Annotated in this window: 53 protein-coding genes (1 of these 53 only partly in view); 30 read left to right on the top strand and 23 right to left on the bottom strand. The window is 73.7% G+C overall.

The window, feature by feature from the left end:
• Positions 1–97: the end of a hypothetical protein gene (locus ABZ937_RS05290; RefSeq protein ID WP_361685865.1), read on the top strand. The gene continues 653 nt to the left of window position 1, outside the view; the window shows 97 of its 750 coding nt (coding positions 654–750); its start codon lies beyond the left edge, outside the window; its stop codon occupies positions 95–97.
• 13 nt (positions 98–110) lie between these two features.
• On the opposite strand, the gene phsA is transcribed toward ABZ937_RS05290, so the two are convergent.
• On the bottom strand, positions 111–1994 hold the full coding sequence (gene phsA, locus ABZ937_RS05285; protein WP_361685863.1) for an O-aminophenol oxidase PhsA: 1884 nt from the start codon (positions 1992–1994) through the stop codon (positions 111–113).
• A 112-nt stretch (positions 1995–2106) separates the two neighbouring features.
• On the bottom strand, positions 2107–4269 hold the full coding sequence (cyc2, locus tag ABZ937_RS05280) for a germacradienol/geosmin synthase Cyc2 (protein WP_361685861.1): 2163 nt from the start codon (positions 4267–4269) through the stop codon (positions 2107–2109).
• Positions 4270–4423: 154 nt separating this feature from the next.
• Between cyc2 and ABZ937_RS05275 the strand changes: the two genes are divergently transcribed.
• Together ABZ937_RS05275 and ABZ937_RS05270 are read left to right on the top strand one after the other, a co-directional pair.
• Positions 4424–5224, top strand: coding sequence for an alpha/beta hydrolase (locus ABZ937_RS05275; RefSeq protein ID WP_361685859.1), 801 nt, complete (start codon positions 4424–4426; stop codon positions 5222–5224).
• On the top strand, positions 5221–6486 hold the full coding sequence (locus tag ABZ937_RS05270) for a cytochrome P450 (protein ID WP_361685857.1): 1266 nt from the start codon (positions 5221–5223) through the stop codon (positions 6484–6486). The genes ABZ937_RS05275 and ABZ937_RS05270 overlap by 4 nt, the downstream gene beginning before the upstream one ends.
• On the opposite strand, the gene ABZ937_RS05265 is transcribed toward ABZ937_RS05270, so the two are convergent.
• Positions 6463–7662, bottom strand: a complete 1200-nt coding sequence (locus ABZ937_RS05265; RefSeq protein WP_361685855.1) for a damage-control phosphatase ARMT1 family protein — start codon at positions 7660–7662, stop codon at positions 6463–6465. The genes ABZ937_RS05270 and ABZ937_RS05265 overlap by 24 nt on opposite strands.
• 22 nt (positions 7663–7684) lie before the next feature.
• Positions 7685–8332, bottom strand: a complete 648-nt coding sequence (locus tag ABZ937_RS05260; RefSeq protein WP_361685853.1) for a ScbR family autoregulator-binding transcription factor — start codon at positions 8330–8332, stop codon at positions 7685–7687.
• 331 nt (positions 8333–8663) lie between these two features.
• Between ABZ937_RS05260 and ABZ937_RS05255 the strand changes: the two genes are divergently transcribed.
• Positions 8664–9566 carry a lytic polysaccharide monooxygenase gene (locus tag ABZ937_RS05255; RefSeq protein ID WP_361685851.1) on the top strand — a complete coding sequence of 301 codons (903 nt, stop codon included), beginning with the start codon at positions 8664–8666 and terminating at the stop codon, positions 9564–9566.
• A gap of 18 nt (positions 9567–9584) precedes the next feature.
• On the opposite strand, the gene ABZ937_RS05250 is transcribed toward ABZ937_RS05255, so the two are convergent.
• A complete protein-coding gene (locus ABZ937_RS05250) occupies positions 9585–10235 on the bottom strand; it encodes a Tat pathway signal sequence domain protein (protein WP_361685849.1) in 651 nt (216 codons plus the stop codon).
• Between the two features lie 690 nt (positions 10236–10925).
• Between ABZ937_RS05250 and ABZ937_RS05245 the strand changes: the two genes are divergently transcribed.
• On the top strand, positions 10926–11624 hold the full coding sequence (locus tag ABZ937_RS05245; protein ID WP_361685847.1) for a DUF6230 family protein: 699 nt from the start codon (positions 10926–10928) through the stop codon (positions 11622–11624).
• A 5-nt stretch (positions 11625–11629) separates the two neighbouring features.
• Positions 11630–12061, top strand: coding sequence for a DUF6114 domain-containing protein (locus ABZ937_RS05240; protein WP_361685845.1), 432 nt, complete (start codon positions 11630–11632; stop codon positions 12059–12061).
• Positions 12062–12104: 43 nt separating this feature from the next.
• Here the strand turns inward: ABZ937_RS05240 and ABZ937_RS05235 are convergent, their stop codons facing one another.
• The gene (locus ABZ937_RS05235; RefSeq protein ID WP_361686124.1) at positions 12105–12305 is read right to left on the bottom strand and encodes a cation-transporting P-type ATPase; all 201 of its coding nucleotides are present in this window, start codon (positions 12303–12305) and stop codon (positions 12105–12107) included.
• Between the two features lie 388 nt (positions 12306–12693).
• Complete coding sequence (locus ABZ937_RS05230) at positions 12694–13053, bottom strand: metalloregulator ArsR/SmtB family transcription factor (protein WP_361685843.1); 360 nt, start codon at positions 13051–13053, stop codon at positions 12694–12696.
• 121 nt (positions 13054–13174) lie between these two features.
• Between ABZ937_RS05230 and ABZ937_RS05225 the strand changes: the two genes are divergently transcribed.
• Together ABZ937_RS05225 and ABZ937_RS05220 are read left to right on the top strand one after the other, a co-directional pair.
• Positions 13175–13630, top strand: a complete 456-nt coding sequence (locus ABZ937_RS05225; RefSeq protein WP_361685839.1) for a TerB family tellurite resistance protein — start codon at positions 13175–13177, stop codon at positions 13628–13630.
• A 28-nt stretch (positions 13631–13658) separates the two neighbouring features.
• Complete coding sequence (locus ABZ937_RS05220) at positions 13659–14654, top strand: AsnC family transcriptional regulator (RefSeq protein WP_361685837.1); 996 nt, start codon at positions 13659–13661, stop codon at positions 14652–14654.
• Between the two features lie 21 nt (positions 14655–14675).
• Here the strand turns inward: ABZ937_RS05220 and ABZ937_RS05215 are convergent, their stop codons facing one another.
• The 3 genes from ABZ937_RS05215 to ABZ937_RS05205 form a co-directional block, all read right to left on the bottom strand.
• Positions 14676–16058 carry an MFS transporter gene (locus ABZ937_RS05215; protein WP_361685835.1) on the bottom strand — a complete coding sequence of 461 codons (1383 nt, stop codon included), beginning with the start codon at positions 16056–16058 and terminating at the stop codon, positions 14676–14678.
• A gap of 165 nt (positions 16059–16223) precedes the next feature.
• Complete coding sequence (locus tag ABZ937_RS05210; RefSeq protein WP_361685833.1) at positions 16224–17897, bottom strand: aromatic amino acid lyase; 1674 nt, start codon at positions 17895–17897, stop codon at positions 16224–16226.
• A gap of 22 nt (positions 17898–17919) precedes the next feature.
• Complete coding sequence (locus tag ABZ937_RS05205; protein WP_361685831.1) at positions 17920–18879, bottom strand: ABC transporter substrate-binding protein; 960 nt, start codon at positions 18877–18879, stop codon at positions 17920–17922.
• A gap of 290 nt (positions 18880–19169) precedes the next feature.
• Here ABZ937_RS05205 and ABZ937_RS05200 point away from each other — a divergent pair, with 290 nt between their 5' ends.
• Genes ABZ937_RS05200 through ABZ937_RS05185 form a run of 4 tightly spaced genes read left to right on the top strand, consistent with a single transcriptional unit; the run spans position 19170 to position 23223 of the window.
• On the top strand, positions 19170–21707 hold the full coding sequence (locus ABZ937_RS05200) for an ATP-binding protein (protein WP_361685829.1): 2538 nt from the start codon (positions 19170–19172) through the stop codon (positions 21705–21707).
• Positions 21704–22180, top strand: coding sequence for a roadblock/LC7 domain-containing protein (locus ABZ937_RS05195; RefSeq protein ID WP_361685827.1), 477 nt, complete (start codon positions 21704–21706; stop codon positions 22178–22180). Before ABZ937_RS05200 ends, ABZ937_RS05195 begins: the two co-directional genes overlap by 4 nt.
• Positions 22181–22208: 28 nt before the next feature.
• The gene (locus tag ABZ937_RS05190) at positions 22209–22631 is read left to right on the top strand and encodes a DUF742 domain-containing protein (RefSeq protein WP_361686122.1); all 423 of its coding nucleotides are present in this window, start codon (positions 22209–22211) and stop codon (positions 22629–22631) included.
• Positions 22618–23223, top strand: coding sequence for an ATP/GTP-binding protein (locus tag ABZ937_RS05185; RefSeq protein WP_361685825.1), 606 nt, complete (start codon positions 22618–22620; stop codon positions 23221–23223). The genes ABZ937_RS05190 and ABZ937_RS05185 overlap by 14 nt, the downstream gene beginning before the upstream one ends.
• 6 nt (positions 23224–23229) lie before the next feature.
• Here ABZ937_RS05185 and ABZ937_RS05180 read toward each other — a convergent pair whose 3' ends face one another.
• Genes ABZ937_RS05180 through ABZ937_RS05170 form a run of 3 tightly spaced genes read right to left on the bottom strand, consistent with a single transcriptional unit; the run spans position 23230 to position 25678 of the window.
• Positions 23230–23898 carry an ABC transporter permease gene (locus ABZ937_RS05180; protein WP_361685823.1) on the bottom strand — a complete coding sequence of 223 codons (669 nt, stop codon included), beginning with the start codon at positions 23896–23898 and terminating at the stop codon, positions 23230–23232.
• Positions 23895–24548, bottom strand: coding sequence for an ABC transporter permease subunit (locus tag ABZ937_RS05175; RefSeq protein ID WP_361685821.1), 654 nt, complete (start codon positions 24546–24548; stop codon positions 23895–23897). Before ABZ937_RS05175 ends, ABZ937_RS05180 begins: the two co-directional genes overlap by 4 nt.
• Positions 24545–25678 (bottom strand): ABC transporter ATP-binding protein, encoded by a 1134-nt coding sequence (locus ABZ937_RS05170; RefSeq protein WP_361685819.1) that lies wholly within the window; start codon positions 25676–25678, stop codon positions 24545–24547. Before ABZ937_RS05170 ends, ABZ937_RS05175 begins: the two co-directional genes overlap by 4 nt.
• 127 nt (positions 25679–25805) lie before the next feature.
• Here ABZ937_RS05170 and ABZ937_RS05165 point away from each other — a divergent pair, with 127 nt between their 5' ends.
• From ABZ937_RS05165 to ABZ937_RS05155, 3 genes are all read left to right on the top strand, one after another.
• Positions 25806–26189 (top strand): hypothetical protein, encoded by a 384-nt coding sequence (locus tag ABZ937_RS05165; protein WP_361685817.1) that lies wholly within the window; start codon positions 25806–25808, stop codon positions 26187–26189.
• Between the two features lie 12 nt (positions 26190–26201).
• A complete protein-coding gene (locus ABZ937_RS05160) occupies positions 26202–27080 on the top strand; it encodes a hypothetical protein (RefSeq protein WP_361685815.1) in 879 nt (292 codons plus the stop codon).
• A 425-nt stretch (positions 27081–27505) separates the two neighbouring features.
• Positions 27506–31090: a CHAT domain-containing protein gene (locus ABZ937_RS05155; protein ID WP_361685813.1), complete on the top strand. Its 3585-nt coding sequence runs from the start codon at positions 27506–27508 to the stop codon at positions 31088–31090.
• A gap of 35 nt (positions 31091–31125) precedes the next feature.
• Here the strand turns inward: ABZ937_RS05155 and ABZ937_RS05150 are convergent, their stop codons facing one another.
• The 5 genes from ABZ937_RS05150 to ABZ937_RS05130 form a co-directional block, all read right to left on the bottom strand.
• Positions 31126–32451 (bottom strand): PP2C family protein-serine/threonine phosphatase, encoded by a 1326-nt coding sequence (locus ABZ937_RS05150; protein WP_361685811.1) that lies wholly within the window; start codon positions 32449–32451, stop codon positions 31126–31128.
• Between the two features lie 80 nt (positions 32452–32531).
• Positions 32532–32939 carry a peptide-methionine (R)-S-oxide reductase MsrB gene (gene msrB, locus ABZ937_RS05145; protein WP_361685809.1) on the bottom strand — a complete coding sequence of 136 codons (408 nt, stop codon included), beginning with the start codon at positions 32937–32939 and terminating at the stop codon, positions 32532–32534.
• Between the two features lie 15 nt (positions 32940–32954).
• Complete coding sequence (murC, locus tag ABZ937_RS05140; protein ID WP_361685807.1) at positions 32955–34346, bottom strand: UDP-N-acetylmuramate--L-alanine ligase; 1392 nt, start codon at positions 34344–34346, stop codon at positions 32955–32957.
• Positions 34347–34456: 110 nt separating this feature from the next.
• Positions 34457–34930, bottom strand: a complete 474-nt coding sequence (locus ABZ937_RS05135) for an indole-3-glycerol phosphate synthase (RefSeq protein WP_361685806.1) — start codon at positions 34928–34930, stop codon at positions 34457–34459.
• A 129-nt stretch (positions 34931–35059) separates the two neighbouring features.
• Complete coding sequence (locus tag ABZ937_RS05130; protein ID WP_361686120.1) at positions 35060–35797, bottom strand: pyrimidine reductase family protein; 738 nt, start codon at positions 35795–35797, stop codon at positions 35060–35062.
• Positions 35798–36110: 313 nt separating this feature from the next.
• Between ABZ937_RS05130 and zapE the strand changes: the two genes are divergently transcribed.
• From zapE to ABZ937_RS05085, 9 genes are all read left to right on the top strand, one after another.
• Positions 36111–37211: a cell division protein ZapE gene (gene zapE / locus ABZ937_RS05125; protein ID WP_361685804.1), complete on the top strand. Its 1101-nt coding sequence runs from the start codon at positions 36111–36113 to the stop codon at positions 37209–37211.
• A 195-nt stretch (positions 37212–37406) separates the two neighbouring features.
• Complete coding sequence (locus tag ABZ937_RS05120) at positions 37407–37802, top strand: hypothetical protein (RefSeq protein WP_361685802.1); 396 nt, start codon at positions 37407–37409, stop codon at positions 37800–37802.
• An 84-nt stretch (positions 37803–37886) separates the two neighbouring features.
• Positions 37887–38465, top strand: a complete 579-nt coding sequence (locus ABZ937_RS05115; protein ID WP_361685800.1) for a carbonic anhydrase — start codon at positions 37887–37889, stop codon at positions 38463–38465.
• Positions 38466–38473: 8 nt separating this feature from the next.
• Positions 38474–39946, top strand: coding sequence for a SulP family inorganic anion transporter (locus ABZ937_RS05110; RefSeq protein WP_361685798.1), 1473 nt, complete (start codon positions 38474–38476; stop codon positions 39944–39946).
• Positions 39947–40051: 105 nt separating this feature from the next.
• A complete protein-coding gene (locus tag ABZ937_RS05105) occupies positions 40052–40876 on the top strand; it encodes a slipin family protein (protein ID WP_361685796.1) in 825 nt (274 codons plus the stop codon).
• Positions 40877–40914: 38 nt separating this feature from the next.
• Entirely contained in the window at positions 40915–41784 is an 870-nt protein-coding gene (locus ABZ937_RS05100; RefSeq protein WP_361685794.1) for a PPK2 family polyphosphate kinase, read from the top strand.
• A 46-nt stretch (positions 41785–41830) separates the two neighbouring features.
• A complete protein-coding gene (locus tag ABZ937_RS05095; protein WP_361685792.1) occupies positions 41831–43354 on the top strand; it encodes an FAD-dependent oxidoreductase in 1524 nt (507 codons plus the stop codon).
• A 116-nt stretch (positions 43355–43470) separates the two neighbouring features.
• Complete coding sequence (locus ABZ937_RS05090) at positions 43471–44319, top strand: polysaccharide deacetylase family protein (protein WP_361686118.1); 849 nt, start codon at positions 43471–43473, stop codon at positions 44317–44319.
• Between the two features lie 18 nt (positions 44320–44337).
• Positions 44338–44520, top strand: a complete 183-nt coding sequence (locus ABZ937_RS05085; protein ID WP_208035061.1) for a hypothetical protein — start codon at positions 44338–44340, stop codon at positions 44518–44520.
• Here the strand turns inward: ABZ937_RS05085 and ABZ937_RS05080 are convergent.
• Genes ABZ937_RS05080 through ABZ937_RS05070 form a run of 3 tightly spaced genes read right to left on the bottom strand, consistent with a single transcriptional unit; the run spans position 44512 to position 46524 of the window.
• Positions 44512–45183: an ABC transporter gene (locus ABZ937_RS05080; protein WP_361685790.1), complete on the bottom strand. Its 672-nt coding sequence runs from the start codon at positions 45181–45183 to the stop codon at positions 44512–44514. The two genes, ABZ937_RS05085 and ABZ937_RS05080, sit on opposite strands and share 9 nt — an antisense overlap.
• Entirely contained in the window at positions 45180–46055 is an 876-nt protein-coding gene (locus tag ABZ937_RS05075) for an ATP-binding cassette domain-containing protein (RefSeq protein WP_361685788.1), read from the bottom strand. Before ABZ937_RS05075 ends, ABZ937_RS05080 begins: the two co-directional genes overlap by 4 nt.
• 31 nt (positions 46056–46086) lie before the next feature.
• On the bottom strand, positions 46087–46524 hold the full coding sequence (locus tag ABZ937_RS05070; protein WP_361685786.1) for a DUF6086 family protein: 438 nt from the start codon (positions 46522–46524) through the stop codon (positions 46087–46089).
• Positions 46525–46652: 128 nt separating this feature from the next.
• On the opposite strand from ABZ937_RS05070, the gene ABZ937_RS05065 reads away from it, so the two are divergent.
• From ABZ937_RS05065 to ABZ937_RS05040, 6 genes are all read left to right on the top strand, one after another.
• Entirely contained in the window at positions 46653–47366 is a 714-nt protein-coding gene (locus ABZ937_RS05065) for an aminoacyl-tRNA hydrolase (RefSeq protein ID WP_361685784.1), read from the top strand.
• A 271-nt stretch (positions 47367–47637) separates the two neighbouring features.
• The gene (locus tag ABZ937_RS05060) at positions 47638–48768 is read left to right on the top strand and encodes a glutamate--cysteine ligase (RefSeq protein ID WP_361685782.1); all 1131 of its coding nucleotides are present in this window, start codon (positions 47638–47640) and stop codon (positions 48766–48768) included.
• A gap of 89 nt (positions 48769–48857) precedes the next feature.
• The gene (locus ABZ937_RS05055) at positions 48858–50174 is read left to right on the top strand and encodes a DUF692 domain-containing protein (protein WP_361685780.1); all 1317 of its coding nucleotides are present in this window, start codon (positions 48858–48860) and stop codon (positions 50172–50174) included.
• A gap of 358 nt (positions 50175–50532) precedes the next feature.
• The gene (locus ABZ937_RS05050; RefSeq protein WP_361685778.1) at positions 50533–51348 is read left to right on the top strand and encodes a DUF4142 domain-containing protein; all 816 of its coding nucleotides are present in this window, start codon (positions 50533–50535) and stop codon (positions 51346–51348) included.
• A 97-nt stretch (positions 51349–51445) separates the two neighbouring features.
• Positions 51446–52225 carry a TIGR04222 domain-containing membrane protein gene (locus ABZ937_RS05045; RefSeq protein ID WP_361685776.1) on the top strand — a complete coding sequence of 260 codons (780 nt, stop codon included), beginning with the start codon at positions 51446–51448 and terminating at the stop codon, positions 52223–52225.
• Positions 52226–52373: 148 nt separating this feature from the next.
• On the top strand, positions 52374–54032 hold the full coding sequence (locus ABZ937_RS05040; protein ID WP_361685774.1) for an alpha/beta hydrolase: 1659 nt from the start codon (positions 52374–52376) through the stop codon (positions 54030–54032).
• A gap of 14 nt (positions 54033–54046) precedes the next feature.
• Here ABZ937_RS05040 and hemQ read toward each other — a convergent pair whose 3' ends face one another.
• Both hemQ and hemG read right to left on the bottom strand, forming a co-directional pair.
• A complete protein-coding gene (gene hemQ, locus ABZ937_RS05035; protein ID WP_361685772.1) occupies positions 54047–54778 on the bottom strand; it encodes a hydrogen peroxide-dependent heme synthase in 732 nt (243 codons plus the stop codon).
• 5 nt (positions 54779–54783) lie between these two features.
• The gene (gene hemG / locus ABZ937_RS05030; protein ID WP_361685770.1) at positions 54784–56274 is read right to left on the bottom strand and encodes a protoporphyrinogen oxidase; all 1491 of its coding nucleotides are present in this window, start codon (positions 56272–56274) and stop codon (positions 54784–54786) included.
• Positions 56275–56413: the final 139 nt, after the last annotated feature.

Below are 56413 nucleotides of genomic sequence, written 5' to 3'. Positions count from 1 at the left end.
CCCGATGATCCGGGCGCTGGCCCGGGCCGCGGTCGAGCACGCGGCGTCCCGGCGCGGCTCGGCCGGTGGCGCCGTCCCCGTGGCGCAGCCGGTGTGACCGTCCTCGCGGCTCAGCCTGTGTGGCCCTCCCCGTGGCCGCCGTGTGCCCCGCCGTGGTCGAACTTCAGGGCCTCGGGCGGCATGACGACGAAGGGCCGCATCATGCCCATGTCCTCGTGCTCCAGCAGATGGCAGTGGTACATGAACCGGCCGTACGCGCCGTCGAAGCGGCCCATGACCCGCAGCATCTGGCTCCCCGGCACCCGGAAGACGTCCTTGTGGCCGCGCTCGTTGGGCGCGAGCGGGATCGCCTTCCCCGCGTCGTACCGGATCGGGGTGCGGGTGCCGCCGGCCGCCGGGTCGAAGCCGGAGACGTCGTAGGCGTCCCGGCCGAGCAGCTGGAAGTCGGCCAGGTGGATGTGCATGGGGTGCACGATGGGCGCGAGGTTGAGGAAGCTCCACTGCTCGTGGCTGCCCTCGCCGATGGTGAAGCCGAGCCCGTCGTTGAACGTCCGCGCGGTGCGCCGGTACGTCTTCGTGGTGCCGTCGGGTCCGGTGATCTGGACGATGCCGTCGGCCGGGAGCGTCAGGCCCTCCGGGTCCTCGGTCTCGCTCATCTCCCAGATCTCGGGGTGGCCGCCCGCGCCCTTGGTGGCGGGCGGGGTGAGCAGGACGAGGCGGTGGCCGTGCGGGATGTCGTGGGTGAGGCGGCGGAAGGAGCCGGAGAGCACCTCGGGCAGCTCGAAGGGGTCCTCCTCGCAGGTGTCCCGGACCCGGAACTCCAGCACGGCCGGGTGGGGCACGTCGCCGGCCGGGTCGGGCACCCCCGCCGGCTGGTTGGGGCCCTTGTTGACCAGCCGGAGGGTGCGGCCGGCCATTCCGCGGAAGTCGACCAGCAGGTCGAAGCGCTCGGCCGGTGCGGCGGTCAGGGCGGGCAGGTCCGCGTCGAAGTCGACCGGCACCGGGCGCGGCATCAGGCCGCCGTCGCTGCCGATCTGGTGGATGATCCCCGGCACGGGCTCGCCGTCCTCGTCGATCAGGACGAGGTCGAAGATGCGCGCGTTGGAGGCGTTGACCAGCCGGAAGCGGTACCAGGCCGGGTCCACGTCGGCGTACGGCCAGATGCGGCCGTTGACCGTGGTGTACGGGCCGGTGAACGGGATGGAGACCGGCTTGCCCGTCTCCGGGTTGCTCTGCTGGACGATCACCGTCTTGTGCAGCAGCCGGCCGTTGAGGCGGCCGTCCTCGTCGGTGTCGAGGTTGCGGTCGGCGAGGAGGAGCGGGATCTCCCGCTCGCCGGAGGGCAGATGGAGGGCGTCCTCCTCGTCGTCCCTGACGAGGTAGGTGCCGTACAGGCCCGACATCACGTTCCACCGGGTGATGTTCATCGCGTGGTCGTGGTACCACCACTGCACCGCCTGGTGGTCGTTCGGGTACTCCGACAGCTGGGCGTCGCCGTGGCCCACCGCGTTGTCCGCCCAGCCGTCGTTGCCGCCGCCGGTCCGGGCGCCGTGCAGATGGGTCACCGACCAGGCGGGCAGGGCGGCGACGTCCTTGTCGGGCTCGACGCCCTCGCGGCCGGGTTCGGTGGTGGCCTGCGGGCGGCCGTCCGTGCGCAGCGGCACCCGCACCGACGTGACCGGGTACTCGCTGTCCTCGGGTATGCGGTTGGTCCAGGCGATGCGGACGCGCTGTCCGCGCCGCACCTCGATGGTCGGGCCCGGCACATGGCCGTCGTAGCCCCACATCAGCGTGGGCGGCAGCTGCGGGTGCAGGCGGACCCAGGTCGGGCGCAGGGCGATCTCGGTCTCGCGCCGGACGTCGTCGCCGGCCGGCCGCAGGACGGGCGGCACGGGCAGCGGCGCGGCGTACGGCGTCAGTCCGGCGGTCTCCCGCGCCGTCTCCGAAGCCCCCGCGGTGGTCTCTCCGGTGAGCCTCTCGATGGTCTCGGTCAAGGTCGAACACCCCCGTGTTCGTGTGACTGTTGTTCCCCTTGCCCCTCAAGACTCCCGAGGGCTCACCGAAGTTCCCGAATGCACCGTTCCGTACGCGAAGTGGCCGAAAACGTCAGCCGAGGGCCAGGGCCGGCACGGCGGGCGGGAGGTCCGGCACGAAGCCGTGGGCGCGGCGGCCGAGCCACTCGGCCTTGTAGCGGTCGACCGTCCGGTGCCAGTTGAGGACCCCGGCCAGCCAGTTCTTCAGGTCCAGCACATAGGAGTCCATGGCGGCGCGGGCCTCGTCCGACAGCCCGAAGTCGTCGTAGAGGACCGGGAGTTCGTGGGCGATCACGTGCTCGAACTGCTGCATGCGCTGGGTCATCAGGTCGTGGACGACGCCGAGCGCGGCCGGGTAGTCCACGCCGAAGAAGTTCTGCACCACCAGGACGGCGTTGTGGATCTCGCCCTCGTACTCGATCTCCTTCTGGTACGAGAAGACGTCGTTGATGAGGCAGCCGTAGTCGATGGCGGCGTTCTCCAGGGAGCGCACCGGACCGCTGGCGTACACCTCGGCGGGGACCGCGGGGCCGTGGCCCATCCGGGACAGGCTCAGGGTGAGGTCCGAGCCGAAGGTGGAGCGGCGCATCTCCAGGTAGTCGACCGGGTCGGGGACGCGGTTCTGCAGTTGGTTGGAGAGTTCCCAGACCCAGCTCTCGGTCATCGTGTCCACGGACGCCTTGAAGGTGCGCCGCTGCTCGACGGTCATGTCGGCCGTGGTGCGCGTCCACAGGTCCATCAGTCCGCGTTCCATGGCGCTGCCGGGGACGAGGGTGTGGCCGCCCTCGACGGGCATGCACTCCGACAGCCGGGCCGTGGTCAGCCGGGCGGCGGCCAGGTCCCTGCGGTGGCCGTACACCAGGGGGTAGTAGTCGTCGCCGTAGGTGCCCCAGGCCAGCCACTGGGCGCTGAGGTCGAGGGCCTCGGGGGTGGCGTCCGGGTCCAGGCCCGCGGAGCACAGGGCGAGGTCGAAGGCGGTGAGCTTGTCCTCGTCCCAGACGCCCTCCTGGAGGATGCCCGTCCGGTGGCACCAGTCGACGAGCCGGCCCCGGGCCTGGTCCAGGTGGGGGCTGAGCCGGAGTTCGAAGGGCATGTACAGGTCGGGGATGCGGGCGGGGCCGACCTTCTGGTAGGGCACGTGGGAGTAGGCGCGCAGGCGGTCCTGGGCGGCCGCGGCGAGCAGTGCGCCGACGTCGGCGGCAAAGGTGCCGGGGCCGCTCGGGAGCTGCCAGGGCGAGTCGGACCGCGCGCCCTTGTTCATGTAGCGGCTGGAGCGCATGTGCCACTCGTGGCCGCCGGACTGCCAGTCCTGGAGCCCCTTGGTGTAGGCGGCGACCGCGGCGACGTCCCCGGGGGTGAGGCCCTTCTCCAGGGCGACGGCGGGGACTTCGGTGAGCGCGGTGTGCTCGAACTGGTGCAGCCGGGAGGTGAGGACGTCGTTGACGGTCTCGGCGGCCTCCTGTGTGGTGCAGCCGAAGAACTTCTCCAGGACCAGCACGCCGTTGCTGTTCTCGCCCTCCTCCTCGACCTCGCGCTGGTAGGAGAACAGGTCGTTGCGCAGGTGGACGGCGTCGGAGAACGTCTCCATGAGGACGCGCAGCGGGCGGCTGCCGGCGACGGCGGCGGGCACCTCGGCGGTCGCGTACTCCACGAGCCCGGCCGACCAGGGGGCGCCGCCCACCTTGCGGCGCATCTCGATGTACTCGACGGGGTTGGCGATCCGTCCCTCGTTGATGTTGGACAGTTCCCACATCGACTCGTTGAGCAGGTGCTCGGTCGCGACGGCGAAGCGGCGGCGCCAGTCCACGGACATCGACGGCACGGTCCGCGCCCACAGGTCCTTCAGCCCCGCCTCCACCGGATTCTCCGGTTCGGGCACGGGCGTCGCGAGGTCGAGCGGCATGAACAGCGGCAGACGGTCCAGGTGCGCCTTTCCGGCGGCGCGGTCCTGGGTGCGCTTGTACATGTCGAGGAAGTGGTCGTCGAAGAAGAACACCCACACGTACCAGTCGGTGATCAGCGAGAGAGCGGATCCGTCGCAGTCGGGGTGGGTGTAGGAGCACAGGAGCCCGTAGTCGTGCGCCTCCAGGTCGGCCTGCTCCCAGATCCCGGAGCCCTCCAGCATGCCCATCTCGCGTGCCCACCGGGTCGAGTGGGCCCGTGCCTCGTCCAGGTGCGGGTTGAGGCGCGCGGGATACGGCATGTAGAAGTGCGGGAGTTCGAACGGCTGCGTCATGGCCGGGGCCTTACCCGTGGCCCCGGACCCCCATCCACCCGGGGGCACATGATCACACCATCGCGTGAACCGCCCCCGAAACCTGGAACTCCGGCGGGTTGTCGTGGCGTTGGAGCTCTTGCCGTCCCCCGCGCGCGGGGGCCACGGTAGGCCCATGACCTCCTTCGTACTGCCCCATGAGGTGCACGGCGACGGCGCCCACAAGGTGTTCGCCGTGCACGGCTGGTTCGCCGACCGCTCCGCCTACGCGGCCGTCCTTCCGGACCTGGACCGGACCTCCTTCAGCTACGCGCTGGTCGACCTGCGCGGCTACGGCGAGGCGCGGGACGCCACGGGCTCGTTCACGACGGCTGAGGCGGCCGTGGACCTGGTGGAGCTGGCCGACCGGCTGGGCTGGGAGCGGTTCTCGGTGATCGGGCACTCCATGGGCGGCGCGGTGGCACAGCGGCTGCTCTCCGTGGCTCCGCACCGGCTGCGCCGCATCGCGGGCGTCTCGCCCGTGCCCGCCTCGGGCATGCCGATGCCCGGCGAGCAGGAGGCGCTGTTCACCGACGCGGCGCACCGGGCGGAGAACCGGCGCGCGATCATCGACGTCACCACCGGAGGCCGCCGGCCCGCCGCCTGGCTGGACCGGATGGTCGCCCGCTCGCTGGAGCGCAGCGACGCCAAGGCGTTCCGGGCCTGGCTCGACTCGTGGGCGGGTGAGGACTTCAGCGCCGACGTCGAGGGCAGCGAGGTGCCGGCGCTCGCCGTGGCCGGCGCGCTCGATCCGGCGCTGTCCCCGGAGGTCATGCGGCAGACGTGGATGTCCTGGTATCCGCGCGCCCGGCTCGCGGTGCTGCCCGCCGCCGGGCACTACGCGATGGACGAGACCCCGCTGGAGCTGATCCGCGCCGTCGAGGACTTCCTGCGGGCGGACACGGAGGGCGAGGCGGGCGAGGGCACGCCGGCGTGAGCGTGCGCGAGGCACCGCCCGTGCCGGACGTCTTCGATCCGCGCCGCTACGCCACCGGGGTGCCCTACGACGACTACCGCGTGCTGCGCGACCACCATCCGGTGGCCTGGCAGGAGGAGCCGGAGGTGCTGGGCTGGCCGGCCGGGCCCGGGTTCTGGGCGGTGACCCGGCACGCGGACGTCGTACGCGTGCTGAAGGACGCGGGGACGTACTCCTCGTACGCCGGCGCGACCCAGATCCGCGACCCCGATCCGGAGGATCTGCCGTTCATCCGGCGGATGATGCTCAATCAGGATCCGCCGGGGCACAGAAGGTTGCGGCGGCTGGTGAGCCGCGCCTTCACGCCGGGGCGGATCGACCGGTTCGCGGACCTCGCCCGGGAGCGGGCGCGCACGCTGCTCGCGGGCACCCTGGAGGAGGCGCGGGACGGGGACGGCACGGTCGATCTGGTGGGCTCCGTCACCGACGACTACGCCCTGCTGAACCTGGCGGACCTGCTGGGCGTCCCGGACAGCGACCGGCACCTCCTGCTGCACTGGACGCAGCGGGTCATCGGCTACCAGGACCCGGACGAGTCCGGTCCGCAGGTACGGGACAGGGCGGGCCGGCCGGTGAATCCACGGTCCCCGGCGATGCTGCGGGACATGTTCGCGTACGCCGGACGGCTGGCCGCGTACAAGAGACGGCACCCCGCCGACGACATCATGACGATACTCGCCGGGGACCCGGAACTCGCCGACGCCGAACTGGGGATGTTCTTCTTCCTGCTCACCGTGGCGGGCAACGACACCGTGCGCAGCGCGGCCCCGGGCGGGCTGCTCGCGCTGGCGGAGTATCCGGAGGAGTACGAGACGCTGCGCGCCGGCCGGGCCGGTGTGTCGTCGGCCGTCGACGAGCTGCTGCGCTGGCATCCGCCCGTGCTGACCTTCCGCCGGACGGCCGTGCGGGACACCGAGCTGGCGGGCCGCCGGATCCGGGCGGGTGACAAGGTCGTGGTGTTCCACGCCTCGGCCAACCGGGACGAGCGCGTCTTCGCGGGGCCCGACCGGCTCGATCTCACCCGCTCCCCCAATCCGCACGTCTCGTTCGGGGACGGCCCGCACGTCTGTCTGGGCGCTCACTTCGCCCGGTTGCAGCTCCGGCTGCTCCACGAGGAGGTGCTGCGGGTCCTGCCCGGGCCGCCGCGCCTCGCCGGGCCGGCCGGGCGGCTGGTGTCGAACTTCATCAACGGCGTCAAGTCACTGCCGGTGCGTCTCGCCTGACGGGTCGGCCTGGATCAGCGCGTGCGTGCCGCTCGTCCGCCAGCGCTGCTCCTCGGCCGCCACCAGCGCGGCCTCGGTCGCGGCGGACAGGCCGGTGATCACATCGGACTTGAGGGTGCGCAGCGCGGCGACCGGGCCGGGGAAGTAGCCGGTGGTCTCCCGGAAGGGCGTGGTGGGCGGCCAGAGCCGGTCACCCACCAGACGGCGGTAGTTGAGGTCGCCCTTGACGAGGGTCAGCGTCGCCGCCGCGAACTCGCCGCGCAGGTCGTCCGGCATGGCCGAGTACGGCAGCGGGGCACAGGAGAAGGGGTGGGCGCGGACGGTGAGCCGGCCGTCGGCCATGGCCGACCAGAGCACGCCCGCGTACTCGCCGGCCGTGCCGGAGGCCGTGCGCAGCCGGTGCAGGGCGTCGACCACGTCGGCGGTGGTGGCGTCGGAGACGTAGTACGGGTACGGCTTGACGTGCAGCACCGCCCGCGCGGCCCGGCCGGCGCCGAGGAGGTGGGCGATCAGGAGGAGGTCGGGGACGAGTTCGCGGCCCGCGTTGTCGGCGACGAGCACGAGCGTGCCCGTCCCGCCGGGCGGCAGCAGCGACCACAGGGTGTCGCTGTCGTCGGCGACCAGTGCGGGGGCCGGTTCCCGGGCCTCGGCGCCGGCGGCGGAGAGCCGGAAGCCGAGGTCGGCGCGGTTGCCCCACAGTGAGCCGTGCAGCAGGGCGCGCGCCCGCTCCTCCTCCGGCAGATCGCGCAGGCCGTCCAGGGCGGCGAGTTCCTCGTCGGTCTCCGGGGCGTCGAGTTCGGCGCGTTTGAAGGGGCGGAAGGGGTCGATGCCCTGCCAGGCGCCGGGCCCGAACCAGCCGACGGCGTCGAGCAGCCGGCGGTAGAAGTAGCTTTCGGACCACAGCCAGGGCACGTCGTACCAGGACCGCCCGGTGTGGCCGGCCAGGCCCCAGTCGTGCCACCTGGCCCGGTCCGGGGCGTCGGCGGGCAGCGGCTCGACCGTCCCCTGGGTGCAGCTCTTGAGCAGCTCGTCCAGCGCCGCGTGCTGCCCGGGGCCGTACGGGAAGGCGTCCCGCACCTGCCGGATGATCGCGGGGTGGCGCTCGGCCAGCACGCTGTGCGGGAACGCGCCGGGTTCGTTGCCGAGGATCACGGGTGCGAACGGGGTGTCGGGCATGTCCGTCACGGTATCGCGGGTCTCAGGCGGTACGGATCTCCCGCTCCAGCTGCGTGGCGAGGGTGACGTAGCGGGGGCGGCGGTGCACCGGGACGAGGCCGCGGATCATGAGGTGCCACATCTCGGCGACTCTGCGCGGCAGCCGTCCGACGGGTTCGAGCGAGCGGCCGGCGACCCGGGTCCCGATGAAGAAGCAGACGAGGGAGTGGGCGACGGCCGTGACGTCGAGATCGCCGTGCAGATCGGCTTCCCTGACGGCGCCGCTGAACTTGCGGGTGGCGAACTCCAGCCACTCGGTGAACGGGTGACGCAGCGGCGGCCGTACGGCGATGTCCGCGGTGGCGAGGCGGAGTCCGGCGCGCGGCACCGGATCGTCCACGGCGAGCCGGGCGATCCCGAACGTGGTGCGCATCAGGGCCTCCAGCGAGGAGCAGCCGCGGTTCTCGACGTCGGCCACGAGCTGTTGCGCGGCCCTGGCCTGGAGTTCCAGGATGGCGTGGGCCAGGTCCTCCTTGGCGGCGAAGTGGAAGTACAGGGCACCCTTGGTGACCTTCGCGTGTGCGACGATGTCGCTCAGGCTGGTGGATTCATAGCCGTGCCGGTCGAACAGGTCGGCGGCGGCCGTGATGATCGTTGCCCGGGTCTGTTCAGCGCGTAACTGCCTCGCCATCCTGGGACCCCTCCTCGCACTTCAACCGAACAGGACATGCGGTTTGTTTTTAACCCCTTGCATACGATAACTCACCCAGCGGCAACAGGAGTCCGGTGTGCCCCGCGCGTGGCACGACACGTGTCATCGTTGCCACGCCCATGATCGCCACGATACGAGGCGGACGGCCGGCTCCTCAATGGAATGTCGGAGCAGGCGCAGAACAGCCCAACCGGTCGGTGCTTTCGCGCCCCCCGCGCCCGAATGCGCGGTCCGGCTGAACGGGGCGGGAGCCGCCGCCGTACTGGACGCCGCAGACCCCGTTCCCGCGCCCGCCGAGGAGAAGTCCCGGATGACTCGGATGACCGCCCGCCTGAGCGTCAGGGTGGCCGCTGCTGCGGCACCGCTCCTGCTTCTGCCGTGGGCGGCGGGGTCTGCCCAGGCGCACGGCGCGCCCACGGACCCGGTCAGCCGGGTCTACGCCTGCTCGCCCGAGGGCGGCGCCGCCGGGTCGGCGGCCTGCCGGGCCGCGATCGCGGCGAACGGCGGCCCGTTCACGGCCTGGGACAACCTGCGGGTGGCGGGGGTGGGCGGCCGGGACCGGCAGACGATTCCGGACGGCCGGCTGTGCAGCGGGAACCTGCCGGCGTACCGGGGCCTGGACCTGGCCCGGCGGGACTGGCCGGCGACGCGGCTGGCCCCGGGCGGCCGGCTGACGCTGACCTACGCGTCGACCATCGCGCACACGGGCACGTTCCGGCTGTACCTGACCAAGCCGGGGTACGACCCGTCCAGGCCGCTGACCTGGTCCGACCTGCCGGAGCGGCCGTTCGCCGAGGTCGAGGACCCGCCGCTGCGCGACGGGGCGTACCGCATGAGCGCGACGCTGCCGAAGGACCGGACGGGACGTCAGGTGCTCTACACCGTCTGGCAGAACAGCAGTACGCCGGACACGTACTACTCGTGTTCCGACGTGGTCTTCCCGGAGCGGGGAAAGGACGCCGGGGCGGCGAAGTCCCCGCGGCCCGCGCGGACACCGGCCTCACCGAGTACGAGTGCTCCGGCCGGGAGTCCGCGTCCCGTGTCGGGCAGGGGTGCGGGGCAGCCCGAGCGGGCCGCGGGCGACGAGACGCCGGTGGCGGAGGCCACGCACGGCGACGCGGGCCCCTCGGCGCCCCTGCTGGCGGGCGGCGCCACCGCGGTGCTGCTGCTCACCGGGGGCGCCGCCCTCTTTCTGCGGCTACGACGACGCTGAACCGGACGGTCCGGTACGTCAGTTCACATAGACCCGGGCGCCCGCGTCGGTGACGGGCGCGTACTTGGCCGTGAAGTAGCCGTTGGCGAAGCACAGCGACGAGCCGGAGCTCTTGGTGAACTGCTGGTTGGTGAAGTTGATGCTGCTGTCGGCGTTGTCGGCCTTGCCGGTCAGGTTGGGCGCCTGGTACACGCAGGTCACGGTGCCCAGCAGGGTGCGCAGCTGGACCGTGGCCTGGACGACGGAACCGCTCGCGGGCGAGACGGTGAGGGTGCCGTCCGAGGTGATCGTCGCCGAGTAGGGCAGGTTGTTGATGGTGATGCCGTTGACGCCGAGGACGCCGGTGACATTGCTGGTGCAGGTGGTGTTGTCGAAGGTGTGCGCGGTGACGGACTCGGTGGCCGTGCCGGGCGCGGCCGGGTTGCCCGTGACCTTGGCGGTGAACTGGGAGCCCGTGCACTTCACGCCGCTGGTGCCGGTCGCGCTGGAGTAGAACGTGGCGGCGGTGCCGGAGGCCAGGGGCGCGGTGAGGGTGTCACCGACGGCGACCGCGGTGCCGCCCGTGCTGCCGGTGGTGAGGACCGTGCCGGCCGCGGAGGCCGGGGTGGCCCACGCGAGGGCGAGCGCGGTGGCGGTGCCTGCGAGGGCGAGGAGGGAGCGCGTACGCATGCGGGTGCCTCTCTTCCGAAGTGGGGGGACAGATGAGGTGAGGTGGGGGGTGGCGGGTCGTGCGGGCGGTGCCGCCGGCGCGGGGCCGTAGCGCCTTCTCCGTACGCTGCGGTCCCGCGACGGCGGCACACCGGGCACCGGCCGAAGACCTCGGGGGAAGGCCTGCGGCCGGGCCGGACAAGGGGGCGGCGGGCACGGGGCGGGGGAAGCGACCGTGCCGGTACCGCGCTGCGCGGTGGAGCGGTTGCCGTGCCGGGGCCGGGAGAGCGGCCGGTGCCGCGTCGCGGGATACAACGCTTACCGTGTCGTGGGCTGCGACGGGGTGCCGTGTCGCAGCCGCGACGGGAACCGCACCTGGGGGAGGCGGCTGGTGCCGCCTGCCGGATCCGGCGCCACGGATCCGGGGAAACAGGGGAAGTTGTAGACCTGATGAGGTGTCAACGTCAAGGCTGGCAAGGCGAGTTGTGGCATGCGAACGCGTCCCGCGCACATCCGGCACGCTTTTTCCACATCTCCCTTGACCCTTCAAAGTAACCGGCGGTAACTTCCTCGAAGGCTACTGCCGCGTAACGAGAAAGCCCTTGCACCCGCCGGGAGTCGCGAGGAGGCGTGCGCGGCGTCCACCGTCCGCGCCAGGACACCGCGCCACTGAAGCCCAACCCGCATTGATCCATGCCCATGGGAGCAGACATGGCCTCGTCCCCCGCCGTCCCGTCCGCCGGCAACACCCCCGAGAACCCGGGTAGCGACACCCCTTCCGAAGCCCCGCACGACGCCGCGGACACCGGCGGCGGCGCAAGGCGAGGGCGGGTCCGGGCTCGCCGGGCCGCGGTGATGGCGGTGCCCGCCACCCTGGTCGCCGCCACCCTCGCCGTCCTCACCGCGCAGGGGGCGCTGGGTGTGCAGTTCGCCGTCTCCGGCATGCCGTTCACGGTCACCGCGACGGAGCTGAACGGCACCGGTTTCGAACAGTTCGGCGGGCTCGACAACATGGCGGAGGGCAGCCCGAACGCCGGGGACACCGGGGGGCAGGTGCTCATCGTCACCTCCGCGATCAAGCACGCCACGCTCACCAAGCTGTGCCAGAGCGTCGACCTCGGCGGCACCAACCTGCTGATCACGGCGGGCAGCGGGTCGGAGAAGGTCAGCGCGACCGACCTGACCACCGACTCCACCGAGCTGTCGGGTGACGCGGCGTTCAACAACATCGAGATCGGCAACGACGCCAGCACGCTGACCAAGGCGGGTGTGAAGGGTCCGCTAGGGGTCTTCAGCCAGCAGGCCGACACCGTGCGCATCGCCAACCTGCGGCAGACCAACTACGCCACCACAGCGGGCGTGTTCAAGCTGCCCGGCCTCAAGCTCCGCTTCAGCGACTCGGGCTGCTGATCGCCGTGCCGGACCGTCCACATCGGGGACCGAGGCTCGCCTTCCGCGGATGGCGGGCCCGTCGGCCGTTCTGGGGCGGGCTGCTGCTCGCCCTCGGCGGCGGCGAGATCCTGCTCACCGAGAAGGCCTCGCTGAAGGTCGTCCTGCACATCGGCATGCAGGGCCTGGCCGGCTATCTGCTGCCGACGCTCATGGTGATCCTGGGCCTGCTGATCCTCTTCAACCCCTCCCAGCGGCTCTTCTACTCCATCACGGGCGTCCTGCTCTCCCTGGGCACCTGGCTCACCTCCAACCTGGGCGGCTTCTTCCTCGGCCTGCTCCTCGGCGTCACCGGCAGCTGCCTCACCTTCGGCTGGCTCCCGAACCAGGAACCACGCGTCAGCCGCCGCAAACGCCGCAGGCAGGCGAGGACCGCGGCACGGGCACTGACACCCTGACGCCTCCGTCGACGGACGGCCGCGGCGCGGCGTGGCAACAGCGTCACCAGGGCCTGGGTGAGCAGAACGGCGGTGAAGGGTCGCACAGTCCACGCACCCAGCGCAGAGGCCAGGAAGGGGTGCGGGAGTGGGGCGAGGTGTTCTCACCAACGACCGCCAGCCGACCGGCGGCCTCGGCCCCGGTAAGGCCGCGCGGACAGCTCCCCGGAGCACCACGCCCACCACGGGGCCAGAGGCCACTCAGCCGACGGGCCGGGGCAGCGACCAGCTCACCCCGCTCGGCGAGACCTGCGGCGGCCTATGCCTCGGCGAGGCCGCGCGGGCCGGTGCCCCAAACGCCACAGCACCTGGGGCACGGTGCCAGTCGCGGCGTCAGAGGCCAGGGAGCCAGCGGCTCGGGGCCGGCGGCCGGCTCACCCCGCTCGGCGAGACCGGCGGCGGCCATGCCTCGGCGAGGCCAGGCGGGCCGCTGCCCAGGCGCCACAACTCCAGGAGCACGGTGCCGACCACGGAGTCAGAGGCCACCCAGCCGACGGGCCGAGGCGACGGCCGGTTCACCCCACCGGGCGAGCCGAGCGGTGGCCTCGGGCCCGGTAAGGCCGGGCGGGCAGCTCCCGGCGCCGATCATGGGGTCAGAGGCCACGGAGTCGGCGGGCCGGGGCGGCGGTCGGCTCGGCCCGGTCCGTGAGCCGGTCGACGAGGAGATGGACGACGTCGACCACCGCGGCCTGTTCGGTCGTGTCGACGTAGTACACCTGGCGGCGGCCCTCTCGGCGGGAGCGGACGAGGCCGGCGAGTTTGAGCTTGGTCAGGTGCTGGCTGACGGCGGGCAGCGCGCCGCCGACCCGCTCGGCGAGCCCGGTCACGTCGCTCTCGCCCTGGGCCAGCAGCCACATGATGTGCAGCCGGGCGGGCGCGGCGAGCAGTCCGAAGGCGGCGGCCGCCTCGGCGAGCACCTCGGCGGAGGGGTCCTGGTAGCCGGTGCCGCGCACTGTCGCCGTCCTCCTGCCGCGTCGTCGGTCCGGGGACTCAGTCTAGATCTCCGGAACTTCTCACCCGTCCCGTTAGTTTCTACGTTGCTGTAGAAACAACCGTCGCGTATGAGGAGTGGACATGGCCCTGTGGGACCGCGTCAAGGAGTCGGCGTCGCAGATGCAGACCCAGTTGGTGGCGAAGAAGAACGACCTGAAGAGCGGCGCGTTCCGCGATGCGAGCATGGCGATGTGCGCGCTGGTGGCCGCCGCCGACGGGACGGTGGATCCGTCGGAGCGGCAGCGGGTGGCCCAGCTCATCGCCACGAACGAGGTGTTGCAGAACTTCCCGGCGGACGACCTGCGCCGCCGCTTCGAGGAGAACCTGAACAGGCTGACGACCGACTTCGCCTTCGGCAAGGTGAGCGTGCTGCAGGAGATCGCCAAGGCGAAGAAGAAGCCCGCCGAGGCACGGGCGGTCATCCAGATCGGCATCGTCATCGGCGGCGCGGACGGCGACTTCGACAAGGACGAGCAGGCGGTGGTGCGTGAGGCGTGCTACACGCTGGATCTGCCGCCGCACGAGTTCGACCTCTGAGCACGCCGAGGAGCGCGAGGATGGGGGCATGCTCGACGATCTCGACCGTGCCCTCATCCACGCCCTGCACCTGGACGGCCGGGCACCGTTCAGCAGGATCGCCGACGTCCTCGGGGTCTCGGCGCAGACCGTCGCCCGCCGCTACCGCCGGCTGCGCACGGAGGCGGGGCTGCGGGTGGTGGGCCTGCCCGAGCCGCACCGGGCGGGCCGGGCCCAGTGGCTGGTCCGGCTGACGGCGACGGCCCGGTCGGCGCAGGACATCGCCGGGGCGCTGGTGCGGCGGCCGGACACCTCCTGGGTGAAGCTCACCTCCGGCGGCACCGAGATCACGGCGGTGATCCACGCGCCGGCCGAGGAGACCTCCCCCGGCTCGCTGCTCCTGCACGACATCCCGCGCACCGGCGGCATCACCGCGGTCGCCGCGCACTGTCTGCTCCACACCTATCTGGGCGGTCCCGCCAACTGGCGGCGCAGTGCACAGGCCCTGGACGCGCGGCAGCGGGCCGCCCTGGAGTACCGGGAGACGCGGGAGGACGTACGGCGACCAGGACTGGAGGACGCCCCCTTGCTGGCCGCGCTGGAGCGGGACGGCCGGGCGGGGCAGGGCGAGCTGGCCCGGGTGACCGGCTGGTCGCCCTCCACGGTGGCCCGCCGGCTGGCCGAACTGCGCGCGGCGGGGGCGCTGTTCTTCGACGTCGAGGTCGACGCCGGGCAGTTCGGCGTGCGCACGCGGGCCCTGCTGTGGCTGTCGGTGCGGCCGGCGGATCTGGAGCGGGTGGGGCTCGCCCTGGCGGGCCACGACGAACTGGCCTTCGTGGCGGCGACCACCGGCCCCACCAACCTGGTCGCCCAGGCTCTGTGTCGCGACCCGGCCGACCTGCACCGCTACCTCACCCGCAGGCTCGGTGCGCTCCGGGAGATCGACGCCCTGGAGACCAGCCCGGTCCTGCGCACCCTGAAGGCGGCGAGCCCGGCGCTGACGCCTCTGGCGCGGGTGCGGCGGGAAGGGCCGCCGTCTGCGTAGGGTGCCCCTGGGTGCCCCCTCCTACTCCGCCGCCACCCGGCTGCTCGCCGCCCAGGCCACGCCCACGAGTGCCGTCGCCGCCCAGCAGGCGGTCCGGGCGGTGCCGAGGTCGGCTCCGGTGAGGTAGACGCTGCCGAGCAGGGCGATTCCCAGCGTGGCTCCCAGTTGCTGCACCGCGTTGAGCAGGCCGGCCGCCGAGCCGATCTCGTGCGGGCGCAGGGGTGCCAGGGCGAGGGTGAAGAAGGCGGGCGTGAACAGGCCGGCGCCGAGGCCGACGAGAGCGAGGGCGGGCAGCAGCGCCACCGGGTAGCGGCCCGGGGCGGCCGTGCCGTACGCGGCGACGGCGGCGAGCAGCCCGGCCAGCAGCACCCCGAGCCCGTACGGCATCACGCGGCGCCCGTACCGTCGTACCAGCCGGGAGCCGGCCAGCCAGGAGGCGACGGCGAGCCCGGCGGACCAGGGCAGCAGGCTCAGACCGGCCGCCAGCGTCCCGGTTCCCGCGTCGAGTTGCAGCTGCAGGACGACCACGATCGACAGTCCGTTGGTCACCGCGAAGAAGGCCGTGGAGGTGACGAGGGCGGCCGGGAAGCCGCGCCGCGTGAACAGGCTCGGCTCCAGCAGCGGACGGGCCGAGCGCCGCTGCTGGAGGGCGAAGCCGGCGAGGACGAGCAGTCCGGCGGCCGTCAACGCCCAGTCGCGGGGCGGCAGGTGCCGGAGGTCCGCGCCGATCAGCGGGTACACGACGAGGCCGGTGCCGAGCGCGGCCAGGGCGGTGCCCGGCCAGTCCAGGGCGGGGCGGTGCGGGGCGCGGTTCTCCGGCAGCAGCGGGGCGAGGGCCAGCACCACGGCGGCCACCGGCACGTTCACCAGGAACGCGGCCCGCCAGGACGAGCCGAACAGGTCGGCGTGGGTCAGCACACCGCCGACGACGGGCCCGCAGACGGCGGCGAGTCCCATCACGGGCCCGATGCTGCCCAGCGCCTTCGCCGTCTCCTCCCCCGCGAACATCGCCTTGATCAGCCCGATGGTCTGTGGCACGACGAGCGCCGCCGCCGCGCCCTGCACCGCGCGGCAGGCGATCAGCGGGCCGGCGGAGGGTGCCAGGGCACAGGCCACGGACGCCGCCGTGAACACCGTGACCCCGAGGACGAACATCCGGCGCCGGCCGGCGATGTCACCGAGCCGGCCGCCGGTGAGCAGCAGCACGGCGAACGGCAGGGTGTAGGCGGTGCCGAACCACTGCACGTCCGAGACCGGTCCGCCGAGGTCGGCGTGGACGGCGGGCGCGGCCACCTGTACGACGGTCGCGTCCAGCAGGTTCATCGCCTCGCCCAGCAGCAGGGCGGCCAGGGCGGACCAGCGGCGGCGGTACGGGGTGACGACCGCCGTTCGATCCAGGGTCATGGGGATTCCTCTCGCGCTACGGGACCGGGACGGGACCCGGTCACCGGGCCAGCGTGGGAGCGCGAGGCGGACGGACTCCACCGGGAGCGGGGCGGATGCGGATTTCTTCCATCGGCCGCGCCGGTCGTGGGGAAATCCCACGCGGACCGCCGGTGCGGAGAGGGCTCACAACTCCGCCAGGCGGGGCAGCAGTTCGGTGGCGATGGTGATGTCCCCGGTCAGCGGGCGGTCCTCCAGGGCGGCGGGGAGCGCGGAGGCGGCGAGGGTGAGGGCGGGGACCGGCGGTGGCACCGGGTGCAGGCGCAACGCCCGTACGGCTGCCACGAGTTCGCAGGCGAGGAGGGTGGCGTAGGCGGCGCCGGCCCGTTCCGTCTGGCGGGCCGCCTGTCCGGCGAAGCCGGCGGCCTCCTCCAGGCCGTGGGAGAGGACGGCGTGCCCGGCCGAGGCGGGTGCGGCGGCGTTCGAACGCAGCTCGGCGAGCGCGGAGTTGGCGGTGTACTCCAGGATCATCGTGCCGGAGCTGCCCGCCGGGCCGGTGGCGAGGAAGGCGGGCAGGCCGGTGAGGTCGGGCCGGCTCAGCGCGGACAGGCGTGCGGCGGAGAGCTGCGCGGTCTTCAGCAGGGCGAGGTTCAGGCCGTCCAGCGCCAGGGCGAGGGGGGCGGCGAAGAATCCGCCGTGGTGGTAGAGGTGGCCGTCGGGCGTCAGGACGGGGTTCTCGGACGGGCAGTTGATCTCGACCTCGACGATCCGGCGCAGCGCGGCCGAGGCGTCCAGGGCGGCGCCGTGCACCTGGGGGAAGGCGCGGAAGCCGTACGGGTCCTGGATCCGGCGGCTGCGGCCAGGGCGGTCGGCGCCGCCGGGTCCCGCGTTCCCCGGCCGGTCGGGGCCCGGCTCGTCCGCGGCGCCGAGACCGTCCGGACCGGGTGCCGTGGGCTGGTCCGGCAGGCCGAGCAGGCGCCGCACCTCGGCTGCGGCGCGCGCCGGGCCGGGGTACGGCCGCAGGGCGTGCACGGGTGCCGCGTACGCCTCCGGGGAGCCGGAGACGACGGCCAGGGACAGGGCCGTGACCGCGTGCGTGGCCCGCAGCAGCAGCTCGGCCTCGTGCGCGGCGAGCGCAGCCTGCGCGAGGGCGAGGGCGTTGCTGCTGAGCAGCGCGAGGGCGTCGCCCGCGCGGAGCACGACCGGGGCGGGCAGCTCACCCCTGATGTGCTCTCCCGAAGCGGCGGTCCGGGGCTCGGCAGGCACGGCGTCGACGGGAGCGGTACCGTCCGGGTCCGCGCCCGTACGGGAGCGGAGGGGCGGCGTGTTCCCCGCCGTCAGCCACGGTCGTTCGCCGAGGAGGGTCAGGGCCGTCTGGGCCAGGGCCGTCAGGTCGCCGGTGCCCACGGCGCCGTACCGGTTGACCGCCGGGTGCACGCCGAGGCGGAGGGCGTCGGTGAGGGCGGTGACGAAGGACGGGTGGATGCCGGAGCCGGCGGCGAGGAGCTGGTTGGCGCGGACGGCGAGCATCGCGCGGACCTGGCGGGCCGGGAGGAGGGGGCCGGCGCCGCCCGCGTGGCTGCGCAGGAGCCTCAGGCCGTGGGCGGTCTCGTCGGCCGGGTCGACGGCGACGGAGCGGTGTGCGCCGACGCCGGTGCCGCGGCCGTACCAGCGGCCCGTGGCGGCGAGCCGGTCGGCCGTCTCCCGGGCGCGGGCGACCCGGTCCAGGGCACCGGGGTCGACGGCGGGTACGGCCGTGGCGTCGGCGAGCCGGACCAGGGCGGGCAGGGTGAGGCCGCCGCCGTCGAGCAGGACGCGGGTGTCCCCGGGTCTCGGGGTCACCCGCGTCGGTACGTCCACGGTCGTTCCGGGGCGGTGGGTGTCAGCCGAGACCGGCGGACTTCAGCCAGGCCTTGGCGACGTCCAGCGGGTCCTTGTTCTCGGCCTGTACCTGGGTGTCCAGGTCCAGCAGGGTCGCGGTGTCGAGCTTGGCCGAGACCGCGTTGAGCGCCTCGACGCCCTTCTGGGGCAGCGCGCCCTTGTAGGCGAGGGGCTGGACGTTCTCGAAGCCGAAGAGGTTCTCCGGGTCCTGGAGGACGACGAACTTCTCCTTGGAGATGTTCGGGTCCGTGGTGAAGATGTCCGCGGCCTGGACGGCGTCCTTCTTCAGTGCCGCCAGCGTGAGCGGGCCGCCCGCGTCCAGCGCCTTGAAGGACCTGAACTCCAGGCCGTAGACGGACTTCAGGCCCACCAGGCCCTGCTTGCGGGTCTGGAACTCCGGCGAGGCGCCGATGACCAGGTCCTTCGCGGCGTCCTTCAGATCGGCGATGGAGGACTTCTCGGTGAGGTGGTACTTCTTCGCGGTGGCCGCGCTCAGCGTCACCGAGTCCTTGGCCTGCGCGTCCGCCGGGTTCAGCAGCGTGAGCTTGGAGTCCAGCTTGGCGTTGATGGCGTCCGTGGTCTCACCGACGGTCTTCGGGGCGGCCTTCTGGTCCAGGTAGGCCAGCAGCGCGCCGTTGTACTCGGGCATGACCGAGATGGAGCCGTTCTTGATCAGCCCATAGGTGGTCTCGCGGCTGCCGATGTTCGGCTTGTACGTGACCTTGATCCCCTTGGCCTTGAGCGCCTCGCCGTAGATGTCGGCGAGCAGGGTGCTCTCGGGGAAGTTGTTGGATCCGACGACAACGCTGTCGCCGCTCGCCTTGCCTTCGGTGAGGGGGTTGTCGTTCTTGTCGTCGTTGGAGGAACAGCCCGCCAGCAGAGCCGTCGCCGCCGCGAGGGCGACCGCCGCCGCGCCTCGGTTCCTCCGGATGGACCTGCTGATGTGGGTCGTGGAAGTCACGCGTTCGATCCAATCCAGCCGGTTCTCGATCAGTCAAGTGCATCAGATCACCGATTGGCCTCGATCTGCGGCCAGTTGTGCACGGAGAGCGGTCCCTTCGTAACAGATTCTTGATGAAAGGAGAGCTGATCGGCGCCTCAAGCGGCCTGTAGTCTCAGCCGCGTTGGTATCGACCACAGCGGTGCGCGGGGCCCGCTCCGGTGTCGTGACACAGGCTTTCCGCGGGCGACGAGGCCCTCATGTCCGGGAGCGGCGGCTCCCCCTGACAAGACACCCACGAAGGAGGCCCGGTGTCCACGAACCAGGTGGACGCGCCCGCCCGGCACGCCCCCGCGCGGGGCGGAGCACGGGCTTTCGCCGACCGCTGGCCCTTCCGGCGCAAGCTCAACCTGCTCGTCGGCGTCCCCCTCGCGGTCATCGCGGGCCTGCTGGCGTACCTCTTCACCGACCTGGTGCAGCAGTCGTCCGGCGCGTCCTCCGCGGCCCGGCTGGTGCGGGACAGCGCGCAGGTGGCGCGGCTGGTGGACCGGGTGGAGGCCGAGCACCAGCAGGCCATCCTGCTCTCGACGCGCTACGAATCGGGGTACGCGAAGCCCTCTACGGCCGCCTACCGAGCGGCGCAGCAGGCGGTCGACGCACAGCTGGCGAAGGTGCGCGCGGCCTTCGGCGACCGGCTGCCGCCGAGCGAGGCGCGGGCCCTGCACGGGGTCGAGGGCCTCACCAGCCTGCGCGCCTCGGTGGCACAGTCGTACCTGCCCGCCGACAACATCGACCCGGCCTACGCGGGCGCCGCGCAGAGCCTGATCGACGGTCTCGGACTCGACCGCGACGCCGACCTCGCCGACACCTTCACCGGCAGCCTGCTGGACTCCCTGCTGCGCGCGGACGCCGCCCACGGCGCCTTCGAGACCAACGTGTTCGCGGCCACCACGGGCGACACCAACGCGCTGATCGAGTTCACCAACGCGGTCGGCGCCTACGACCTCTACACCCACCAGGCCGAGCGCTTCGGCCGGTTCGCCACCGAGGCGCAGGCCGAGCGGCTCGCCGGCATCGAGCACACGGAGGCGCAGCGCGAGATCTCCGAGGCGTACGCCGAACTCCAGGTCGACGCCGGCCGGGTGCCGGACGGCGGCCAGGAGGCGATCCGGCGGGCCGTGCAGGACGCGCTGACCGACTACCCCGCCTACCCCGAACAGGCCGCCGCCCGGCTGAAGATCACCACCGCGCTGATCGGCCAGATCGCCGAACGGGCCGACGCCGCCGCCGACAGCGCCCGATGGCGGGCGGGCCTGCTGCTCAGCGGCGCGCTGATCGCCTTCGCGCTGTGGATCGCCTTCGCGGTGCTGGTGCGCCGCTCGGTGATCCGGCCCGTGCAGGCGCTCACCGGGGTTGCCCGGGAGGTCGCCGAGGTGGCGGGGCGCGAGCTGGCCCGGGTGGCCGACGACGACGCCGAGGACGACGGGCCGCCCCGGCTGCGGGACATGCCGGTGACGGCCCGCGACGAGATCGGCGACCTGGCCTCGGCGTTCAACCGGGTGCAGACCACCGCCGCCGCGCTGCTGGAACGCCAGGTGCTCAGCCGGCGCAACACCGCCGAGATGTTCGGCAACGTGGGCCGCCGGGTCAGCAACCTGACCACCCGCCAACTCGCCCTGATCGACGCGGTGGAGCGCGGGGAGACCGATCCGGCGCTGCTGGAACGGCTGTACTCCATCGACCACATCGCCGTACGGCTGCGCCGCAACGCCGACAGCCTGATGCTGCTGGCCGGCATCCGCGAGACCGTGCTGGACGCGGGGCCGTCGGCGCTGTCCAACGTGGTCCGGGCGGCACTCGGACAGATCGAGGGGTATCGGCGGGTACGGCTGTACGCCGCGTCGGACGCCGTGGTCGAGCCGGACATCATCGGGGACCTCACGCTGATGACGGCCGAACTCGTGGAGAACGCGGTGTCGTTCTCGCCCGAGGGCAGCCCCGTCGAGGTCACCGTCCGCTCCGGCGCCGAGGGCGCGCACGTGGTGGTCACCGACCACGGCCTCGGCATGAGCCCCGAACGGCTCGCCGAGGAGAACGCCCGGCTGATCCGCCGCGAACGCCTCGACCTGGTGCCGACGAAGGTGCTGGGCCTGTTCGTGGTGGGCGCGCTGGCCCGCCGCTGGGAGATCGGGGTCGAGCTGACCCGCACGCCGGGCGGCGGCGTGACGGCCGAGGTGACCCTGCCGCCCTCCCTGCTGCTGCCGCCCGGCACGGGTGCGGCGGCTCCGGCGGCGGACAGGCCCCAGGCCGTGCCGGTGGCCGGGGTGTCGGGTCCGGTACCGGCGGCCACAGCACCGGACCCCGCGCACGAGAAGGCGACGGCCGGCGGCACCGCCGCCGACGAGCCCGCCCGCGCGGAGCACGAGGGCCCCCTCCCCCGCCGGATACCGCGCCAGGCTCCGCGGCCCTCCTCCGACGAGCGGGCGCCGGGCCACGCCGGACACCCCGCGAGCGACGGCGAGAGCGGCGGGACCGTCCCCGCCCCCGCCGCCGGCACCGGGCGCCCGCTGCGCCGCCGGGTGCGCGGGGCCACGCTGCGGACCACCGCCGGTGCCGCCGCGCCGGTGCGGCAGACCGCACGGCCGCTGGACGCGGAGGCCGTCCGCAGCGAACTGGAGGAGTTCGAGGAGGCGGTGGAACGCGCGCAACGGGACAGCGACACGGGCGGCTTCCCCCGCCCCAAGGACCCCGCCCAGGCCCCTGAACCGCCCCGCACGCACACCCGCCCCACGCCCCCGGCCACTGAGCCGCACGACCCGAACCACCTTCCGGAAGGAGCCGAGCAGTGAGCACGTCGACAGGTGACACCCCCGAGGGCGGCACCGCGCCGGCCGACCTGCGGGCAGCCGCGGCCGACTTCACCTGGCTGCTGAACCGCTTCGCGACCGAGACCGCGGGCGTCGTCGACGCGATCGCCGTGTCCTCCGACGGCCTGCTGATCGCGGTGTCGCAGCTGCGGGAGCACGCCGACTCCGAGCGGCTCGCGGCGATCGTGTCCGGCATCACCAGCCTGGCCGCGGGCGCCTCCGGCAACTACGGCCTGGGCGGGCTGAACAAGGTCATCATCGACCTGGAGGGCGGACACGTCATCGTCTCCGCGATCGGCAGCGGCGCCGTGCTCGGCGTCGTCACCGACAAGGAGGCGAAACTCGGCAACATCGCCTACGAGATGACGCTGTTCGCCAACCGCGCCGGTGCCGCCCTCAGCCCGCAGCTCGTGCTGGAGCTGAAGAACAGCGTGGGCGCCGCGGCGGCCCGCTGAGGAGGAGAACGTTCCCATGGCGGAGGGTATGACGGACGGGGTCCCGCCCCCGGGCCCCGGCCCGGACTCCGTCGGCCCTGCCCCCGCCGTACGGCCGTACCTGGTCACCGCCGGCCGGGTGGCGGACGCCGCCTCCGGCCGGGCGCTGCCCGTGGAGACCCAGGTGGTGGCCACCGCCGACGGGCTGGCCGGGCTCGGCCGGCTCTCCTTCGAGCAGCACGACATCGTCGCCGCCTGCCGGCTGCCGCAGTCCCTCGCGGAACTCGCGGCCCGGCTGCGGCTGCATCTCAACGTGGTCCGCGTCCTGGCCGAGGACCTGCGCGACGAGGGGCGGCTGGCGGTGTACGTGCCCGACGCCGAGGCCACCCACGACGCGTCCGTCCTGCGCAGGGTTATCGATGGCCTGCGGGCCGTCCCCGACTCCCGAGGGGTACCGAGTGACACCGACTGAACCGCTCCTGGCCCCGGGCCCGGCCGCGCCCCCCGGGGCCGTACGGCCGCCGCTGCCGGTGAAGATGGTGATCGCGGGCGGCTTCGGCGTGGGCAAGACCACGGCCGTCGGCGCGATCTCCGAGATCGAGCCGCTGACCACGGAGGCGTCGATCACCGAGGTCGCGGCCGGCGTGGACGACCTCACGCACACCCCGCGCAAGACCACGACGACCGTCGCGATGGACTTCGGCTGCCTCACCATCGACCCGACGCTGAAGCTGTACCTGTTCGGCACGCCCGGGCAGGAGCGGTTCGGGTTCATGTGGGACGACATCGTGGAGGGCGCGGTCGGCGGGCTCGTCATCGTGGACACCCGCCGGCTGGACGACTGCTACGCGGCCGTCGACTACTTCGAGCACAAGGGCATCCCGTTCGCGGTGGCGGTGAACGCCTTCGACGGGCGGGTGGAGCACACCCTGGAGGACGTCCGCTGGGCGCTGGACGTCTCCGAGGGGGTGCCGGTCGTGGTGTTCGACGCCCGGGAGCGGGGTTCGGTGCGGGACGCGCTGCTCGTCGTGCTCGAACGGGCGCTGGCCCGCACCGAGGGGTAGCCGTCGTCAGCCGCTCCGGCGCACTCCGGGCGACACGGTGAGCCGGGACACCGCCCAGAAGACGGCGAGGGTGGCGAGGGCGAGGCCGGCGACGAGGGTGGCGCCGCCGACGACCTTCTCGTAGTCCTTCTGGTAGAGGCCGTCGATGATGTAGCGGCCGAGGCCGCCGAGGCTGACGTAGGCGGCGATGGTGGCCGTGGAGACGATCTGGATGGCCGCCGTGCGCAGACCGCTGAGGATCAGCGGGAGCGCGACCGGCAGCTCCACCTGGAGCAGCACGCGCGCCTCGGCCATCCCCATGCCCCGGGCCGCGTCCACCGGGGAGGGGTCGACGGAGCGGACCGCCTCGTAGGTGGTGACCAGGATCGGCGGTACGGCGAGCACGACGAGCGGGATCATCACCGGCAGCATGCCGAGGCCGATCCAGATGAACATCAGGATCAGCAGGCCGAAGCTGGGCAGCGCCCGGCCGGCGGTGGCGAGCAGCGCGAGCGCGTTGCCGCCGCGGCCGTAGTGGCCGGTGAGCAGGCCGACGGGCAGCCCGATCACGGCGGCGATCAGGAGCGCTTCCAGGGAGTACGTGACGTGCTCGGCGAACCGGGTGGGGATGCCGTCGTAGCCGTGCCAGTGGGCGCTGTCGTTGAAGAAGGCCTGCGCGAAGTCCAGGACGTTCACCGGGTGGTCCCCTTCCGTGGCATCCAGGGGGTGAGGAGGAGACGGACGAGGACCAGCACCGCGTCGGCGAGGATGCCCAGCACCCCGATGGTCAGCACCGCGTTCACGGCGAGGGCGGGCCGGTGGTAGGTCTGGGCGTCGTACAGCATGTTGCCGAGGGCCCCTTGGTTGCCGATCAGCATGCCGACGCTGACCAGGGAGATGCTGGAGACGGTCGCCACCCGCAGGCCGGCGATGATGGCGGGTACGGCGATGGGCAACTGGACCTGGAAGTAGCGGCGTACGGCTCCGAAGCCCATGGCCTGGGCGGCGGCGAGGGTCTCCGGGGGCACCGAGCGGACGCCGTCCACGATCGCCGGGACCAGCACCACCAGGCTGTAGAGCGCGAGCGGGATCATCACGGTCGTCTCGCTCTGCCCGAAGTAGTCGATGAGGACGACGAAGAAGGCGAGCGAGGGGATGGCGTAGAGCACGGTGGTGATGCCGAGGACGGGCGGGTAGATCCAGCGGAACCGCACACACAGCTGGGCGATCGGCAGCGAGAGCAGCAGCCCGGCCAGCACCGGCAGCAGGGCCTCGCGCAGATGGAGCCCGACGAGGCCGAGGTAGCTGTGCTGGAGGTCGCTCGGGAGGTCGAAGAAGCCGCTCATCGCCCGGCCTTCGCGTCGGCGTGCTCCGCCACCTTGCTGTGGGCGGCCCGGATCGCCTCGCCGATGACCTGCTGGGAGACGACACCGACCGCACGTCCCTCGCCGTCCACCGCGACCGCCCATCCGGTCGGCGAGAGGACGGCGCCGTCGAGCGCGGTGCGCAGCGAATCGGTGCCGGGCACGAACGGACGCCCGTGGTCGAGGAGTCGGTCCCGGTCGATGGCGCCGGCGGTGAGCCGGTCCGGTTCGCTCCAGCCGAGCGGCCGGCCGTCGAGGTCGGTGACGAGGAGGAAGGGGGCCGCCGAGGCCCGGGAGGCGATCCGGTCGGCGTCGGCGTCGATCGGGACGATGGGCGCGGTCTGCAACTCCAGTCCGGCGGAGGGGAAGAAGGAGAGCCGGCGGATACCGCGGTCGGCGCCGAGGAAGTCCTCCACGAAGGAGTCGGCGGGTGCGCTGAGCAGTTCGGCGGGCGGGGCGAACTGGGCGAGCCGGCCGCCGGTGCGCAGCACGGCGACCTTCGTGCCCAGCTTGATCGCCTCGTCGATGTCGTGCGTGACGAAGACGATGGTCTTGCCCAGCTCGTCCTGGATGCGCAGGAGTTCGTCCTGGAGCCCCTTGCGGACGACGGGGTCGACGGCGGAGAACGGCTCGTCCATGAGCAGCACCGGCGGGTCGGCGGCGAGCGCGCGGGCCACGCCGACGCGCTGCTGCTGGCCGCCGGAGAGCTGGTACGGGTACCGCTTGGCGAGCGCGGCATCGAGGCCGACGCGCTCCATCAGCTCGGCGGCCCGGGCCCGGGCCTCCTGCTTGGGCCGGCCGAGCAGGCGGGGCACGGTGGCGATGTTGTCGAGGATGGTGCGGTGCTGGAAGAGACCGGCGTTCTGGATCACGTACCCCATCGACCGGCGCAAGGTGTTGACCGGCTGCTGCCGGATGTCCTGGCCGTCGAGGAGGATGCTGCCCTCGCTGGGCTCCACCATCCGGTTGATCATCCGCAGGGTCGTCGTCTTGCCGCAGCCGGAGGGCCCGACGAGGACGGTGATCGCACGGTCCGGTATCTCCAGCGAGAGCCGGTCGACCGCCACCGTGCCGTCCGGGTACCGCTTCGTGACTGCATCTATCCGTATCAAAACGCCGCGTACCCTTCGGGTCCGACCGATCCTGGCTGACGCGGGGAGAGTCTAGACCGCAAGTGTTTCCGTACTTTGGCGGGAGCGCGCGGAATCGCCCCCGCGGCATCCGCCTACCATGGGTGACGTGTCGTCACTTGATGATCGCGATCAGCAACTGGCACTGCTGTGCGGCCAGTTGCCCGCCCTGCGCAGACTGCACCAGGGCCCGGTCGGCGCGGCGCGGCGGAGAGTCGTCGAGCAGGCCCTCCGGGCCGCCCGGGCGGGCGAACCGATCGAGCCGCACCTCGCCGAACTGGGCCTGCTGGCCGATCCTTGCGACGAGGACGGGGAGTCGGACTTCCGCTCGTCCCGGCCGACCCTAGTCGCCGACGACGGGCCGCACACCGTGACCGGGGCGCACGTCTGCCCGCGCGGAGTCTGCGCCCGGCGGGAGCGGCGGCGGGTGAACCAGGAACTCCCGGTGTGCGAGGTGTTCGACCTGGCCCTGCGTTTCGACGCCGAGAGCTGAGCGGGGCCGGTCGTGCTCACGGGGCTCGTCACGGACGTCGGCCGGAAACTGGCCGAGCGGTGGGCGGCGGCGCTGGTGCTGCCGGGGCTGGTCTTCACCGCGCTCGCGGCGACCGGCCTGGCTCTGGGCCAGCGGCACTGGGCGGACCTGGAGCTGCTGCGGCACCGGCTCCGCGCCCTGACCGCCGGCGGATCGGGTTCCACGCGGACGGCGGTACTGCTGCTCGCGGTGCTGGCCGCGTCCTTCGCCGCCGCGCTGCTCGCCGACGCGCTGGCCGGACCGTACGAGCGTGCGCTGCACGGAAGTTGGCCGCGCCCGCTGCACCCGCTGGCCCGCAGGCTCACCGAGCGCCGGCAGCGCGCCTGGGACAGCCGTGACGCGGCCTGCACGGCGGCCCGGAACACCGGCGCGCTGGCCGAGCGGGAGGCCGAGCGGAACGCGGTCGCCCTGGTCCGGCCGGAGTGCCCCACCTGGACCGGCGACCGGATGCGTGCCCCGGCGACCCGGATCCGGCTGCACTACCGCATCGAACTCGCCGACGTCTGGCCCCGGTTGTGGCTGCTGCTGCCGGACACCACGCGGCTGCCGCTGGCGGAGTCCCGGCAGCGACTGGACGAGGCGACGCGGCTCGGCGGCTGGGCGGTGCTGTACGCGCTGCTGGGCGCGGTGTGGTGGCCGGCCGCGCTGGCCGGGGCGGGCGCGGGCCTGGTCGCCTGCCGACGCGTCCGCGAACGAGCCGAGGAATACGCCGAGTTGGTGGAGTCCGCCGTGGACGTCCACCTCCCCGACCTGTTCGACCGCTTCGACGAAGAGACCCACCCGATACGCCCGACCCTCGGCCACACCATCACCGAACACTTCCGCAAGGGCGCGGGGGCACGCCGGCGGTGACGGGGGAAGGGGCGCGGGGTACGGGGGTGCCGGAGGCGGGCGGCAGTGGCGTGGTGCCGGCCCGTGGGTGGAGGGGTGGGGCTCCAGGAGGCGGGACGCGGGTGTGGCGTCGGGGGCAGAGGTGCGGGGCGGGGCTTCGTGGGCAGATGCGGGGGGTGACTCCGTGAACAGAGGCGCGGGGCGGGCCCCGTCGAGAGGGATGCCGGGCGCGGCTTCGCGGACAGGGGTGCGGAGCGCGGCTCCGTGGACAGGGGGTGCGGACCATGGTGACGGGCAAGGTACCGGGGCGGGAGCCGGCCGGGGAGGACGGGTGGGGCGAGCGGGAGCGGGAGCGAGAGCCAGGAGGTACAACTTCGCAGGCCCACCGGGAGCAAGGGCCGGCCGGTGTCGGTCGGGAGGGGCTGTTACGGGTTGTCCGGGATCGGTTGGACCGGGTCGGTGGGCCGGGTGGTGCCGCGCTGCTGCATGCCGAGGACGCTCGCGTCGAGATCGACGGGCTGCTGCGTCACCTGGTGCTGGCCGACGTGGACGGCGGGCCCGGTGTGGATCAGGAGGTGGCGTACACGCTCGGCGTGGCCCTGCTGGTGCGCGGCAGTGACCGCGGCGACGCCGGTGCGGCGGACGTCCGTATGGGCGTGCTGCTGCTCGGCCCCTTCCACTTCCATCTGCCGGGCACCCCGGACGTGCTGCCGCCGCCGTTGCGCGCCGGGATCGACGAGCTGCTGGGTACCGGTCGGCCCGACGATCCCGAGGCCGCCGTACAGGAGCATGCCGCGGCGCTGACCAACCTCGGCTTTCTGCTGCTGGAACTGGGCACCGGCCTCGCCTGGCCCGAGGCGCTGGAGACGTGCGCCGTGCTGACCCGCGGAGCCCTGCCGCATCTGGCGCCGGAGGGCCCTGACCGGGCGGTAGCCGGCTGCAATCTCGGGTCCGCGCTGCTGATCCTCAGCGGCGTGCCCGGCGGCACCGGGCCGGACCGGCTGGACGAGGCGGTCGAGGTGTTCCGCACCGCGTTCGCCGCCACTCCCCTCGATCATCCGAACCACGCCCGCTGTGCCCACGGCCTCGCCTCGGCGCTGCTGGCCACCGCGGCGAAGACCGAGGACCACACCCTGCTGCCCGAGGTGATCGAGCTGCTGCGGGCGGCGACCCGCACCGCCGGCCCGGACGACGGCAACGCGGCGCGGATGCACTCCGATCTCGGTTACGTCCTCACCCTGCACGCCCAGGGCACCGAGCGGGAGGAGGCCGTCGCCGCGCTCCGCCGCGCCCTCGACCTGACCCCGGCCGAGGACCACGACGAGGTCCGCACCCACCTCGACCGGCTCTCCCGCGCCACGCTGATCGGCCTCCCCCGGGCAGACCCCGCCCGCGCGGCCCGACTCGCCGCGGACGCCGCCGAGGCGTTGCGCCGGCTGCTCGACCTGACGCCGGAGGGCCACCCCGAGCGGGAGGACGTCCGGACACGGCTGGCCGCCAACCTGATCGCCGCGGGCCGGCACCAGGAGGGCTTCGGCCTGCTCGCCGCCGCCGCGCCGATGTTCTCCGGGGACCCGGAGCTGTTGCGCCAGGCCGCGGCGGAGCTGCGTGACGAGGTCATCGGGCCGGACGTGCCGGCCGCGACGGCCGGGCTTCCGCCCGGGCTGCAGGCCGACTCGGACGCCATCGACGCCATCCTGCGCTCGGCGATGTCCGGGGAGGACGGCGGGCACCCCATCGCCGCCGTACTGGACCTGCTCGGCATGGGCCCGCAGGGCGGCGGTGGCGGACGCGGGCAGGAACTGCTCGACTTCGCCAGACTCGTCCTCGGCCACCCGGGGGAGGCATCCCTGGGCGACGTCTTCCACCGGGGCGCGGAGCTGGCGCTGGAGCGCCTCGCCAGGATGCCCGAGGCGGAACGCGCCCAGGCCATCGCCGAGATCCTGCGGGAGGGCACCGCCGAGCCGGCCCCGCCGCGACCGGCCGACACCAGCACCCTGGACGAGATCACGGGCGTCTACGACCGGCTGCTCGCCGCGGCACCGCCGGACTCCCGCGAACACCGTCTGCTGCGGACCGGCCGCTCCACGCTGGTCGTCGCGCGGGCCGCGCACGCGTCGGGCGGCGAGGCGTCCGGGCTGGACCGGATGCGCGAGACACTGCCGCTGCTCCGCGAGCTGTACGAGGGACTGCCGCAGCTGGTGGAGGACGTGGGCCTCCGCTCCGAGCTGTTCGCGGGGCACGCGTCGCTGGCGTTCGCGTACGACTCGCCGTTCGAGCACATCCAGGCCCTGGAGGACGGCGTCCGCGGTGCCCGCCGTGCGCTGGCCGCGCTGACGCCGGGCACCCGGGAGTACGACGACACCCGCGCGACGCTGGCCATGCACCTGTTCACCCGGCACGGGATCTGGTCGGAGGAGGCCGAGTACGCCGAGGCCGAGACCCTCGCCCGGGAGCTGACCGCCGACACCGAACCGGACCTGCGCACCGTCCTTCTGGTGCACCAGTGGGCCTCGGCCGCGCAGAACCGTGTCCAACGTGCGCAGCTGCTGGAGGCGGAACCGTCCGGGGCCGGGCGCTCGCCCAGCCTGATCGTCCGGTTCGCCTCCGACGGCGCCGCCCAGGCACTGGACCGGCACGACCCGGTGGGGGCACTGGAGACGCTGGAGGACGGCCGGGCCCATCTGCTGTCCACCGCGCTGAACGCCCGCCGGGAGCTGGCCGCCCTGCGCGGCGCCGACGCCGCCCTGCACTCCCGGCTGCGGTCCGCCCTGGACCGGCTGCGCACCCTGCGACGGAGCGTGGATCCCGGCCGCTGGCCCGGCCCGGAGGAGCTCGCCGAGCAGCGCGCCGCCGGTGAGCACGCGGCCCGCCTGATCACCGAGTTGCAGCAGCGGCCGGACTTCCGGCGGTTCCTCACCCCGCTGCCGCTCGCCCTGGACGACCTGCGGCCGGCCGCCGCGGAGGGGCCCGTGGTGAGCGTCAACGTCCATCCGCGCCGCTGCGACGCGCTGGTGCTGGGTCCCGACGGACTGCTCCCGGTTCCGTTGCCCGGGCTGGACGCCGCCGGGCTGGCCGCGCAGGCCGAGTCCTTCCGGCTGGCCGTCGACGCGCTCACGGCCGGCCCGCGCGATCCGCTGTTCGCGAGGGCGCGGGAGATCTTCATCGGCACGCTGGCCTGGCTGTGGGACGTACTGGCCGAACCGGTCCTGGACGCCCTGGGGTTCAGCGGGCCGCCCGCCCCGGGCACGCCCTGGCCCCGGCTGTGGTGGTCGCCGTCCGGCGTGCTCAACTCCTTCCCGCTGCACGCCGCCGGGCACCACGGGCCGGGCGCGCCCGCGGGGGCGGCCGTCCTGGACCGGGTGGCCTCCTCCTACACGCCGACGCTGCGCGCCCTGCTGTACAGCAGGGCCCGCCGGCGTGCCGCGCCGGGCCGGCGCGGAGTCCTCGCGGTGGCCATGCCCCGGACGCCCGGGCAGGCGCCGCTGGCCCGGACCGTCGCCGAGACGGAGGCGGCGGTCGCGGCGAGCGGCGGCGGCCGGCTGATCGGGCCGGACGCCACCCGGGCGGCGGTGCGCGGCGCGCTGCTGAACGCAGCCGTGGTGCACTTCGCGTGCCACGCCGACAGCGACCCCGAGGACGCCGCGGCGGGCCGGCTGCTGCTCGCCGACGGCGACCTGCACGTCGGCGAGATCGCCGAACTACACCTGGAGTCAGCCGAGTTGGCGTATCTATCGGCCTGCGGGACGGCCCGCGGCAGCGCCTCGCCGGCCTTCGTCGACGAGGTCATCCACCTCGCCTCGGTGTTCCAGCTGGCGGGCTACACCCAGTCGGTGGCCACGCTCTGGGAGGTCGGGGACGCCTTCGCCGCCGAGGCCGCCGCCGCCTTCCACCGCATCCTGGCCCCGGCCCTGCCGGCGTCCGCCCCGCTGCCCGCGGCACTCGCCCTGCACGACACGGTCCGCGCGCTGCGCGCGGCCCGCCCGGAGCGCCCCTGGACCTGGGGCGCGCTGGTGCACGCCGGCGCCTGACCGGACGGGCGACGGACACCGGGGGCCAGAGAGGTTCAGCGGCTCACCGGCTCCTGCGCCGTCGCGCCCGGCGGCGGTCCCTGCCGGGTGTGCGGCCGGGCCGCGAGGATGGCGACGTCGTCCTCGGCGTGCCGGGCGTCCAGCCGGCCGAGGATGCTGTCCAGGACGGCCTCGACGGTGTCGCCGGCGGCGAAGCGCAGGGCGGCCAGCCGGCCCAGGGAGTGGTCGATGTCCTCGCCGCGGCGCTCCACGAGCCCGTCGGTGAACAGCACGAGGGTCTCGCCGGGCGCCAGCCGGTGGGTGGCCGACCCGTACCCGCCGAGCCCGGTGGCCAGCGGAGGTCCGACCGGCACCGACAGCAGCCTGACCGTGCCGTCCTGGCCGATCAGCGCGGGCGGCAGATGCCCGGCGCTGGCCAGCGTGATCTGGCCCCGGCCGGGGTCGACGCGGGCGAGCAGGCAGGTGGCGGGCCTGCGGTCCTCCTCCCCGGAGGCGATGTCGTCCATCTGGCGCAGCACCCGGTGCGGGGGGAGGTCGGTGGAGGCGATGTAGCGCAGGGAGGTGCGGTAGGCGTTCATGTCGACGGCGGATTCGAGGCCGTGCCCCATGACGTCGCCGACGACCAGCAGGGTCCGGCCGAAGTGCAGCCGGACCGTCTCGCACCAGTCGCCGCCGACCAGCACGCGCCGGCCGGCCGGCAGATAGCGGACGGCGACGTCCAGGTTGGGGTGCGGCCGGCCCGGCTCGGCGAGCAGGGCCCGCTGCAGATCGCCCGCGGTACGGCTGACCTGCTCATACTCCTGGGCGTGCCGGAGGTGGGAGGCGGCGCGCTCGGCGAGCAGGGCGAGGAGTTCGGCCTCCGCCCGGCGCGGCGGGTCCCCGGGCCGTGCCCACACCAGGACGCCGTACCGGTCGTCCCCGCTGGTCAACGCGGCGCACAGGGCGGCTCGGGTGCGGCTGCGGCCCACGTGCTCCAGCCAGGGTTCCGGGGCCGCGTCGACGGCCGGCCGGCCCAGCTCGCGGGCCGCCGCGGTGGCCCATCGGGCGTCGGGCAGCAGGTCGGCGTCCCCGGTGATCGCGTCGTACCCGGAGAGGGTGTCGCCCGTGCGGCGCAGTACGGCGGCGGCTCCGCCGGCCAGCCGCACCGCGGTCCGGGTCAGCTCGGTGCAGGTGGTGGCCGCGTCGAGGGTCGTACCGATCCCGGCCAGCGCCGCGCGCAGGCCGCCGAGCCGCGCGGCGGTGTCCGCCGCCTCCCCGGGGCCGTGCTCCTCCCCGCCGCGGCAGGCATCGCCCAGGCGGCGGTCACCGTCGGTGAGAAGGTGCCTGCGACGGGACCGGATCCACCGCGCCACACCCAACATCCTCACAGAATCTCAAACCGGGGCGATCCGGGCACCAGCCCCGGTCGAAACCCTTGCGGCAGGGCCGCAGGTTCCTCCGCTCAGCCCTCCTCGGGGGCCAGGCGCAGCGAGATGGAGTTGATGCAGTACCGCTGGTCGGTCGGGGTCGGGTAGCCCTCGCCCTCGAAGACGTGCCCGAGGTGGGAGCCGCAGCGGGCGCAGCGCACCTCGGTGCGGACCATGCCGTGGGAGCGGTCCTCGACCAGTTCCACCGCGTCGGTGTCCTTCGGGTCGTAGAAGGACGGCCAGCCGCAGTGCGACTCGAACTTGGTGCCGGAGGTGAACAGTTCGGCACCGCACGCACGACAGGAGTAGACACCCTTGGTCTTCGTGTCCGTGTACTCACCGGTGAAGGCCGGCTCGGTGGCGGCCTGGCGCAGCACCGCGTACTCGGCCGGGTTCAGCTCAGCGCGCCACTGCTCGTCCGGCTTCTCGACGTCGTACGACATCAGTTCTCAGCCCCTTTACTGCGACAGGCGGTCCAGGATCAGCGGGCCCAGGTCGGTCACGTCGCCCGCGCCCATGGTGAGAACGAGATCACCGGGCTTCGCCATTCCCGCGATCACCGCCGGGATCTCCGCCCTGTCGTGCACGGCGGTGACGTCGGCGCCGGCCGCGCGCGCGGCCTCGATGATCAGCTCGCTGGTCACACCGGGGATCGGGTCCTCGCGCGCCGGATAGATGTCCAGGACCACGGAGGCGTCGGCGAGGGCCAGCGCCTGCCCCATCTCCTTGCCCAGCTCCTGGGTGCGGGAGAACAGGTGCGGCTGGAAGACGACGAGGATACGGGCATCACCGGCGGCGGCGCGCATGGCCTCCAGGTCGGCGGTCATCTCGGTCGGGTGGTGGGCGTAGGAGTCGATCACCTGGACGCCGGCCGCCTCGCCCTTGAGCTGGAGGCGCCGCTTGACGCCGGTGTAGGCGGCGAGCGCGGGCGCCAGCTCGGCGGCCGGGATGCCGAGGGCGGCGCCGGCGGTGAGGGCGGCGACGGCGTTGAGGGCGTAGTGCCGGCCCGGCACGGACACCCCGAAGGTCAGCTCCTGCCCGTCGAGCACCACGGTGACCTGGCTCTTCAGGCCCTGCGGGACGATCGACAGCACGCGTACGTCCGCGTCGGCGGCCTCGCCGTAGGTCACCACCCGCACGTCGCGCGCCGTGACGCGCCGGGTCAGCTCCCGGGCGCCCTCGTGGTCCGCCGACACGACCAGGGTGCCGCCCTCGGTGATCCGGTCCACGAACGTCTCGAAGGACTCGTAGATCTCGTCCATCGAGGCGTAGTTGGCGTGGTGGTCCAGCTCGACGTTGAGGACGATGGCGACCTCGGGCGCGTACTTGTGGAAGCTGCGGTCCGATTCGTCGGCCTCGGCGACGAAGATGTCGCCCTCGCCGTGCAGTGCGTTGGAGCCGGGCGCGTCCAGGTCGCCGCCGATGGCGTACGACGGCTTCAGGCCCAGCTCGCTCAGCGAGACCGCCAGCATGGAGGTGGTGGTGGTCTTGCCGTGGGTGCCGGCCACGGCGATGGGCCGCAGGCCCCGCATCAGCGCGGCCAGCGCGTCGGAGCGGTGCACCACCGGGATGCCCAGCTCGGCGGCGCGGGCCAGCTCCGGGTTGTCCTCGCGGATCGCCGACGACACGACGACACAGCTGGCGCCGTCGGCGAGGTGCTCGGCGGCGTGCCCGATGTGCACGGTCGCGCCGAGTGCCCGCAGCGCCTCGGCGGTCGCCGACTCCTTGGCGTCGCTGCCGGCCACCTCGGCCCCACGCTGCGCGAGGATCTTGGCGATGCCCGACATCCCGGCGCCGCCGATGCCGATGAAGTGCGGTCGGTCCATGGCGGTAGGAAGGCCGGGTGCCATGCGTTTCTCCCCAGAGACGGTACGAGCTAGAGCAGGCCTAGCCTATGCGCTGCGGCGCGGGCCCCTTCGCAACGAGGGGCACCGGCACGGCCGACGGGGCGGCACTCCCCCTACACCTTGCTGTGCGAGAAGAGCTTGAGCACGGGCACCCCGACCTTGTGCCGGGCCCGGGAAGCCCAGTCCCGGTGGAAGAACTCCTCCACGTAGTGCGGATCGGTCAGCACGATCACCTCGTCCGCGTCCACGTCGGCGACCAGGGACTTCAGCGCGTCCAGCGGGTGGTCCTCGACCAACCGCCCCTCCGCCTCGCTCCCCGCGGCGTGCAGCGCCTGGAGCGACACGTCGAGGGCCCGCTGCCCCACGCTCCGCGCCTCCTGGCCCTCCGGGGTCTCCCGCTCGCGAACCGCCTCGTCGAGTTCGCCGAGCGCGATGTCGTCGATGGCCCGCAGCAGCCGGTCCGCCTGGTCGCCGCGGGGCTGGAGCAGCACGTGGAAGGAGACGGGCTCGTCTCCGTGCAAGGTGGTGACGAACTCCACGTCGGCGGTCGTCAAGGCCTTCTCGATCATCAGAACGCTTGTGAACACCAGGCGCCTCTTCTCCTTAGAGGGCCCGGCAGGGCCCCTGCGGAAACCATCCTTCCCCGTGATCGCACGGGTACTGCCGCACTAAGTTTGCCCGCCGGAAGCTAACCGGAACGGCAGATTCCGCCGATTTCAGGGCCGACGGTAACGACCGAACAGAAATCCGTCCTCCTCCAGCAGCGACACGAGCGCGAACCGGTGCGGCACGGCGACCGACGGGCCCCCGGCGATGCGCTGCGCGTCCCCCGCGGTGAGCGTCGGCGAGAGGGTCAGGCACAGCTCGTCCAGCACGTCCGCGGCGATCAGCTGGCCGAGCAGCCGGGGACCGCCCTCGGTGAGCAGCCGGGTGTGGCCGAGGTCGGCCAGGGCCCGCACCGCGCGCGCGGGCTCCACACCCCGGCCCTCACCGACGATCACCACCCGGGCGCCGGCCTTCTCGGCGGCGGCGACCCGGTCGGGGGCGGCCGCGGCACCGGTCAGGACCAGCGTCGGCACCAGGGGCGAGGTGAACAGCGGCAGCGTGAAGTCCAGATCCAGGCTCGCGCTGACCACCGCGATCGCCGGAGCCGGGGCCTGTCCGGCGGCCGCGCGGGCCGTGGCGAACTCAGCCCGCGCGCGGGCGGGACGGTACCCCTCCTGCCGTACCGTTTCCGCGCCGACCACGACGACGTCCGCGAGCGCGCGCAGAGTGCCGAAGACGCGCATGTCGGTGGCGCTGGAGATGGGCTGCGAGCGGCCCTCGTGCTGGGCGGCGCCGTCGAGGGAGGAGACCATGTTGGCCCGCAGCCAGGGCCGCGGGGCGCCCGGCGCGGACTCCGGGTAGGCGTAGGCGGCGGCCAGCTCGGCGAGGCTCCACTCCCGGTCCACCAGGGCGTCGGCGCCGAAGGGCCCGTCGACGACCGGACGAGCCCCACCAGCAGCGACACCGGCACCGGCGACACCCTCAGCACCGCCGACCCCAAGCGCACCGAACCCCGCCCGAGCCCCGCAGGCCCCGCCTGCCGCACCCGCCCCCTCTTCTCCCGCATCCGGAGCGGAGCCCCCTGCCCCCGGACCGGCGCCCTCCGCATCCACACCGGAGGCTCCCGCACCCCCGCCAGGGGCCTGGGCTGCTGTTTCTTCGGTCACAGGGAACAGGCGTCGCATGTCGTGCAGTGTGACACGGCGCTTAGCATGGAGAACTGTGTCGTCCTCCACCGCCGCCCCCGGATCCAGCCGTCTGCCGGACGCGGGCCCCATATCCCTGTGCGCGCGTGAGCCGCACGTCCCCGCGGACCGCCTGGTCGCCGAGATGGTGCCGCCCCCGCGCTTCGACTCGGTCCGCTTCGCCACGTACATTCCGGACCCGAACCAGCCCAGCCAGACCGAGGCCGTCGGGGTGCTGGAAGGCTTCGCGGCCGGGCTCGGCGGCGCGCACGCCTCCGGTGCCGGCAGGCGCGGCCTCTTCGGTTTCGGCCGGGCCAAGGCCAAGGCCCCGGCGGGACCGCGCGGGGTGTACCTGGACGGCGGCTACGGCGTCGGCAAGACCCACCTGCTCGCCTCCCTGTGGCACGCCACCCCGGCCGATCCGTCCCGCAAGGCGTTCGGCACCTTCGTGGAGCTGACCAACCTGGTCGGCGCGCTCGGCTTCCAGCAGACGGTCCGGACGCTCTCCGGGCACAGTCTGCTGTGCATCGACGAGTTCGAGCTGGACGACCCCGGTGACACGGTCCTCGTGTCGACGCTGCTCGGCAAGCTGGTCGAGGCGGGCGTGGCGCTCGCCGCCACCTCCAACACGCTGCCGGGCAAGCTGGGCGAGGGCCGCTTCGCCGCCGCCGACTTCCTGCGCGAGATCCAGGGCCTGTCGGCCCACTTCCGCGCCCTGCGCATCGACGGCGAGGACTACCGCCACCGCGGCCTGCCCGAGGCCCCGGCGCCCTTCTCGGACGAGGAGGTCATGAAGACCGCCTACGCCACCGAGGGCGCGTCGCTGGACGACTTCCCGCAGCTGCTGGAGCACCTGGCCAGGGTGCACCCGAGCCGGTACGGCGCGCTGACCGACGGGCTGCGGGCGGTCTGCCTGACCGGCGTGCAGCCCGTGCCGGACCAGTCGACCGCGCTGCGGCTGGTGGTCCTCGCCGACCGGCTCTACGACCGCGAGGTCCCGGTGCTGGCCTCGGGGCTGCCGTTCGACAAGCTGTTCAGCGAGGAGATGCTGAAGGGCGGCTACCGCAAGAAGTACTTCCGCGCGATATCCCGGCTCACCGCACTGGCCCGGGACGCGAAGGGACTGATCGGCGCCTAGCCGGCCATTAGTCGATCAAACCCTCACGGGTCAAGGGCGGATTCACGCCAAGGGACCCGCACTTTTCACTCTCTCTTGTGCGCGTAACGCGCAGTTAACCCTGCAAAGGACTTTGCAGGGTTAACGTGTTTCTTGACCATCCATTGACCAACACTTGGTCTGGACAAGAAGCGTCAACGCGCCGGAGGGAGGCTCATGTTCCGAGGTACGACAGCCCGGACCCTGCTCGCCCTCCTCGGCGCGACGCTGCTCGCGCTCCAGCTCTTCTCTCCCACGCGAACCTTCGCACCCGCGCACACTTTCGGTCAGGCACTGGCCAAGACGGAGACCGGAATTGTCCCCTCCGCGCCTGTGGTGCGCGAGGGGGCGGAGACGGTCCGCGCTCCCGGCCGCACGGGTGAGCCCGTGGGCCTCCCGCATGTGCGTGACCGGCATCGCGGCCCGGCGTCCACCTGGTCCCAGGAGCACCCGCTCATATCCGGCCGGGCGGCCGGTGCGGGCCCCTCGGAGCCCGTCGCCGCCCCGCACGGCCACGCTCCGAGACTCTCCAGAGCCCACACCCCGGCAGCGCTTCAGGTCTTCCGCTGCTGAGGGCCGGGCCGCGCGCTCTTCCCCCCACACAACACCGTTCAAGTCCGACGCGCCGGGCAGGCGCGCCAGGAGGAACCCATACATATGCAGCCCCTCATCGACAACGCCCGTACCTTCGGACAGCGCCCTGAGGAGTTCGCCAAGCTCGCCGAAGGCCAGTCCCCGCAGGTGCTGTTCATCACCTGCTCCGATTCCCGGGTCGTCCCGGCCCTGATCACGGGCGCCCGCCCCGGCGAGCTGTTCGAGCTGCGCACCGCGGGCAACATCGTCCCGCCCTACGCCTCCGAACACCCCACCAGTGAGGCCGCCACCATCGAGTACGCCGTGGAGGTGCTCGGCGTCCGCGACATCGTGGTCTGCGGCCACTCGCACTGCGGCGCCGTCGGCGCCCTGGTGCGCGGGGACGACCTGACCGCCGTACCGGCCGTGCGCGACTGGCTGGCGCACGCCACCCCGCGCCCGGACGGCGCGGCCGAGGACCCGGAGGTCGCCGAGGGCGTGCAGAGCCACGTCCTGACCCAGCTGCTGCGGCTGCGCTCGTACCCCTGCGTCGAGCGGAAGCTGGCGGAGGGTCAGCTCGGCCTGCACGCCTGGTACTACGAGGTGCACACCGGCGCCGTACGGACGCACCGCCCGCAGTCCGACACCTTCGAGGCCCTGTGAGCGCGCCGATGAACAGCACTCTCATATCCCGTTTCCCCCATCTGAGGCAGGACTTCGCCGCCTCGCTCGTCGTCTTCCTGGTCGCGCTGCCGCTGTGTGTGGGCGTGGCCGTCGCCTCCGGAGTGCCGGCCGAACTCGGCCTGGTGACCGGCATCGTGGGCGGCCTCGTCACCGGGCTGATGCGCGGCAGCAGCCTGCAGGTGTCGGGGCCGGCCGCCGGTATGACCGTGCTCGTCTTCGAGGCGGTCGAGGAGTTCGGGCTGCCCGTGCTCGGCGTGCTGGTGCTCGCCGCCGGGGTGCTCCAGATCGCCATGGGCCTGCTGCGGCTCGGGCGCTACTTCCGCGCCATCTCGGTCTCCGTCGTGGAGGGCATGCTGGCCGGAATCGGCCTGGTGCTCATCGCCGGGCAGCTGTATCCGGCCCTGGCGGCGAAGGCTCCCGACTCCGGCCTCGGCAAGCTCGCCGGGCTGCCCGGAGCGTTCTGGGACGCCTTCCGTGACACCGGGGCACTGGTCTCGCTCGCGGTGTGCGCGGGCACGATCGCGGTGCTGCTGCTGTGGAAGCACACCCCGGCGAAGCTGCGCGCGGTGCCCGGTCCGCTCGCCGCGGTCGGGCTCGCCACGCTGGCCACGCTCGCGCTGAGCCTGCCGGTGGCCACGGTGGAGGTGCGGGGGCTGCTCGGCTCCGTCCAGCCCCCGCCGCTGAGCGCCTTCGGCGAGCTGGCCGGCGTCGGGCTGCTCGGCACGGTCGCCGCCTTCACCCTGATCGCGTCCGCCGAGTCGCTGTTCAGCGCGGCGGCCGTGGACCGGCTGCACTCCGGGCCGCGCACCCAGTACAACCGGGAACTCATCGCCCAGGGCGCCGGCAACACGGTGTGCGGGCTGCTCGGCGCGCTGCCGATGACCGCGGTGATCGTGCGCAGCGCGGCCAACGTCCAGGCAGGCGCCCGTACGAAGGCCTCCCGGGTGCTGCACGGCGTCTGGCTGCTGCTGTTCGCGGCGCTGCTGCCCGGCGTGCTCGCCTACATCCCGATCCCGGCCCTCGCGGGCATCCTGGTCCACGCGGGCGCCAAGCTGGTCCCGGTCCGGGCGCTGGCCGCGCTCTGGCGCGAGCACCGCGGGGAGGCGCTGGTCCTCGCCGCCACGGCCGTCTCCATCGTGGCGGTCAGCATGTTCGAGGGCGTGCTCATCGGTCTCGCGCTGGCGGTGGTGAAGACCGCCTGGGAGGCCTCGCACGTCCGGCTGGAGGTCGTCGACAAGGGCGCGGGGCCGATCGAGGCGTACCTGTCAGGCAACGCGACCTTCCTGCGCCTGCCGAAGATCCTGGACAGCCTGGAGTCGCTGCCCCAGGACCGTCCGGTCCGGCTCGAACTGTCCGGGCTGCACCACCTGGACCACGCCTGCCGTACGGCCCTGGAGAACTGGGCCGCCCGGCACAGCGCCGCCGGCACGGAGCCGGTGAAGCTGCTCACGGCCGCGTGAGGGCCCGCCCGTGGGGCCGGGGCGCCGAGAACCCTCGGCAACCCGGCCCCACGGGCCTATCGTGGCAACAGCAGGCAAAACCGACCTCTGTGCGAGGAGGTCACCATGGTCGAAGACCTCGTGGTGGCCCTGGCGGCGGCTGGCTCCGCCGGTGTGGTCTACCTGGCGTCGGCGGCGCGGGTGGTCAAGCAGTACGAACGCGGTGTGCTGTTCCGGCTCGGCCGGGTGACGGGGGACGTACGGGCGCCGGGTCTGAACCTGATCGTCCCCTTCGTGGACCGGCTGCAGAAGGTCAACATGCAGATCGTGACGATGCCGATCCCGGCCCAGGAGGGCATCACCCGCGACAACGTCACGGTCCGGGTGGACGCGGTGGTCTACTTCCGCGTGGTCGACGCGACGAGCGCCCTGATCAAGGTCGAGGACTACAAGTTCGCGGTGTCGCAGATGGCGCAGACGTCCCTGCGGTCGATCATCGGCAAGAGCGATCTGGACGATCTGCTGTCCAACCGCGAGAAGCTCAACCAGGGCCTGGAGCTGATGATCGACAGCCCGGCCGTCGGCTGGGGCATCCAGGTCGACCGGGTCGAGATCAAGGACGTGTCCCTGCCGGACACCATGAAGCGGTCGATGGCCCGCCAGGCCGAGGCGGACCGGGAGCGCCGGGCCCGGATCATCAACGCCGACGCCGAACTGCAGGCCTCCAAGAAGCTCGCCGAGGCCGCCCAGCAGATGTCCGACACCCCGGCCGCGCTCCAGCTGCGGCTGCTGCAGACGGTGATGGCGGTGGCGGCCGAGAAGAACTCCACGCTGGTCCTGCCCATCCCGGTGGAGCTGCTGCACTTCCTGGAGCGCGGCGGGCAGCCACCGCTCCCGGAGGGCCGGCCGCACCCCGAACCCCACACCGACGGCGGACCGCGTCCTGACTAGGGGGCTCCGTACCGGCCCGGCGGACGGAAGGAGTGCCCATGGCGAAGCACCCGGCCAGGAAGCGGAGCGGGACACTGCGGGAGCTGCTGCGGCTTCCGCAGGGCGAGCGGATCGACCTGACCGGGTACGACGCCCGAGCCACGCCCGGCGCCCCGGACGACAAGCAGGCAGCGCGGGCGGACGCGGAACGCACCGGTCGGCGCCTGGCCGGACTCCAGGAGCGGCTCTGGGCGGCGGGCACGGCGGGTGACCACCGCCGGGTGCTGCTCGTGCTGCAGGGCATGGACACCAGCGGCAAGGGCGGCACGGTCAAGCACGTCATCGGCCATCTCAACCCCTCCGGCTGCCGTATCGAGGCGTTCAAGGCGCCCACCGAGGAGGAACGCGCGCACGACTTCCTCTGGCGGGTGCGGCGCGCGCTGCCGGGGCCCGGCGAGATCGGCATCTTCGACCGCTCGCACTACGAGGACGTCCTCGTCGCGCGGGTCCGGCATCTGGCCCCGCCCGCCGAGATCGGCAGCCGTTACGGCCTGATCAACGACTTCGAGCGGGATCTGGCCGAGGACGGCGTGACCCTCGTCAAGTGCTTCCTGCACCTCTCCTACGAGGAGCAGAAGCGCCGGCTGCTGCGCCGCCTCGACCGTCCCGCCAAGCACTGGAAGTTCACCCCCGCCGACATCGACGAGCGCGCCCTGTGGCCCGCCTACCAGGAGGCGTACGAGCTGGCCCTGGAGCGCTGCGCGGCCCCGCACGCACCCTGGTACCTGGTCCCGGCGGACCACAAGTGGTACCGCAACTGGGCGATCGGCCGACTGCTGCTGGAGCATCTCCGAGCCCTCGACCCGCGGTATCCGGAGCCCGGCTTCGACGTCGCGCAGTGCCGCGAGCGACTGCTGAAGGAGACGTGAGACGGACCGGGTGCGCGGCCTCGCCGGGCCGGGGTACCCGGCGGGCATGCATGAGCAGCGGAAGATCACCGGTTCGTACTGGCTGCGGACCGCTCCCGGGCCGGCCCACCCCGCGCTGGACGCGGATCTCGCGGTGGACGTGGCCGTCGTCGGCGCGGGCATCGCCGGGCTGAGCACCGCCCATGAGCTGGCCCGGGCCGGGCTGCGGGTGGCGGTGCTGGAGGCCGGGCGGGCGGCGGGCGGGGTCACCGGCCACACCACCGCCAAGCTGACCGCGCAGCACACGCTGGTCTACGACCGGCTGCGGCGCACCCGGGGGCCCGAGGGGGCGCGGCTGTACGCCCGGTCGCAGTCGGAGGCGATCGAGCACGCGGCGGCGCTGGTGGCCGAGCTGGGGATCGACTGCGAGTGGGAGACCAGGGACGCGTACACCTATGTCCGGGACCGGTCGCGGGTGGCCGAGGTGGAGGCGGAGGCGGAGGCCGCCCGGGAGGCGGGGCTGCCGGCCGCGTTCACCGAGGAGACCGGGCTGCCGTTCCCGGTGGTGGGCGCGGTCCGGGTGACCGGGCAGGCCCAGTTCCATCCGGTCAAGTACCTGCGGGCGCTCACCGCCGCCCTCCTCGCGCTCGGCGGCCAGGTGTACGAGCGGACGCGGGTCACCGGTCTGGCGGAGGCCGAGCCGTGCCGGCTGACGACCGAGGCGGGCGCCACGGTGATCGCCCGGGACGTGGTGATCGCCACGCATTACCCGGTGTTCGACCGGGCCCTGCTGTTCACCCGGCTCTCCCCGCGCCGGGAGCTGGTCGTCGCCGGGCCGCTGGGCGACGGCCCGGACCCGCACGGCATGTACATCACGCCGGAAGAGAACACCCGCTCGGTGCGCACCGCGCCCTACGGCACGGCCGGGCAGCGGCTGCTCGTGGTCACCGGGGAGCACTTCACACCCGGCACCGGCGATCCGCGGGCCGGTTTCGGCCGGCTCGCCGACTGGGCCGAGGCGCACTTCCCCGGGGTGACGCCGGAGCATGCCTGGGCCACCCAGGACAACGAGTCCACCGACTCCGTCCCGCTGGTCGGCCCGTTCCACCCGGGCGCCCGGCACACCTATGTGGCCACCGGGTTCGGCGGCTGGGGCCTGAGCGGCGGCATCATGGCCGGGCTGCTGCTGACCGCGCTGATCACCGGCCGGGACTGCGCCTGGCGCGAGCTGTACGACCCGCGCCGGCTGAAGCCGGTGGTGCGGGAGGCCCCGTCGCTGCTGCGGACGCAGGCGGAGGTGGCCCGGCACTTCGTCGGCGACCGGCTGAAGCCGTCGGCCTCGGTGGACGGCCTGGCGCCCGGCGACGGCGCGCTGGTCCGGTCCGGCGGCGAACGGCTCGCCGTGCACCGCGACGAGGAGGGCGCCCTGCACGCCGTGTCGGCCCGCTGCACCCATCTCGGCTGCCTGGTCTCCTTCAACCGCGCCGAACGCGCCTGGGAGTGCCCCTGCCACGGCTCGCGCTTCGCCGTCGACGGCACGGTGCTCCAGGGCCCGGCGGTCAGGCCGCTGGAACGGCGCGAGCTCGACTGACCGAGGGGACGACTCCGGCCGGCCCGGGAGAAACCCCGCCGCACGGGTGACAGCGCCGCCGCGTCGGACGACAAATATTCATATAAGTAGATATTCAGCCTTACGTTCGTGGCGTGATCCCAGTAGCACGAGCACGCCGCATCGCCGCCGTCTGCGCCCTGGGCGCGGCCCTCACCGCCTGCGGGACCGCAGGCCCCGCCCGCCAGGCCCCGGCCCGGTCCCCCGGGTCCGCGGCTCCGTCCGCCGCCCGTCCGCCCGTGCTCGCGCCGGGCCCCGGCGGGCTGACCCCGGTCTTCGAGCACGGGCCGCGCACCCACGGCAAGACCGTCGCGTTCACCTTCGACGCCGACATGACCGCCGACCAGGGGCCCCGCGCGGCCTCCGGCGAGCACTTCGACAACCCGGGCCTGATCGCCGCCCTGCGGGCGCTGAAGGTGCCGGCGACCGTGTTCATGACCGGCAGGTGGGCCGACCAGTACCCGGCCGAGGCCCGCGACCTGGCCCGCGACCCGCAGTTCGAGGTCGCCAACCACTCCTGGAGCCACTACGCGTTCACCGCCGACTGCTACGGCCTGCCGACCGTCGACGCCGACGGCATGCGGGCGGACGTCCAGCGGGCGTACACCTCCCTGCGCAAGGCGGGCGTACCGCACCCGATGCCGTACTTCCGCTTCCCCGGCGGCTGTTACGACCAGCGGGCGCTGCGCGAACTCAGCGGCCTCGGGGTGACCGCGGTGCAGTGGGACGTGGTGAGCGGTGACGCGTTCGCCACCGACGCCGACGCGGTGGCCCGGCAGGTGCTCGACGGGGTGAAGCCGGGCTCGGTGGTCGTCATGCACTGCACCCGCAGCGCCGCCCCGACGACCGAGCAGGTCGTCCGCACGGTCGTACCGGAACTGCGCGAGCGAGGCTACCGGTTCGTGAAGGTCTCCGAACTGATCGGGCAGAGCGGCGGACACCGGTGACCGTCCTACGCTGAGGGCATGAGCGACGAGGACTACTGCACGATCGTCGAGACGGTGAAGCCGGCGAAGGCCGACGGGCCGCCGTACGCAGACTGCGTGCTGTGCCGGGAGCCCACGGAGTACCCGGAGTCGTACAAGGGCATCACGCTGTGTCCCGTGTGCGAGTGGCAGGAGGCGCAGCGCACCGCCTGCTCAGGGTGACCGGCGGGCGGTGAGGTGGGCCGCGGCGGCGAAGGCGGCGGCCGTGAGCAGGGCCGCGCCGGCCAGCGGCAGCAGCGGCAGCGGTGCCCGGCCGGTCTGCGAGCCGGTGACCAGGCCGCTGACCGCGGCCTGCGCCGGCGATCCGGCCAGCACCACCGCGAGCAGCGCGCCGAGCAGCATCGCGGGCACCGCACGGCCGGTGGAGCGCAGCACCGGGCGGTTGGTGAGCGCGCCGACGGCCGTGCCGATCAGCGCGCAGGCGAGGACGGCCGGCAGCCCCGCCGCGGCGGCGCGCGGCGCAGGGACGTGGACCCGGTGGCCGTTGCTCGCCGGGTCGCTGATCAGCAGCACGACCACGGTGGCCGCGACCCCGAGCAGCATGGCCGCGAACAGGGCGGTGAGCAGGCAGGCCAGATGCGCCCGGGCGGGTCCGCGGGCGGCGGCGACACAGGCACGGGCCGCGGCCGGCTCGCCGGTGGCACAGATCCGTACCAGCCAGGCCGCGACCGGCAGCAGGCCGGCGGCCGTGTAGCCGAGCGAGTCCAGGACCGGCTCGCCGCTCCGCACCCCGATCCCCAGGAACGCGGTGTACAGGATCACCGGCGGCAGCCAGCGCTGGGAGCGCAGCAGCAGGTCGGCCTGGTAGCGCAGGAGCGCGGTCATGGGCGGCTTCCGGGGTCGGGGGGCGGCGCGTCGGCGGGCTCGACGCGCACCACGTGCCAGGGCGGGCGGGCCGTGAGCAGGGCGCGCAGCAGGACGTCGGAGTGGGAGGCGGGGACGGTGAGGCGGTAGTCGCCGGGGGCGGTCTCCTCGACGGAGACCTGGATCCGTGCGGCGTCCGGCGGCAGGTGCCCGCCCGCCGGTCCCCGAGCGGTGACGAGGGTGACCGGACCGGCCGGCGGACTCCCCGGGTCCGTACGGAGTTCCAGAGCGCCGTCGGTCACCGCGTAGGTCGCGTCCGGTGCTCCGGCGAGCCGGCCCGGGTCGTGGTCCACGAACACCACGGCTCCCCCGGCGGCCGTCCGCTCGGCCACCGCCCGCTCCAGCTCGGCCCGCGCCGCCGCGTCGAGGCCGGTCCACGCCTCGTCCAGCACCAGCAGCTCCGGGTCGCCGAGCAGGGCCTGGGCGACGGCGACCTTCTGGCTGCTGCCCTTGGACAGCCGCGCCATCGGCGTACCGGCGTACGCGCCCGCGCCGAACCGCTCCAGCCAGGTGGCGGCGAGGCGGGCGGCGACGGCGCGGGGCAGGCCGTGGACGGTGCCGAGGTGGGTCAGATAGCCGACGGCCGTGAACGGCAGGGCGGACGGGAAACGCTCCGGCACGTACGCCGTGCGCGGGCGGCCGGTGATCCGGCCCTCAGTGGGCGCGTCGAGCCGGGCGAGCAGCCGGAGCAGGGTGGACTTCCCGGTGCCGTTCGCCCCTTCTATCCGGGTGAGGGTGCCGGGAGCGAGGGTGAGGTCGACGCCTCGCAGTACCCAGGGGCCGCGGATGCCGTAGCGGCGGCCCACGGCGGTCAGGCGCAGGTCACGGTGCATGAGGGTCCTTCTGGTGCGGTTCCCGTCCGGGTCAGCGGGCCATGCCCCGGCTCAGCTCGGCCGCCCGGGCCCGCAGCGCCGCGGCCCAGGGCCCCCCGTCCCCCGGTCCGGACATCCCGGCGGCCGAGACCTGTACGTCCGTCGGGGGGCCGTCCGGGAAGGCTTCGAGCCGGGCCCAGTCGATGGCGATCCCGGCGCGCTGGGCGAGGACCAGGACGGTGCCGACGAAGCCCTCGGAGAGGGCCAGGATGATGCTGTGGCTCGTGCGGCGGTGCCGGTCGAGCAGGGCGTGCGTGAAGACCGCGAGCACGGCCGGGTCGATCTTGCACTCGTCGTTCCGCATCGGCCCGAGGCCGGACGGAAGCCCCAGCTCGGCCTCGAAAACCTCCACCTGCCGCAGGAAGAGCTGTGCGGCCCTGGTGGCCGGATTCCACAGCGTCTCGTCCCCGATCTCGAAGTACTGGCTCATGAGCACCCCCCGTTCCGTCGATCAAGACGGGTCAGCGTAGCCAGTGGGTTCATCGCCGGGCGCCGGAATTTCCCCCTCGGCGCCGGTGCGTTGATCGGCGGGGTCGCGGCTTCGTAGGCTGGGCTGTCGTGAGCCACGTTCCCGCACCCGCCGCCGCCAGTCCCTTCCAGCCCGAGCGCAGTCCCCGCGACGAGGCCCCGCAGTTCGTGCTGCCGCTCGTCGTACGGATCGAGCGGAGCGCCCCGCCCGCCCGTACCGACGCGCTGGAGACGGCCGCCCGGGCCGTGCTCGTCCTGCTCGGCGACGAGCGCGCGCACGGCGACGGGGAGTGGGCCGAGGCGGTGCGGAACTGGGAGGACGCGCGGATCCGGAAGGTCGTGCGGCGGGCCCGGGGCGCCGAGTGGCGGCGCGCAGAGGCACTGCCCGGCATCACGGTGACCGGCAAGTCCGCCGAGGTCCGGGTCTTCCCGCCGATCCCGCTGGACGGCTGGCCCAAGGACCTGGCGAAGCTCCAGGTCTCGGGCACCGAACTGGACGATCCGGAGCCGCCCCTCCCGGCCGGCCCCGCGGAGCCCGTGCTCTGGCTCAACCCGGACCTGGCGATGTCGGCCGGCAAGGCGATGGCCCAGGCCGGGCACGGCGCCCAGCTGGCCTGGTGGGCGCTGTCCGGCACCGCCCGCGCGGCCTGGCGGGACGCCGGCTACCCCCTCGCCGTCCGCACGGCCGCCCCCGCCGACTGGCCCCGCCTGACCACCGCCGGCCTCCCCGTCGTACGCGACGCCGGCTTCACGGAGATCGCACCGGGGTCGTGCACGGTGGTGGCGGAGCACCCGGCGCTGTGAACAGCCCCTGCTCGGCCGCGCGGGCGGGAGCGCCGAGCAGGTGACCGGGTACGCCGACGAGGTCGCTCATGGACGGACCGCCTTCCGCCCTCAAGGAAGCTCGCCCGCCCGGCCAGAATGACGTCGTCGAACAGCTCAAGGCCCCCCTTACGACGGGAGCGGCATGTTGCGCGCCATCGGCCCAGGTGGACCGCGTGCTTCTGGCCCGCGCGGCGGCTCGCGCGCGCTCCATCGGTTTGTCCGCCCGGACCCCGTCGCGAACAATGGCCCCATGCTCACGCTCGGTATCGAGGAGGAGTACCTGCTGCTGGACCCGGACAGCGGTCTTCCCGTGCCCAAGTCCGAGCAGGTCCGGACGCTGGCCCGCCGACGGTCCGGTCTCCCGGCGGACGAGCTGATGCCCGAGCTGCTGCAGGACCAGGTGGAGATCGCCACCCCGGTCTGCCGCACTCTGGACGACGCGACCCGGCACCTCACGCGGCTCCGCCGGGCGGTGGGCGCGGCGGCGTCCGCGGTGGGCTGCCGGCCGGCGATGACCGGAACGGAGCCCTTCCCGAGCCCGGTGCCGACCCCGCCGACGGACGAGCCGCACTACCGGGAGCTCGCCGCCGAGACCCCCCGGGTGATCCACGAGCACTCCATCTGCGGCATGCACGTCCACGTCGCCGTTCCCGACCGGGACCAGGGTGTGGTCGCGCTCAACCGGCTGCGTCCATGGTTGCCGGTCCTGGTGGCCCTGGCGGCCAACTCGCCGCTGTGGAGCGGACGCGACACCGGGTTCGCGAGCTGGCGCACCCTCGTCTACGGCCGCTGGCCCGTCAGCGGCCCGCCGCCCGTCTTCGCGGACGGCGCGGACTACGAGCGACGCACACAGGCGCTGCTCGACGCGCGGGTGATCCGTGGCCGGGGCCGGCTCTACTGGCACGCCCGGCTGTCCGAGCGCCATCCCACCGTGGAAGTACGGGCCATGGACGTACAGGTGAGGATCGACGAGGCCGTGACGCTCGCGGGCCTCACCCGCGGCCTGGTCGCCACGGCACTGCGGGAGGACGCGGGAAAGGCGCCGCCTCCGCATCACCTCCCGCACGAGCTGCTGACGGCGGCGACCTGGCACGCGGCACGGGACGGGCTGGACGGCGACCTCCTCGACCCGCGCAGCCTGCGCGGCGAGCCGGCCGCCGACGTGGTCGCCGCGCTGCTGGACCATGTCGCCGCGGCCCTCGGCGAAGCCGGTGACCTCGACCGCGTCACCACGGGCGTCCGGCGGCTGCTGGACGAGGGCAACGGAGCGCACCGACAGCGCCGGGCGCTGCGGACGGGCGGGCCCGCCCTCGTCGGCCTCCTCACCGGCGCGGCGCCGGACGCCGGCCCGGCGGTGGACGAACCTCAAATGTTGCTCTGAACGCGTCAGGGAGGGGATTCGGGGCCGTCCGCCGGGGCGATATCCCCGTCACTCGACGCACGAGCACAGGCCGAGGAGGGGGAAGCACCATGCGGCGACTGGGGACGGGGATCGGCTGGCGGCCGGAGATCGCGGACGCCGTGGAGCGGATGCCGGGCATCGACTGGGTGGAGGTCGTGGCCGAGAACGTCTGCCCCGGGCACCTCCCCGAGTCCCTGCTGCGGCTGCGCGAGCGCGGGGTGACGGTGATCCCGCACGGCGTCTCCCTCGGCCTCGGCGGCGCGGACCGTCCCGACGAGGGCCGGCTCGCGGCGCTCGCCGAGCGGGCACAGGCCCTGGGCGCCCCCCTGGTCACCGAGCACATCGCGTTCGTCCGCGCGGGCGGCGCCCTCACCGCGTCGCCGCCGCTGGAGGCCGGCCATCTGCTGCCCGTGCCGCGCACCCGGGACGCCCTGGACGTGCTGTGCGAGAACGTCCGCATCGCCCAGGAGGCGCTGCCGGTGCCGCTGGCCCTGGAGAACATCGCCGCGCTGTTCTCCTGGCCGGGCGAGGAGCTGACCGAGGGGCAGTTCCTGTCCGAGCTGGTGGAACGGACCGGTGTACGCCTGCTGATCGACGTGGCCAACCTGCACACCAACCACGTCAACCGGGGCGAGGACCCGGCCGAGGCGCTGGCCGCGCTGCCCCTGGAGGCGATCGCCTACGTCCATGTCGCGGGCGGCTTCGAGCGCGACGGCGTCTGGCACGACAGCCACGCGCACCCCGTCCCGCGCCCGGTCCTCGGCATCCTGACCGACCTCGCCTCCCGGGTCGCGCCGCCGGGAGTGCTCCTGGAACGGGACGAGGACTTCCCCGAGCCGGCCGAGCTGGAGCGGGAGCTGGACGCGATCCGGGAGGCCGTGACGGTCGGCCGCGGCAGAAGGGGAACGACGGTCGGCGGTACGGCGACGGGAGGCGCCGTCGCCGGTGCGGGGGCCGGGGGTGTCGGAGTCCTGGCGCGTCCGGTGGCCGACGTTCGTGAGCGGCTCGGGGTGGCCCAGGCCGCCGTACTGTCGTCCCTGGTGGCGGGGACGCCGGTGCCGGAGGGGTTCGACCGGGTGCGGATGGGGGTGCAGGCGCGGGCGCTCGCGGCGAAGCGGGCGGGCGTGGTCGCCAAGGTGGCGCCCGAGCTGCCGGTGATCCTGGGGCCGGGGTACCGGGAGGCGTTCCTGGAGTACGCCCGGCAGCGGCCGATGAGCGGAGGCTACCGGCGGGACGCCCTGGACTTCGCCGGGCATCTGCTGAAACTGGGGCGGCCGGCGGACGCGGAGGCCCGCCGGGAGCTGCGGGAATGGTGGCTGGACCGCGCGGGCCCGGCACCGCGGAAGCGGGGGATGACGGCACGGCTGCTGCGGCGCCGCCGCTGAACGGTCGCCCTGAGCCGTGGCCGGCCGACGGGTGCTTGTCCGCCCACCCGGGGGCCGCCTCGTAGGCGTGACCGAGGTGGCGCCCGAACTGCCGGTGATCCTGGGCCGGGATACCGAAAGGCGTCCCCGGAGCACGCCCGGCAGCGGCCGATGAGCGGAGACTACCGGCGAGACGCCCTGGCCGGACCGCACCGGCCCGGCATCACGCGAGCGCAGGGCGACGGCACGGCTGCTGCGGCGCCGGCGCCGAACGGTCGCCCTGAGCCGCGACCGGCCGACGGGAGCTTGTCCGCCCCCAGTAATATGCCAACCCCGCACCCACACCCAAGCACCCCCGGCGTGCGGTGCAGGAGGCACCATGCGACCGCGTCCCCCCGTCCACGGCCGAGGCCTGTTCAGCGGCACCGGGCTCATCGTCACCGCCCTCGCGGCGACGGTCGTGGCCCTGCTCGTCCCGCTGTGGTCCTACGCCGACCGGCAGGACCCGGCGAGCGCGAACGTCCTGAGCGCACAGACGGTGACGACCCCGTTCGGCCCGCTGTCGGCGCAGGACCGGGACTTCGTCACCAGAGTCCGGCTGGCCGGGCTGTGGGAGCTGCCCGCCGGGGAGCTGGCGGAGCGGAAGGGGACCACGCCGGCCGTCCGCACCGCCGGGCGGCATCTCGTCGACGGTCACACCTCCCTGGACGCGCATGTCCGGACCGTGGCCGCGCAGCTCGGTGTGGCCCTGCCCAACGAGCCGAACGAGCAGCAGAAGCAGTGGCTCGACACCCTGAACGCGGCCGGGGGCCAGGACTTCGACCGCCAGTTCGCCGGCCTGCTGCGGCTGGCGCACGGGCGGGTGTTCTCCCTGGTCGCCCAGGTCCGGGCCGGCACCCAGAACTCCCTGGTCCGCGATCTCGCCGACGACGCCAACGCGACCGTCCTGGACCACATCAAGATCCTGGAGGCCACGGGGTACGTCGACTTCGCCGCGCTGGCGAAGGATCTGGCGGCCTCCGCGTCGCCCGTGCCGACCCCGCCGGAGGTCGCTCCGAGCGCCGCCGTGCCGGTCGCACCGTCGCCGGGAGCGACCTCACAGGCAGCGGCTTCACAGGGAGCGGTCTCGCCGGGGGAGATCTCCTCCCTGCCACCCGCCGTCGCCGGCCCGCCGCCGGCGACGAGCAGCCCCTGACCAGCCCGAAAAGCGGAACGTAACGTACCGCCAACACTCCGTCCGGATCGTGAACAGGGCATGGCGTCGGCCCAGGCCCCTGGCATACAAACACGTCATGTTCTGGGTCCTTCTTCTGCTCCTGGCCTGGGCTTTCGCCGGCACGGCCTGCACCCGGCTGTGCCTGACGGCCGTCCGCGCGGCGGCCGTCGAGGCGCGTGACGCACCGGCGGACCGGGAGCATCAGCTGACGCTGTACGAGGCGGCCTTCCTCTCCGGCGGCCCCGCCCGGGTCGCCGACGTGACCCTGGTCTCCATGGCCCGCCAGCGGCGGCTGCTGCTCGCGCACACCGGCTGGGCCACGGTCGTGGACCCACGGGGGCGCGACGAGATGGAACGGTCCGTCATAGGGGCCATAGGGCCCGAGGGGCAGTCGCGGATCGCGCCGGTGCGGGCGCGGGCGGCCGGCGCGGAGGCCGTGGGCCGGCTGGCCGACGGCCTGGTGCGCGCGGGACTCGCGGTGCCCGAGGGCGCGGGGACGAACGTGGGAACCGCCGTCCGGCAGGTGCGGACCGCCGCGCTGACCGTGGTGGCGCTGGCCGTGACCGCCCTGCTGCTCCCCGTCCAGACCGGGACGCCCCGGCTGCTGGTCGGGCTGTGGTTCGCCCTGCCCCTCACGCTGGTGCTGAGCTGCCTGGCCCTCGCCCGGTTCGAGGTGCACCCCTACTCGCGCTGGGCCTCCCCGGCCGGGCAGCGGCTGCTGAGCACGCTGCCCGGGAGGCCGGACGGCGACGAGCGGTCGTTCCTCACCTCCGTCGCCGTACGCGGCGTCCGCGCGGTCGGTGAGCCGGAGCTGCGCGCGGCCTTCGCCCACCGGGACCAGCCCCGGCGGGAGTGAGCGCGACTCCGGGGGCGCATAAGGGGCATTGACGCCGACACCGGCGGGACGGTGCTTGCCTTCCCCCATAGTCATACGAAATATCCCTTTTGTGGTCGCCGGGCCGTGGCAGTCGTGCCATCGCCGCCGCGCACCGAAGGGATACGCGATGAAAGCTGCCGCCCTCTACTCGGCCGCCGGGTCCTTGCTCGTGACCACTCTGGCCGCGGCCCCGGCGAGCGGCGCGCCCGGCACCCCGGGCACCTGGAGCGCCCCCGGCACGGCCGAGCTGCTCGGCACCGCGGTGGCGGCGGCCCGCGCCGGGGCGGCCGGCATCGACTTCGGCCCGTGCTCCGCCGCCGATGTGCCCCACGCCCCGGCCGGCGTGCAGTGCGGCACGGTGTCCGTCCCGCTGGACTACGCGCACCCCGGCGGCAAGCACATCAAGCTGGCCGTCAGCCGCGCCCGGGCCACCCAGAAGGACCCGCACAACAGCAAGCGGAAGGTCCCCCGGCAGGGCGCCCTGGTCTACAACCCGGGCGGCCCCGGCGCCTCCGGCATGTACTTCGCGCTGGTCGGCAAGGTCCCGGAGTGGAAGCAGGTCGCCGCCGCCTACGACCTGATCGGCTACGCCCCGCGCGGGGTGGGCCGTTCGGCGCCGCTGTCCTGCGAGGATCCGAAGCGCTTCCTCAAGGCGCCCACCGCGTCACCGACGCATCCGTCGGAGGCGTACAAGCGGCAGCGCGTCGCGCAGGCCAAGGCGTACGCGCGCGGCTGCGCCCAGCGGTCCGGGAGCGGGCTGCGGTTCTACGACTCGCTCAACAACGCCCGGGACCTGGACGTCCTGCGGGCGGCGCTGGGCGAGAACCGGCTGACCTTCGTGGGGGCGTCGTACGGCACCTACTTCGGCGGCCTGTACGCGGCGATGTTCCCCTCGCACGTGCGGCGCATGGTGCTGGACTCGGCGGTGGACCCGGACCCGCAGAAGATCTGGTACCGCAGCAACCTGGAGCAGTCGGCGGCGTTCGAGGACCGCTGGGCCGACTTCCGGGACTGGATCGCCCGCCACGACGACGTGTACCGGCTCGGCGCCACACCCGCGAAGGTGCAGCGCAGCTACGACACCGCGCGCGACCGGCTGGCCGGGAAGGCGGCGGGCGGCAAGGTCGGTCCCGGCCAGCTGCAGGACGTGTTCCTGTCTGCGGGGTACTACGACGACTTCTGGCCGAGCCGGGCCGCGGCGCTCTCGGCGTATCTGCACGGCGACCCCGCGCCGCTGGTCCGGCTCGCCGCGCCGAACCTCCGGACGGCCGCCGAGGCGGAGAACAGCCGCGCGGTGTACACGGCCGTGGAGTGCAACGACGCGCCCTGGCCGACCGACTGGAAGGTGTGGGACCGGGACAACACCCGGCTCGCCCGGGTGGCGCCCTTCGAGACCTGGGACAACGCGTGGATGAACCTGCCGTGCGCCTACTGGCCGGCGCCCCGGCAGCAGCCGCTGGACGTGCGGACCGGGCCGGGTGAGCTGCCGCCGGTGCTGATCCTGGCGGCCGAGCGGGACGCGGCGGCGCCGTACCAGGGCGCGCTGGAGATGAACCGGCGGCTGGCCGGCTCGGTGCTGGTGACCGAGCGGGACGCGGGCACGCACGGCATCGCGGGCGGACCCAACAAGTGCGTCAACGGACACCTGTACGCGTATCTGCTGGAGGGCCGCGTCCCGGCGCGGCACGCGTCGTGCGCGCCGCGCCCTGAACCGGTTGCCTCCGGCGGTTCGGCCGACAAGGGGGCTCGGCGGGACGCCCTCAAGGGGAAGGCCGGCCGAGGCTAGCCCGAAGGGGCGCTTCAGGCCAGGCCCGCCACCAGTTCTGCGATGTCCTTGCGGCGGCCCGTGAAGAAGGGGATCTCCTCGCGGACGTGCATCCGGGCCTCGGAGGCGCGCAGGTGACGCATGAGGTCGACGATGCGGTACAGCTCGTCGGCCTCGAAGGCCAGGATCCACTCGTAGTCGCCGAGGGAGAACGAGGCGACCGTGTTGGCGCGCACGTCGGGGTAGCCGCGGGCCATCTTGCCGTGGTCGGCGAGCATCCGGCGGCGGTCCTCGTCGGGGAGGAGGTACCAGTCGTAGGAGCGCACGAAGGGGTAGACGCTGACGTAGTTGCGGGGCGTCTCGTCGGCGAGGAACGCCGGGATGTGCGAGCGGTTGAACTCGGCCGGCCGGTGCAGCGCCATGTTCGACCAGACCGGCTCCAGGGCGCGGCCCAGCTTCGTGCGGCGGAAGAGGTTGTACGCCTCCTGGAGCTGGTCGCTGGTCTCGGCGTGCCACCAGATCATGAGGTCGGCGTCGGCGCGCAGGCCGGAGACGTCGTAGGTACCGCGGATCGTCACGTCCTTGGCGGCGAGCTGGTCGAACAGCTCCTGGACCTCGTCGGCGTAACCGGCGCGGTCCTGCGGCAGCACGTCCTTCAGCTTGAAGACGGACCAGAGCGTGTAGCGGATGACCTCGTTGAGGTCCTTGGCCAGCTTGCCCTTGTTCGGGATCCTGCCGGACTCGGTGGTGGGGGCGTCGTCACTCATGGTCCCTATTCTCCCGCTCCGCCGTGCAGGCTCTGCACCGGGTTGGCCGTAAGCTCCCGGATTCCGCTCGGGTCGCCGTCGAGTCCGTCGACGGCCGCGTACGCGCTCGCGACGCACGCCGGGATGCCGACGCCGTCGTACTGCGCGCCGCACACCGCGAGGCCCGGCAGCTTGGCGATGTGCTCGCGGATGCGGGCCACGCGCGCGTGGTGGCCCACCGGGTACTGGGGCAGTCCGTCGGTCCAGCGGGTGACGCGGGTCGCGAGGGGTACGGCGTCCAGGCCGGTGGCCTCGCGCAGGTCGTGCCGGGAGACGTCGACGAGGTCGGCGTCGTCCCGCTGGAGGATCTCCGTCTCGCCGTACCGGCCCACGGAGGTCCGCAGCACGACCACGTCCGGGTCCTCCTCGGCGATCCAGCCCCACTTCTGGGAGGCGAAGGTGGACGCCTTGATGGTGCGGCCGTCGACGGGCGGCACGAGGAAGCCGCTGCCCTCGGGGAGGGCGAGGTCGGCCCGGCGGTAGGCGAGGGTGATCAGGGCCATGGAGGCGTACTCGACGGCGGCCAGCTCGGCGGCGGCTTCGGGGGACTCGGCGCGCAGCAGGCCGGCCGCGACGGGTGCGGGGACGGCGACGATCACGGCGTCGGCATGCAGGACCCGCTCGCCGGCGACCACGCGCCAGACCGTGTGCGGCCGCGCCGCCCCGGGGGGCTGCGCGAGCGGCGAGCCCACCCTTCTCAGCTCCGTCACCGCGGCGCCGGTCAGGATCTCGCCGCCCCGCGCTCGCACCGACTCCGCCACCGCGAGCGGCAGCCGGCCCACCCCGCCCTCGACGCCCATGAAGACCGGCCCGGTCTGCTGGGCCGCGGCCGCCTTCGCCTGGATCTCGCGGACCGCCTCCGTCAGGGAGTCGTGGGCGCGGGCGGCCTGGAAGAGCTGCGGGACGGCCGAGCGCATCGAGATGCGGTACGCGTCGCCCGCGTAGACCCCGCCGAGGAGGGGTTCGACCAGCCGGTCGACGACCTCGCGGCCGAGCCGGGCGGCCACGTACTCCCCCACGGCCACGTCGTCGCCGATCTCGGTGCGGGTCAGGCCGGCGTCGCGCTCGATGCGGGCCAGTCCCTCGTCGGAGAGGACACCCGAGAGCGCGGCGGCGGTGCCGGGCACGCCCATCACATGGCCCTTGGGCATGGGCCGCAGGGCGCCCCGGGTCCAGATCGAGGCGGTCGCGGTGGCCGGCGGCCGGAGCCGCTCGCCGAGGCCCACCTCGCGCGCGAGGGTCACCGCCTCGGGGCGGCGGGCGAGCATGGACTCGGCGCCCAGGTCGACCCGCACGCCGGCGATCTCGCCGGGCAGCAGCTTGCCGCCGACCCTTCCGCCGGCCTCCAGCACGGTCACGCGCGCGCCCCGCCCCAGCAGCCGGTGCGCGGCGGCCAGCCCGGCGATGCCGGCCCCGATGACGACGACGTGCCCCAAGCCCCTACCCGTTGCGCTCATGTCCCCCACTCTCTCAGACCCCGCGAGCGCCTCTCAGGGGCAGGCCGGAGCCGGACGGGGGGGGGCGCGGCGGACGTGCGGGGCGCGGGTGGCGGCGGGGGCGCGCTCGTCGTCCGGCGAGGTGGCGCGGAGGGGCCGG

The sequence above is a fragment of the Streptomyces sp. NPDC046727 genome, assembly GCF_040645635.1.
GTDB lineage: Bacteria > Actinomycetota > Actinomycetes > Streptomycetales > Streptomycetaceae > Streptomyces.
The sequence above is the reverse complement of the archived record's forward strand: the minus strand, read 5'-3'. Positions and strand labels throughout refer to the sequence as shown.

Coding starts and splice junctions, on each gene's coding strand:
- ABZ937_RS05265 (WP_361685855.1), bottom strand. CDS start 7,662: ATGCCCGACACCCCGTTCGCACCCGTGATCCTCGGCAACGAACCCGGC.
- cyc2 (WP_361685861.1), bottom strand. CDS start 4,269: ATGACGCAGCCGTTCGAACTCCCGCACTTCTACATGCCGTATCCCGCG.
- ABZ937_RS05040 (WP_361685774.1), top strand. CDS start 52,374: ATGAAAGCTGCCGCCCTCTACTCGGCCGCCGGGTCCTTGCTCGTGACC.
- ABZ937_RS05110 (WP_361685798.1), top strand. CDS start 38,474: ATGAACAGCACTCTCATATCCCGTTTCCCCCATCTGAGGCAGGACTTC.
- ABZ937_RS05050 (WP_361685778.1), top strand. CDS start 50,533: ATGCGACCGCGTCCCCCCGTCCACGGCCGAGGCCTGTTCAGCGGCACC.
- ABZ937_RS05190 (WP_361686122.1), top strand. CDS start 22,209: ATGACGGACGGGGTCCCGCCCCCGGGCCCCGGCCCGGACTCCGTCGGC.
- ABZ937_RS05105 (WP_361685796.1), top strand. CDS start 40,052: ATGGTCGAAGACCTCGTGGTGGCCCTGGCGGCGGCTGGCTCCGCCGGT.
- ABZ937_RS05075 (WP_361685788.1), bottom strand. CDS start 46,055: ATGCACCGTGACCTGCGCCTGACCGCCGTGGGCCGCCGCTACGGCATC.
- ABZ937_RS05245 (WP_361685847.1), top strand. CDS start 10,926: ATGGCCTCGTCCCCCGCCGTCCCGTCCGCCGGCAACACCCCCGAGAAC.
- ABZ937_RS05070 (WP_361685786.1), bottom strand. CDS start 46,524: ATGAGCCAGTACTTCGAGATCGGGGACGAGACGCTGTGGAATCCGGCC.
- ABZ937_RS05095 (WP_361685792.1), top strand. CDS start 41,831: ATGCATGAGCAGCGGAAGATCACCGGTTCGTACTGGCTGCGGACCGCT.
- ABZ937_RS05100 (WP_361685794.1), top strand. CDS start 40,915: ATGGCGAAGCACCCGGCCAGGAAGCGGAGCGGGACACTGCGGGAGCTG.
- hemQ (WP_361685772.1), bottom strand. CDS start 54,778: ATGAGTGACGACGCCCCCACCACCGAGTCCGGCAGGATCCCGAACAAG.
- ABZ937_RS05220 (WP_361685837.1), top strand. CDS start 13,659: ATGCTCGACGATCTCGACCGTGCCCTCATCCACGCCCTGCACCTGGAC.
- murC (WP_361685807.1), bottom strand. CDS start 34,346: ATGGCACCCGGCCTTCCTACCGCCATGGACCGACCGCACTTCATCGGC.
- ABZ937_RS05080 (WP_361685790.1), bottom strand. CDS start 45,183: ATGACCGCGCTCCTGCGCTACCAGGCCGACCTGCTGCTGCGCTCCCAG.
- ABZ937_RS05215 (WP_361685835.1), bottom strand. CDS start 16,058: ATGACCCTGGATCGAACGGCGGTCGTCACCCCGTACCGCCGCCGCTGG.
- msrB (WP_361685809.1), bottom strand. CDS start 32,939: ATGTCGTACGACGTCGAGAAGCCGGACGAGCAGTGGCGCGCTGAGCTG.
- ABZ937_RS05115 (WP_361685800.1), top strand. CDS start 37,887: ATGCAGCCCCTCATCGACAACGCCCGTACCTTCGGACAGCGCCCTGAG.
- ABZ937_RS05275 (WP_361685859.1), top strand. CDS start 4,424: ATGACCTCCTTCGTACTGCCCCATGAGGTGCACGGCGACGGCGCCCAC.
- ABZ937_RS05120 (WP_361685802.1), top strand. CDS start 37,407: ATGTTCCGAGGTACGACAGCCCGGACCCTGCTCGCCCTCCTCGGCGCG.
- ABZ937_RS05085 (WP_208035061.1), top strand. CDS start 44,338: ATGAGCGACGAGGACTACTGCACGATCGTCGAGACGGTGAAGCCGGCG.
- ABZ937_RS05255 (WP_361685851.1), top strand. CDS start 8,664: ATGACTCGGATGACCGCCCGCCTGAGCGTCAGGGTGGCCGCTGCTGCG.
- ABZ937_RS05250 (WP_361685849.1), bottom strand. CDS start 10,235: ATGCGTACGCGCTCCCTCCTCGCCCTCGCAGGCACCGCCACCGCGCTC.
- ABZ937_RS05055 (WP_361685780.1), top strand. CDS start 48,858: ATGCGGCGACTGGGGACGGGGATCGGCTGGCGGCCGGAGATCGCGGAC.
- ABZ937_RS05060 (WP_361685782.1), top strand. CDS start 47,638: ATGCTCACGCTCGGTATCGAGGAGGAGTACCTGCTGCTGGACCCGGAC.
- ABZ937_RS05175 (WP_361685821.1), bottom strand. CDS start 24,548: ATGAGCGGCTTCTTCGACCTCCCGAGCGACCTCCAGCACAGCTACCTC.
- ABZ937_RS05150 (WP_361685811.1), bottom strand. CDS start 32,451: ATGTTGGGTGTGGCGCGGTGGATCCGGTCCCGTCGCAGGCACCTTCTC.
- ABZ937_RS05260 (WP_361685853.1), bottom strand. CDS start 8,332: ATGGCGAGGCAGTTACGCGCTGAACAGACCCGGGCAACGATCATCACG.
- ABZ937_RS05045 (WP_361685776.1), top strand. CDS start 51,446: ATGTTCTGGGTCCTTCTTCTGCTCCTGGCCTGGGCTTTCGCCGGCACG.
- ABZ937_RS05225 (WP_361685839.1), top strand. CDS start 13,175: ATGGCCCTGTGGGACCGCGTCAAGGAGTCGGCGTCGCAGATGCAGACC.
- hemG (WP_361685770.1), bottom strand. CDS start 56,274: ATGAGCGCAACGGGTAGGGGCTTGGGGCACGTCGTCGTCATCGGGGCC.